Consider the following 55,670-nt stretch of genomic DNA (forward strand, 5'->3'; position numbering starts at 1 on the left):
TGCATCTTGCAGCCAAGGCGGGCATCAAAGTGGCAAGGGCGCGTGTGGAATTGATCAATGGGACGGCAGTCGCCATCATTCGTCGTTTCGACCGTACCGACGATGGCGGCCGTATTCCCTATATATCGGCTGCGACAATGCTGCAGTCTGATGGCCGTGGCTCGACGCATGCGTATACGGAACTGGTGGATGCCCTGCTGCAGGAGGGTGCCAACCCGATTGCCGACATGCACGAGTTGTGGCGCCGTTTGGTCTTCAATTTTCTGATCTGCAATACCGACGACCACTTGCGTAATACCGGGTTTTTGTATGACGCGCGCAACCATGGGTGGCGTCTGTCGCCGGCGTTCGACCTCAATCCGATGCCTGGCGATCGTCGCGAGAGCAAAACATGGTTGACCGAGGATTCCGGATCGATTGACAGCCGGGATATGCTGATGGAGGGCGCGGGTTACTTCAGATTGGATGCGGATGAAGCCGCTGCCATCTGGGCGGAGGTTGCTCAGGCCTTGGACAGCTGGCGCAGGGTGGCCAAGGGGTTGGGCATGCGGGGAACGGATTTAGTGGATTTTGAGCCAGCATTTGAATAGTTCCGGCACTGAAGAGGGGTTGGATGCTTACAATCCGTTCCCTATGCGCTATTCCGACTTCGATCATCGCCTTGCCACACTTGGCGCCCGGCCCGTCCATCGCGGCCGGGTCGTGCGCGTCTGGCTGAACGGGCAAGCGCTCGACACCGGCACGCGGCGGCGGCGCGCAGAGGACTTCCTGCCGCTGGCGCTGCGCGATGCGCTGCCCGCCTTGACGGCGGAACTGGATGGCCTTGCCCGTGTCCGCTCGGAACACGCCGGCAGTGACGGCTCGCGCTTGCTAGTTGAACTTTCAGACGGGCAGATGGTGGAAAGCGTGCTGCTGCCGCGTGACGGCCTTTGCGTTTCCACGCAAGTTGGCTGTGCGGTGGGCTGTCGTTTCTGCATGACGGGCAAGAGCGGGCTGATCCGTCAGGTCACCAGCATGGAGATCCTTGCCCAGGTCGTTCTGGCACGGCGCCAGAGCACCGTGAAGAAAGTCGTCTTCATGGGCATGGGAGAGCCGGCGCACAACCTGGAAAACGTGCTCGAAGCGATTGATCTGCTAGGCACTGAAGGCAATATCGGCCATAAGAACCTGGTGTTTTCCACCGTGGGCGATCTGCGTGTGTTCGAGGCCCTGCCGAAACAGCGGGTCAAGCCCGCGCTGGCGCTGTCGCTGCACACGACCAAGAACGAACTGCGTGAACACCTGCTGCCGCGTGCAGCGAGAATTTCGCCGGCAGCGCTTGTCGAACTAGGCGAAAGGTATGCCCGCGACACCGGATACCCCATCCAATACCAGTGGACACTGCTTAAGGGCGTCAACGACGGCGACGACGAACTCGACGCCGTCCTGCGCTTGCTAAAGGGCAAGTACTGCGTGTTGAACGTCATCCCTTTCAATAGTCTTGAAGGCGACGACTATCAACGCCCCGATCCCGAACGCATCCGCGAGATTGTCCATTACCTCCATCAACGCGGTTTATTGGCCAAGGTACGGAACAGCGCCGGGCAGGATGTAGACGGCGGCTGCGGCCAGCTTCGCGCCCGCGCCGTTGGCGCCGAACAGGTCGTGGCGCTGCGTCGCCAACGCACGCCAAAACCGATAGCGGCATAGAAAACGATGAATACGCCCCAGAATTCCCTGCCCGCCGCGCCGCCCTACGGATTGAGCGCGGGTGACACGCCGAAGAAGGTAAGCGTCCAGACCTTTGCGGACATGCGTGCCCGTGGCGAGAAAATCGCCATGCTGACCGCCTACGACGCGACGTTCGCGGCCGTGGCGGATGCGGCCGGCGTCGACACGCTGCTGGTGGGCGATTCGCTGGGCATGGTGTGCCAGGGAGGCAACGGGACGGTCGGGGTGTCGCTTGACGACATGGTTTATCACACCCAATGCGTGGCGGAGGGCGTCCGGCGCACCGGCGGTCGCGCGCTGATCGTGGCGGATCTTCCCTTTGGCAGCTATCAAGTCTCTAAAGAGCAGGCAATCGTTTCGGCGATGGCGCTGATGAGCGCCGGCGCGCAGATGGTCAAGCTTGAGGGCGGGGGATGGGTGGCGGACACGGCGCGATTCCTGGTGGAACGCGGCGTGCCGGTGTGCGGCCATCTGGGGCTGACGCCTCAGACGGTGTCGTCGCTTGGCGGCTTTCGCGTGCAAGGACGCACGGACGAGGGCGCGGCGCGCCTGCGCGAGGACAGCGCGGCGCTGGAAGCCGCCGGGGCCACGATGCTGGTGCTGGAAATGGTGCCGGCCGCGCTTGCCGCGGCCATCACTGCCGACCTGCCGGCTTGCGCCACCATCGGCATCGGCGCGGGCCGGGGCACGGCCGGGCAGGTGCTGGTCATGCACGACATGCTGGGCGTCAACCTTGGCCGGATGGCCAAATTCGTCCGTAACTTCATGGAAGGCAGCGACGGCGTCAAAGCCGCGATGGAAAGCTATGTGCGCGCGGTGAAGGACGGGTCGTTCCCGGATGACGCCAAGCACGCATGGTGAGGGTTTTCCGCCTTTTCAGGACGGCTCGCGATTGAGTTTGGCATGGCGGTATAGCGCGTCCCGATCCAGGACCGTCAATCCGCCGTAGTGCGTTTGGAGGACCCCGGCCCGGGCCAGTGTCACCAATGCCGTATTGCAGCGTTGCCGTGACACGCCGCACAGGCTTGCGATCTCTTCTTGCGATATCTTCAAGCGGCCGTTGGTGCCGGAATGCGCTTCGGCGTCCAGCTGCGCCGCGACGGCGCGCGCCACCGTGGTGTCGACGTCCAGCAGCACATTGCCGGTATAGGACGCCATTAGCCAGTTGACCCGCTGGGCCAGGTGCGTCATCAGCGCCTTGGTGAACTCGATATTGTTGTTCCACAGGCGCTCGCAGGTGTCGCGCGGCAAGATGACCACCCGGCTTGGCCGTAGCGCCACCACTTCGTATTCGAACCGTTCGCGGCGGATCATGGTGGCTTCGCCAAACCAGCTTCCGGTGCTGAAGCCGGCCAGCGACAGCGAGCGGCCGTCCGATCCCCGGGACGACCATTTCACCAGCCCTTCCACCACGCCATACCAGCCGGGCGACTTCGCGCCTTCGCGGAACAAGTATTCGCCCGTGCGCAGCGACACGATGCGCAGTTCCGCGCGGACAAGGCCGCGTTCAAGCTCCGGCAATCCGTTGTACCAGGGAACGACGTCCAGCATTTTGTCGACAGGGCATGGCGCCGGCCGACGTTTGGCGCCGGGCGATTCGTTGCCGGTACCGGTGGGCGGTCCGCGCATAGTGCTCCCTATTCAGCAGTGATGACCCCGCACAGGTAAACCCTAGGGCGCATTGTCAACTTGATGACTGTCCGCCTGAAGGGTCCAGTCCCAGAATAGTCGAGGCCCTAAGAGCCGAAAACCATAAGAGGAGACAGGTATGTTGTCAATGCCACGCAGGTTGTCCTGCGCCGCGCTTGCTTGCGGCGCGGCTATTACGTTCGGCGCGGGCGTTGCGCATGCGCAGATGTCCGACGACGTCGTGCGAATCGGATTCATCACCGATATGTCGGGCGTCTATTCCGGCCCCGATGGTCCTGGCGGCGCCGAGGCCATCAAGATGGCCATCGAGGAAATGGGCGGCGAGATCAATGGCAAGAAGATCGAGCTGCTGACGGCCGACCACCAGAACAAGGCGGACATCGCGTCGGCCAAGGCGCGCGAGTGGTTCGACCAGAAAGGCCTGGACATGCTGATCGGCGGCACCAATTCCAGCACGGCGCTTGCCATGTCGAAGGTGGCGGCCGACAAAAAGAAGCCGATCATCGTGGTGGGCGCGGGCGCACCGGCGCTGACGAACGAGCAGTGCACGCCCTATACCCTGAACTATGCCTATGACACGGTTGCGCAGGCGCGCGGCACGGGCGCCGCGGTGGTCAAGGCGGGCGGCAAGACCTGGTACTTCCTGACGGCCGACTACGCTTTCGGCAATGCGCTGCAGGCCGATACCACGAAGGTGGTCGAGGCGGGCGGCGGCAAGGTGGTGGGGTCGGTCAAGCATCCGCTGGCCTCCAGCGACTTTTCGTCCTTTTTGCTGCAGGCGCAAAGCAGCAAGGCGGAAATCCTGGCCTTGGCGAACGCCGGCGCCGACGCGACCAACGCCATCAAGGCCGCCAACGAATTCGGCATCACGAAGACGATGCGGCTGGCTGGCCTGATCATGTTCATCAATGACATCCATGCCATGGGGTTGGACGCGGCGCGGGGGCTGTACCTGACCGACAGCTGGTACTGGAACACGTCGGACGAGACGCGCGCCTGGGGCCAGAAGTTCTTCGAGCGGCGCAAGGCCATGCCGTCGTCGCTGCAGGCGGCGGACTATTCTGCTGCGTTGCAGTATCTGCGCGCCGTCAAGGCAACCGGCACCGACGACGCCGACCGCGTGCTGGCGCATATGCGCGAAAACAAGCTGAACGACCTGTACATCAAGAACGGCGTCGTCCGTCCCGACGGACGGGTGGTGCATGACATGTACTTGCTGCAGGTCAAGACCCCCGCGCAATCGAAAGCGCCTTGGGACTACTTCAACGTGGTGCAGACCATCGACGGCAACGAGGCCTTCACGACCAAGGCGGAAAGCCGCTGCGCGCTGTGGAAGTAAGGAGAATCGCATGTCTAAACGCAAAGTGATCGTGACCATCGCCCCGACCGGGGGCATGGCGCTGAAAAGCCAGAACCCGCATCTGCCGACGCAGCCCGCGGAAATCGCCGAAGACGTCTACCGCTGCTACAACGCCGGGGCCAGTGTGGTGGCCCTGCACGCGCGCCGGCCCGACGATCTGGCCACCTGCAACGCCGACATCTATCGCGACATGAACCGGCGCATCCGCGACCGTTGCGACATTGTCCTGAACAACTCCACGGGCGGGGGCGTGCATGGCGACATGGTGAAGGAAACGTCGCCGGGCACCTGGGAAATCCTGTGGGAAGAGCGCCTGAAGGGCATGGACGCCGGCGCCGAGATGTGCACGCTTGACGCAACCACGCTGAATCTGGCGTTTGGCGACCGTGAATACCTGATGAACACGCCGCTGACCCGTGCGCGCGAGATGGCGGCTGCCATGCAGGCACGCGGCATCAAGCCCGAGTGGGAAGTGTTCAGCCCGACGCATATCCTGCAGGACGCGACGACCCTCATTAACGAGGGCCTGGACGAAGCGCCGCATTTCATTAATCTGGTGATGAACGTGCACCGGAATTTCCAGAACGCCATGCCGTTTTCGCCCCGGCATCTGCAGATGATGGTCGACCTGCTGCCGAAGAACAGCATTTTCTGCGTCAGCGGCATCGGACCGGCGCAGCTTGAGGCCAACATCAGCGCGCTGCTGCTGGGCGGGCATGCGCGGGTGGGGCTGGAAGACAATCTGTATTACCGCCATGGGGAGTTGGCCACCAACGTCCAGCTGACCGAACGCATTGTCCGCATCATCCGTGAAATGGACATGGAGCCCGCGACCCCCGCTGAAGCGCGTGAGCTGCTAGGCCTGCCGCTGCAAAGCGGCGTGCGGCCGGCGTTCGCGCTCTGATCCGGCTTCCGACCCTTTATCGATAAAGCGACATGATCGAATCCCTGAAAGGCAAGCGCGTCCTGATTACCGCCGGCGCGCATGGCATCGGCCTGGCCATCGCGCGCAAATTGCTGCAGGCAGGCGCCGACGTGCATATCTGCGATGTGGACGCCGACGCCTGCCGGGCTGCCCGCGACGCGCACCCGGCCTTAAGCGCCAGCGTGACCGACGTCTCCGACGAGGCCCAAGTGCTGGCCATGTTTGAAGACGTGGCCGGGCGGTGGGGCAAGCTGGATGCGCTGATCAACAATGCGGGCGTATCCGGTCCCACGAGCCGGCTTGAGGACACGGCGCTGGAAGCCTGGCGGACCACACTGGAAGTGAACCTGACCGGGACGTTCCTGTGCGCCCGCAGCGCGGTGCCGTTGCTGCGAGCGGCGGGGGGCGGATCCATCGTCAATATCTCGTCGGTGGCAGGCCGCCTGGGGTTTTCATTGCGCACGCCGTACAGCGCTAGCAAATTCGGCTTGGCTGGCTTGACGCAGACCTGGGCGATGGAATTGGGCCCCGACGGCATCCGGGTGAATTCCGTGTTGCCGGGCGTGGTGGCAGGCGACCGCGTCGAGCGCGTGATCGCCGCGCGCGCGGCGGCCGGCGGCGTCAGCAATGACGAGATGCGCATGCAGTTGGTCGAGAAAGTGTCGCTGCGCCGCATGACCCAGCCCGAGGATGTGGCGAACCAGGTGGCGTTCCTGTGTTCGGACGACGGCGCGATGATCAGCGGGCAGAGTATTTCGGTGTGCGGCAACGTGGAGCACCTGGGGTAAGACGCGCAGGGAAGTGCCCGGCCACCGGATAGAATGGTCTGCTTTCACGGCAACGATTCTTCTGGCGACCAGACCGCATGACCCGGGCATTCGAACTTGAAACGTTGAAGATCCGCATGAAAGATGCGGATCTTCAACGTTTGGACCTGCATCAACGCATCCAGCGGGCGCTGCGCGCCTTGATCCTGGACGGCGCCCTGGACCCGGGCGTGAAATTGCCAGCCACGCGCGCCATGGCGGCGTCGTTGGGCGTGGCGCGCGACACGGTCGAGAACGCCTACGTGCAGTTGCACCGCGACGGCTACATTGTCCGGCGCGAAGGGTCGGGCAGTTATGTCTCCGACACCGTCGGCGCCGAATTGCGCGGGGCGGCGGCGCGGCGTATCCGGCTTGCCGACGACAGGCGCGGCCTGGCCGAACCTGGCGCGGGCCTGAGCCGCCGGGGCAAGATGATTTTCGATAGCGGCGGCGTCAGCGATCAGCGCGCGGTCCAGGCTTTTGCCACCGGGCTGCCAGAGACCCGCACGTTTCCGACCGAGGTCTGGGAGCGCTTGCAGCGCCAGGCGCTGAAAGACCATCGCGATCAGGTGTTGCTGCATGGCGACCCCCAAGGCGCCGCGCCCCTACGCAAGGCGATCGCGTCGTATCTGAACCTGGAGCGGGGCGCCAAGGTGTCGCCCGACCAGATCCTGGTGCTGAGCAGCACGCGGCAGGCCCTGTTTCTGTGCGCGCAGTTGCTGGTGGATGCCGGCAAGCCGATCTTATTGGAGAATCCGGGCTACTTCGGCGCCAAGAAAGCGTTCGAGTCCGCCGAAGCCAGGATCGTGCCCATTGATGTCGATGCCCAGGGCATCCGCACGGACCTGTTGCGCGCGGACCGCAGCGGCGCCAACTGCGTGTATGTGACGCCTTCGCACCAGTACCCCACGGGCGCCACCCTGTCGCTGGCGCGGCGGCTGGAGCTGACCCGTTGGGCGGCCGAGAACGGCAAGTGGATCATCGAAGACGATTACGACAGCGAATTCCACTACGACGGTTTGCCGACCGCCTGCGTCCAGGGTCTGGACAAGTACCAGCGCACGCTTTACATCGGCACCTTCAGCAAGACGCTTTATCCCGGACTGCGGATGGGGTACATGGCGCTGCCCAGCGAACTGGTCAGCGCCTTCGCCTATGCGCGCAGCATCCTGGACGGACATACGCCGCAGATTCTGCAACTGACGCTGGCGCGCTTCATGGAAGATGGGCACTACAACGCCCATATCCGCGCCATGCGCAAGCTGTATGCCACGCGTCGCGACGCCATGTTGCACGCGCTGGACACGCACATGGCTGGCATTGTTGCCGCCGTGCGGCCAGAGGGCGGGCTGCAAATTCCCTGCTTGCTTCTGCGCGGCTGGTCCGAGGAAAAGACGATCCGGCAGGCGGCGGGCGCGGGCCTGCTGCTGCCGGGACTTAGCCGGCTCTATGCCGGGGCGGACAAGCAGCAGGGTTGGATACTGGGCTATTCCTCGCTGACCGAGCACGAGATCGACACCGCCATGCGCCGGCTGTCGCTTGCGCTAACAAGACGGTAGCCGCCCACGGGCTTAGGGCTTGGCGGCGCTGCCGATCAGCGCGCGGCTGCCGCCGTGCATCAACAGGTGGGCCGTCAGCCCAGCGACCAGCCCCCAGAACGCGCCGCCCACGCCCAGCAGCGTGACGTTTGCGGCCGTGGCCAGGAAGGTGATCAATGCGGTCTCGCGGGTGCGGGCGTCGGCCATGGCGTTGGCCAGGCTGCCGCCGATGGCGCCCAGCAGCGCCAGCCCTGCCAACGTCGTGATGAAGGCCTTGGGCAACACCATGAACAAGGTCGCCAGCGTAACGCCGAAGGTGCCCACCAGGATGTAGAACACGCCGCAGGCCAGCCCCGCCAGGTAGCGTTTGCGCGGGTCTTCGTGCGCGTCGGGGCCGGTGCAGATCGCGGCGGTGATGGCCGCCACGTTAAAGGCGTGCGCGCCGAACGGGGCCATGATCAGCGAACCCAGGCCAGTGACGGTCAGGATCGGGTTGGCGCTGGTTCGGTAGCCGTCGTTGCGCAGCACCAGCATGCCGGGCATGTACTGGCCCGTCAGCGTGATCACGAACAACGGCAGCGCCACGCCCAGTAGCGCTTGCAGCGAAAACCGGGGCATTTCGAAGACGGGCGCGGCAAGGCTCAGATGCACGGCCGCGAAGTCGATGCGGTCCTGCGCGATCAACATGGCGACGCCGATGAGCAGAATGCCGACGACGGCGAAACGCGACGTATAGCGCTTAAGCAACGCATACGAGACCACCAGCACGATCACCAACGCCGGGTCGACGCTGGCGCCGCCGAAAGCACTGACTCCGAATTGCAGCAGGATGCCAGCCAGCAGCCCGGCCGCGATGCCGCCAGGAATCTTGCGCACCAGCTTTTCAAACGCGCCGGACAGGCCCAGCACGACAAAGCCCAGGGCGGACACGACATAGGCGCCGATGACCTCGCCATAAGGCGTGAACGGCATGACGGTGGCCAGGAAGGCCACGCCGGGCGTCGACCACGCCGTGATGATCGGCGCCTTGTATCGGAAGCTGAGCAGGGCGCCGGTGACGCCAACCCCGATGGAAACGGCCCAGACCCACGATGCCGTCTGGGCGGGCGTCAGCCGGGCCAGCTCGGCGGCCTGGAACACCAGCACGAAGGTCCCGCCGTAATTGACCAGCACCGAGATCAGGGCGGCCACGGTCGGGGAAAAAAAGTCGGCGGGTCGAAGGCGAGCCGGCGGTGTCGTCATGAATCACTCCACATTGCATAGGGCCCCAGGCGCGCTCGGGGGAAGGCGCAAAGTGTAAGAGTGATGTGGACTGTATATTCAGGCCGCTTTAGGGTTTATTGGCAGACCACTCCGGGGCGCGGCGATCGTATCGGGGTTGCCCGGGGGCCTGGTATAGGCCCCGTCGGGGGTGACGCGTCCGTCGGTTATTCGTGAAAAACCGGGTGTTCGGCCCGGGGGCTTTTCCATAAACTACTGGACCGTCCCCGGTATCGACGCCGGATAACGATCCCCATAACGAGAACGCCATGAGACAGTTTCTTCCCACCCTGGGCGCCGCCCTGGTCTTGTCACTGGGCGCGCACGCCGCGTTGGCCCAGCAAGCGCCCGCTGCCGCGCCGGCCGCCGCCACTGCCGTGCCCCGGGACCCTTTCTTCTGGCTGGGGGAAATCAACAAAGCCACCGCCGTCATCAACACCGATGAAGGCCTGCTGGACAAGTCCATCGCGCCGCGTCTGGCGGTCGGGGTCGCCAAGGTGATCAGCGACGGCAATCAGCCGGGCGCCAAGCGTCCCGCCAGCGTTATCACCTTTGAACCGTTGCTGATCAAGGCGGCGGGCGAAGATGTGACGTTGCTGCACGCGGGCCGGTCCAGCCAGGACATGCACGCGACCTACCGCAGCGCCATCCTGCGCGACAAACTGCTGGACCTGGCCGACCAGTTGAACAAGACGTCCACCACGCTGGTCGAACTGGCCGCCAAGCACGCCGGCACGATCGTGCCGAACTACACCAATGGTGTCGCCGCGCAGCCCAACAGCTACGGCCACTATCTGCTGGGCCAGGCCGCCGGCCTGGCGCGCGACGCGCAGCGCATCCGCGAAGCCTATGTCCGCATCGACCGTTCACCCATGGGCACGACGGTGCTGAACGGCACCAGTTGGCCGCTGGACCGCAAGCGCATGGCGCAATATCTGGGCTTCGAGGCCCTGGTCGACAATGCCTACGACGCCTCTCAGATCTCGTCCATGGACCAGCCCGTGGAGGTGGCGTCGATCGTGACCAGCATCGCGCTGCGCACCGGCAACTTCGTCGAAGACGTCATGACGCAGTACGCGCAGTCGCGCCCCTGGATCCTGCTGGAAGAGGGGGGCGGCAATACCTACGTGTCCAGCGCCATGCCGCAAAAGCGCAACCCCGGCCTGTTGAACGACACCCGCAGCGACGCGTCGACCGCCGTGACGCTGGCGATGGGGCCCGTAATCCAGACGCACAACATCACGCCGGGCATGAGCGATCCGAAGGACGTGAAGCAGAACTCGGCGATGGTCGATAGCGGCATCTCGGCGCTGAAGCGTTGGGACCGTGTGCTGAAGGCCATGGTCATCAGCCCCGAGCGCGCGCTTGAAGAACTGAACAGCGACTGGACCGCCTCGCAGGAATTGGCCGACGTGCTGATGCGCAAGTACAAGCTGCCGTTCCGCGACGGTCACCACTTTGCGTCTGAGGTCGTGACCTACGCCAAGGCCAACAATATCAAGCCGCTGGATTTCCCGTATGAGCAGGCCCGGCGCATCTATGCCGACGCCATGAAAGACTCGAAGTACGGCAACGAGCTGCCGATGAGCGAAGCCGAATTCCGTTCGACGCTGGACCCGGTGGCCATCGTGAAGAACCGCGCCACCAGCGGCGGCCCCCAGCCTGCGGAAATGGACCGCATGCTGAAGAGCGCGCGTGAGCAATTGGCGTCGCAGGGAAAGTGGATCAAGGAACGCCGCGATCACATCGACAAGTCGCTGGCCGCGCTGGACAAGCAGTTCGACGCCTTGGCGGCTAGCGCTCCGAAAGATAAGTAAGCGTGTGCGGGCGCGGTCAGCCGACGGCGTCCAGCACGCACCCGCGCAGCCACCGATGGGCGGCATCGCCGTCCATGCGCGGATGCCACAGCATCGACACCGTGAACGCCGGCATCGCGAAGGGTAGCGGGAAGGTATGCATGCCTGCCCGCAGGCTGCCGGTATGCCGCTCGGGCACGGTAGCGATCAGGTCGGACCCGCGCGCCAGCGCCAGCGCCGTCGAAAATCCCCCGGCGATGGCGGTGATTGCGCGTTCGCGGCCGTGCGAGGCCAGTGCGTCGTCCACCGGCCCTTTTTGCAGGTTGCGGCGGGATACAAGGATGTGTCGCGCGGACGCATAACGGGCAAGCGTGACCTTGCCTTGGCTGAGCGGGTGCCCGGCACGCATGACGCCCACGAAGCGGTCCTGGAACAGTGCCCGCGTGCGCAGTTCGGGGCTGGCTGTGTCGCCGACGATGCCCGTTTCCAGATCCACGGCGCCTTCGCGCAGCGGCGCGCTGTCCTTGTCGGTCTTCTGCACGAAGCGCAGCCGCACACCAGGCGCGTCGACGCTGGCGCGGGCCAGCAGGGCCGGGCCGAAATTCTCGGCGAACCCGTCGCTGGCGCGCAGCGTGAAGGTGCGCGCCAATTGCATCAGATCAAGCTGCGCAGCCGGGCGCAGCACCGCTTCCACGTCTTGCACCAGCACGCGGACGCGATCGCGCAATTCCAGCGCGCGAGGCGTGGGCACCAGGCCTCGGCCGGCACGTACCAGCAGCGGGTCGCCGGTGGTTTCACGTAACCGGGCTAGCGCCCGGCTCATGGCGGATGGGCTTAAACGCAAGCGTCGGGCGGCGCGCGCGACGCTGCCTTCGGCCAGCAGCACGTCAAGGGTGGTCAGCAGATTGAGGTCGGGGGTTGCCATGCCGCAAACGTAGCACGGTTGGCGCGTCGTGGTGGATGTTGATAGCGCGTCTGGTGCAGGTATTTAGTGCAAATGCTGCGTCTTCCGCCAGGTGCGCGGCAAGCCTAGGATGTGCGCAGGGCGTCGCGTCGGCGCCTGAAATCCTTGCAGGCCAGCCTATGCGTACCGCAGCTCCGTCCATTCCCCCGTCCCGTCCCTCTGTGCCCCTGCTGGCTTGCCTGTCGGTGTCGATGTTGCTGCCGGCGCTGGGCACCAGCATCGCCAATGTTGCGCTGCCCGCCTTGGCAGAGGCCTTCAATGCGCCGTTCCAGGCGGTGCAGTGGATCGTGCTGGCGTATCTGCTGGCGATCACCACGCTGATCGTCAGCGTGGGTCGGTTAGGCGACTTGGCCGGCCGTCGTCGGCTGATGCTGGCGGGAATCGGGCTGTTCACGGTGGGGTCGGCGCTGTGTGGCGCCGCGCCATGGCTTGGCGGATTGATTGCCGCGCGTGCCGTCCAAGGGTTGGGCGCGGCAATCATGATGGCATTGACGCTGGCGTTCGCCAGCGAGGCCGCGCCAAAAGAAAAGACCGGCAGCGTGATGGGCCTGCTGGGAACGATGTCGGCGATTGGCACGGCGCTGGGGCCCGCGCTGGGCGGCATGCTGGTTGCCGGGGCGGGCTGGCCGTCGATCTTCCTCATCAATCTGCCGTTGGGCGCGCTGGCGTTCGGGCTGGCGTGGTTTCACCTTCCGCCGGATCCGCGGACGCCGGCAACGCCCCGCGCGCGCTTCGATTCACTGGGATCGTTGCTGCTGGCCACAAGCATCGCGGCGTATGCGCTGGCGATGACCCGCGCGGGAAGCGGTTTCGATGCGATAAGCGGCGCGCTGTTGGCGCTTGCCGTGGCGGCGGCCGCGGCATTTGTGCGGTCGCAGGCCCGCTCGGCATCGCCGCTGATCGGGCTGGCGCTGTTTCGCCGCCCCGTGCTGAGCGCGGGCGTGGCGGCGAACGGGCTGGTTTCCACGGTCATGATGACGACGCTGGTCGTTGGGCCGTTCTACCTTGCAGGCGGGTTGGGGTTGGAGGCGGCGCAGGTGGGGCTTGCGATGTCCTGCGGGCCGATCGTGGCCGCGCTGGCGGGCGTGCCGGCGGGCAGGGCCGTGGACCGCTACGGCGCCCAGCGCGTGATGGGCGCCGCCTTGGTCGCCATGGCGGCGGGGGCAGTCGGTCTGTCGCTGGCGCCCGTGGCGTTCGGCGTGATCGGTTACGTGGCGCCGTTGGTGGTGATCACGGCAGGCTACGCCCTCTTCCAGGCCGCGAACAGCAGTGCGGTGATGACGGAAGCCGGCTCCGCGCAGCGCGGCGCGCTCTCGGGCCTGCTGAACTTGTCGCGCAATCTGGGATTCATCACCGGCGCATCGCTGATGGGGGCGGTATTCGCCTGGGCGTCGGGGGCGGGCGACTTGCGGGTTGCACCGCCCGCCGCGCTGGCGACGGGGATGAGCTGGACGTATGGCCTGGCGGCGGCGTTGCTCTTGCTGGCGTGGGTCATCGCCGCGGTGGGGCGAAAGCAAAGCGGGGCTGCGACGGCCTGACCGGCGCGAATCCGCCCGCAGCGCGGCCCGTTACTCCGCCTTCAAGCCCGCCTGGACGATCAACGGTTGCCACTTCAGCCGTTCGCTGCGCGAAAACGCGGTCAGCTCCGCGGGGGTGCCGCCGCCGGGTTCATGGCCCAGTTCCAACAGGCGTTGCCGCACCTCGGGACGCGCCAGGATCTTCACCAGTTCGGCGTTCAGCCGCTGCACGATGGCGGGCGGAGTGCCCTTGGGCACGTACAAGCCATTCCAGCGCCGGGACGGCTACAGCATGGACCGGAACAACTACATCAACGGCGTCGTCGTGATCGCGGCGCCAGTGCTGAACAGCCAGAACCGCATGACGCATTCGCTGGTTGCGGCGGGGCTGGCCGAACAACTCGACGATGCCCGCGCCCACGCATTAGCCAAGGACCTGCAGGCCGAAGCGCATACGCTGTCGCAATTGCTGTCCGCGCGGAGCTGATCCGGCGGGCGCGGCCCTGCGGTCCAACCCGGCTTAGAACCCTTCTTTCGGCACGTGGATGCGGCCTTCCATCAGCACGCGCGCGCTGCGGCTCATGATGGCTTTGGTGACCTTCCATTCGCCATTCACCCGCTGCGCCTGGGCGCCGACGCGCAGCGTGCCGGAGGGGTGGCCGAAGTTGACGCTGTCGCGTTCGGTGCCGCCCGCGGCCAGGTTCACCAGCGTGCCGGGAATGGCCGCCGCCGTGCCGATGGCGACGGACGCCGTGCCCATCATCGCGTGGTGCAGCTTGCCCATGGACAGCGCGCGCACCAGCACGTCGATGTCGCCCGCGCCGATCTGCTTGCCGCTGGACGAAACGTAGGCCTTGGGCCGCGCCACGAACGCGACCTTCGGCGTGTGCTGGCGGCTGGCGGCTTCTTCGACCTTGCTGATCAGGCCCATGCGCAGCGCGCCATGCGCCCGAATGGTCTCGAAGCGGGCCAGCGCGGCGGCGTCGCCATTGATGTCGTCCTGCAATTCGGTTCCGGTGTAGCCCAGGGCTTCGGCGTCCAGGAAGATTGTCGGGATGCCCGAATTGATCATCGTGGCCTTGAAGGTGCCCACGCCGGGCACGTCCAGATCGTCGACCAGGTTGCCGGTGGGGAACATCGAGCCGCCGTCGCCCTCTTCGGCGGGGTCCATGAATTCCAGCCGCAGTTCGGCGGCGGGGAAGGTCACGCCGTCCAGTTCGAAGTCGCCGGTCTCTTGCACCGCGCCGCCGGTCATCGGCACGTGCGCGATGATGGTTTTCTTGATGTTGGCTTGCCAGATGCGCACGACGGCGATGCCATCGGCGGGCACGCGGGCCGGGTCGACCAGGCCGTTGGTGATGGCGAAGGGGCCGACGGCGGCGGACAGATTGCCGCAGTTGCCGCTCCAGTCCACAAAGGGCTGGTCGATGGAGACCTGGCCGAAAAGATAGTCCACGTCATGGTCAGGCTGGGTGCTCTTGCCGACGATGACGGTCTTGCTGGTGCTGGACGTGGCGGCCCCCATGCCGTCGATCTGCTTGCCGTAAGGGTCCGGGCTGCCGATCACGCGCATCAGCAGTGCGTCGCGCGCGGCGCCGGGTGCGCGCGCGGATTCGGGCAGGTCGTCCAGCTTGAAGAACACGCCTTTGCTGGTGCCGCCGCGCATGTAGGTGGCGGCGATCTTGGTTTGGGGTGCATGGGCCATGGGGTCGTCCTGATGTCTTGGTGCAAGGTGTTCGGTAGGCTGGCGGGCGCGTCGGCGCCCGCCAGCCGGTGGTGTTAGCTGGCTTGCTTGGCGCCGGCCACGGATTCGGCTTCCAGGAAGTCTTGGGCAAAGCGCTGCAGCACGCCGCCGGCTTCGTAGATGGACACTTCTTCGGCGGTGTCCAGACGGCAGGTGACGGCCACCTGCACGGTCTCGCCATTGCGGCGGTGGATCACCAGCGTCAGGTCGGCGCGGGGCTTGCGTTCGCCGATGACGTCGTAGCTTTCGGTGCCATCCAGGCTCAGCGTCTTGCGGTTCACGCCGGGTTTGAATTCCAGCGGCAGCACGCCCATGCCGATCAGGTTGGTGCGGTGAATGCGTTCGAAGCCTTCGGCCACGATGGCTTCCACGCCGGCCAGCCGCACGCCTTTGGCGGCCCAGTCGCGCGACGATCCCTGGCCGTAGTCGGCGCCCGCTACGATGATCAGCGGCTGCTTGCGGTCCATATAGGTTTCGATGGCTTCCCACATGCGCATGACCTGGCCCTCCGGTTCCACGCGAGCCAGTGAGCCTTGCTTCACGGTGCCGTCGTCGTTCAGCACCATTTCGTTATAGAGCTTGGGGTTGGCAAAGGTGGCGCGCTGCGCGGTCAGGTGGTCGCCGCGGTGGGTCGCGTAAGAGTTGAAGTCTTCTTCGGGCAGGCCCATCTTGTCCAGATATTCGCCGGCCGCGCTGTCCAGCATGATGGCGTTGGACGGCGACAGGTGATCGGTGGTGATGTTGTCGCCCAGCACGGCCAGCGGCAGCATGCCGCGCAGCGTGCGGGCGCCTGCCAGCGCGCCTTCCCAGTACGGCGGGCGGCGGATGTAGGTACTTTGCGGACGCCAGGCGTAAAGCGGGCTGACGCCAGCCTTGCGGTCATCCTGGATGCCGAACATCGGCGCGTAGACCTTGCGGAACTGTTCAGGCTTGACCGCGGCCTTGACCACCGCGTCGATCTCTTCGTCGGTGGGCCAGATATCTTTCAGGCGGATCTCGCGGCCGTCGGCGCCCGTGCCCAATACATCGCGTTCGATGTCGAAGCGAATGGTGCCGGCGATGGCATAGGCCACCACCAGCGGAGGCGAGGCCAGAAATGCCTGTTTGGCGTAGGGATGGATGCGGCCGTCGAAGTTGCGGTTGCCGGACAGCACGGCGGTTGCGTACAGGTCGCGGTCGATGATTTCCTGCTGGATCACGGGGTCCAGCGCGCCCGACATGCCGTTGCACGTGGTACAGGCGAAGGCGACGACGCCGAAGCCCAGTTTTTCCAGGTCTTGCGTCAGGCCGGCTTCGTCCAGGTACAGCTGCACGGCCTTGGATCCCGGCGCCAGCGAGCTTTTCACCCAGGGCTTGCGCGACAGGCCGGCGCGGTTGGCATTGCGTGCCAGCAGGCCCGCCGCGATCACGTTGCGCGGGTTGCTGGTGTTGGTGCAGCTGGTGATGGCCGCGATGATGACGGCGCCATCGGGCATCCGGCCCGGTTCGTTTTCCACGACGCCAGAGATGCCGCGCGCGGCCAGGTCGGACACCGGCAGGCGACGATGCGGATTCGACGGACCGGCCAACGTGCGCACGACCGTGGACAGGTCGAAGCGCAGCACGCGTTCGTATTCGGCCGTCTTCAAGCTGTCGGACCACAGGCCCGCGGTCTTGGCGTAGGTTTCCACCAGCGCGATCTGCTCGTCCTCGCGGCCGGTCAGGCGCAGGTAGTCGATGGTCTGCTGGTCGATCGAGAACATCGCGGCGGTGGCGCCGTACTCGGGGGCCATGTTCGAAATGGTGGCGCGGTCGCCCAGCGTCAGGCTGGCGGCGCCTTCGCCGTAGAACTCCAGATAGGCGCCCACCACCTTTTCCTTTCGCAGGAATTCGGTCAGCGTCAGCACGACGTCGGTGGCAGTGATGCCGGGTTGCGCGCGGCCGGTGAGTTCCACGCCGATAATGTCGGGCAGGCGCATCCAGGACGCGCGGCCCAGCATCACGTTTTCGGCTTCCAGGCCGCCCACGCCGATGGCGATGACGCCCAGCGCGTCCACGTGCGGCGTGTGGCTGTCGGTGCCGACCAGGGTGTCGGGGAAGGCCACGCCGTCTTGCGTGTAGATCACCGGCGACATCCGCTCCAGGTTGATCTGGTGCATGATGCCGTTGCCCGGGGGCACGACTTCGATATTGCGGAAGGCTTGCTTGGTCCAGTCGATGAAGTGGAAGCGGTCTTCGTTGCGGCGGTCTTCCACTGCACGGTTCTTGGCGAAGGCATCCGGATCGTTGCCATCGAATTCCACGGCCAGCGAGTGGTCGACGATCAACTGCACCGGCACCACCGGATTTACCTTGGCCGGGTCGCCACCCATGTCGGCAATCGCATCGCGCAGGCCCGCCAGGTCGACCAAGGCCGTCTGGCCCAGAATGTCGTGACAGACCACGCGTGCCGGAAACCACGGGAAATCCAGGTCGCGACGGCGTTCGATCAACTGCTTGAGCGCGTCGGTCAGCATGGCCGGATCACATCGGCGCACCAGGTTTTCCGCCAGCACGCGCGACGTGTAGGGCAGGCCGGCGTAGGCGCCGGGCGCGATGGCCTCGACGGCGGCGCGCGCGTCGAAATAGTCCAGGCGGGTGCCGGGCAGGGTTTTACGGTACGAGTGATTCATCATGCCTCCGTGCGCCGCAGGTTGCTCTGGGCGATCTGTTGTTCGATGTTGATTCGGGATACGCGGATATGCCGGCGCATCAGGATTTCGGCCAGCTCGCCGTCGCGGTCCGCGATGGCGTCAAGAATGCGGTGGTGTTCGGCGTAGGCCTGTCGCGGGCGGTTCGGCGTGGTCGAATACTGGATGCGGTACATGCGCGCCAGTTGATAGAGCTCGTCGCAGAGCATGCGGAACAGCATCTGATTGCCGCTGCCTTTGACGATGCGGTAGTGGAAGTCGTAATCGCCTTCCTGCTGGTAGTAGCCCAAGCCGGCCTGAAAGGCGGCGTCGCGTTCATGGGCTTCCAGCACACCGCGTAGTTCGGCGATTTCGGCGGGCGGCATGCGTTCGGCGGCCAGGCGGCAGGCCATGCCTTCCAGCGATTCCCGGATCTCGTAGAGTTCGGACAGCTCTTGCTGCGACAGCGAGACGACACGGGCGCCCGCGTGCGGCACCCGCACCAGCAGCTTTTGGCCTTCCAGCCGATGCAGGGCCTCGCGCAGCGGTCCCCGGCTGACGCCGTGCTGGCGCGCCAGTTCGGGCTCGGAAATCTTGCTGCCCGGGGCGATTTCACCTTTGACGATGGCAGCCTGGATCTTCTTGAAAATGTGATCCGACAACGTTTCGCCATCGCCCGGCGGGTGGCCCGGCAGCGTCAGCACTTTGCTCATGGTGTCAACAATCTATCCGGATTTGTCAAAAATACTCGGGATAAGGCGTATTGGAATGCCAGATTGTCAACAATTTACCGTGGGAGGCCCGGCAGCGCAAGCGGGCCGAGGGGCGCCGCTTGCGCGCAAAGGCCGGTGGCGCTACCGCTGGTGGTGCACGGCTTGCAGGCCGTAGACCTGCACCGGCAGCCCGACGTGCCGCGCCTTCAATTGCAAGGACAGGTACTGGGAATAGTGGCGGGATTGGTGCAGATTGCCGCCGTGGAACCACAGGCCTTCCTGCTGCGTGGGCTTCCACATGTTGCGCTGTTCGCCCTCCCAGGGGCCGGGATCCTTGGTGGTGTCCGACCCCAGGCCCCAGCACTTGCCCACCTTGTCGGCCACGTCCTGGCTGATCAGGTCGGCGGCCCAGCCGTTCATCGAGCCGTAGCCGGTGGCATAGACGACCAGGTCCGCAGGCAGCGTCACGCCGTTCTTGAGCACGACGGCGTCGTGCGTCAGATGGCTGACGTCGGTGCGGGATTGCAGCTTGATGCTGCCGTCGATGACGAGGTCGCAGGCGCCCACGTCGATGTAATAGCCCGATCCGCGCCGCAGGTATTTCATGAAGAGGCCCGAGCCGTCGTCGCCCCAGTCCAACATGAAGCCCGCCTTCTCAAGCTTGGCGTAGAACTCGGCGTCGCGTTCACGCATCTGGTCGTAAAGCGGAATCTGAAACTGCGCCATGATCTTGTAGGGCAACGAGGCGAACGTCAAATCCGCCTTGCGCGTCGTCATGCCGTTGGCCAGCGCCTGCTCGGAATACAGGCCGCCCAGGCCGATGTCCATCAGCGTGTCCGACCGGACGATGTGCGTGGACGAGCGCTGCACCATCGTGACGTTGGCGCCGCCTTCCCACAACGCCGCGCAGATATCGTGAGCGGAATTGTTGGCGCCGATCACCACCACGTTCTTGCCGCGGTACGCGTCGGGGCCGGGGTGCTGCGAGGAATGCTGCTGCTCGCCCTGAAACGCGTCCTGTCCCGGAAAGCGCGGAATGTTCGGTTTGCCCGACATGCCGGTGGCAAGCACCAGTTGCCTGGGCCGCAACACCACGGGCTTGCCGTCACGCAACACGGTGACTTCCCATTCCTGCTTTTGCTCGTCGTAGCGCGCCGACTGGCAGACGCTTGAGGTCCAGTAGTTCAGCTCCATCACCTTCGTGTACATCTCGAGCCAGTCGCCAACCTTGTCCTTGGGCGCGAAGACGGGCCAGTTCTCGGGGAAGGGAATGTAGGGCAGGTGGTCATACCAGACCGGGTCGTGCAGGCACAAGGACTTGTAGCGCTTCCTCCAACTGTCGCCGGCGCGCTCGTTCTTTTCGATGATGATCGTGGGTACGTCCAACTGGCGCAGCCGCGCGCCCAGCGCAATGCCGCCTTGCCCGCCGCCGATGATCAGCACATAGGGCTGCGTCTGGTAGCCCAATTCGGCCGCTTCCTGTTCGCGCTTTTCCAGCCAGGTCTGGCGTTCGCGGCGGTTGCCGTGTTCGGCGCCCTTGGGGCGGCGCGTGCCGCTGGGTTCCTCGTGGCCCTTGAGTTCGGACATGGTGGTCAGCAGCGTCCAGATCTTGCCGTCCTTGACGCGAATATGCCCGTAACCGCGCGCCAGGTTGGTGTCGATGTGCAGCCAGCCTTGCAACAGTCCGCCTTCGTCGGCGACGGCTTCCCGGTCGTCCCGGGTGAAGCGCACCGGTTCGACCTGCGGCAGTTGTTGCGCCAGCATGTCGCGGATCTGTGCGTGCCCCTCCAGCGTGCGCAGGTTCCAGCTGAACAGCACCAGGTCGCGCCAATAGCAGTCGTCCTGGAACAAGCGGGCGACACCGTCAATGTCCTTGTTGCCCAGCGCGGTATTCAGGCGCGCCAGCACCGCGTCCAACGCGGTGTCGGCGTGATCGTTCGGCATGTCTTGTCTCCTTGCCCGTGGCGGGCGTTGTCGTGGCGTTCCGATAACGGCCCCGGCCTGTGCCGGCCGGTAGGCGTCATGGATAGACATGCAATTGCCGTGCCAGCTTTCGGGTAACTGGGCGAGGCCCGTGGCTGCTGGGCGGCCGGGGCGTGGCCTTGCTCATCGGGTGTGGCACGCGCCACACCTGTGGCGGTGCGGTGTGGCGGCCGGGCGCGGCGGGGCGCGCGGCACGTTGGCGCCGGCCGCCTCAGCGCCTTGGCGTCAGCCCGTAGCGGCGCATCTGGCGATGCACGGTAGAGCGGTCGATGCCCATTCGCCTGGCGGCTTCCGAGACATTGCCGGCGCAACTGGCCAGCGCGGACCGCAGCGCGGCTTCTTCGGCGGTGGCGGCATGGCCGGCGGGCGCCAGCGCTTCGGGCAGATCCTGCGGTTCGATCACGCCGTGTTCGCACAGCGCCGCGGCGACCGCGATCACGTTGGCCAGTTCGCGGATATTGCCGGGCCAGGCGTGCGCCTTCAGCGCCCGCAGCGCCCGCGCGGACAGCACGGGCGCGCCGGACTCGTCCTGATGCCGCGCCAGCATGCGCGCGATGAGCCAATCCAGGTCCTGGCGTTCCCGCAGCGGCGGCACCGTGAGCGTGGCCGCGTTGATGCGGTAATACAGGTCTTCGCGGAAGCGGCCCTCGCGCACCAGCGCGCCCAGATCACGGTGCGAGGCCGACACCAAGGTCAGGCGCACGGCGCGCGGCGCGTTGGCGCCGATGGGCGTGACCTCGGATTCCGCCAGCACGCGTAGCAAACGGCTTTGCAACGTCAACGGCATGTCGCCGATCTCGTCCAGGAACAGCGTGCCGCCGTCCGACGCTTCGATCAGGCCTTTGCGCCCTTTGGGCGCAGCGCCCGTGTAGGCGCCCGGCAGATAGCCGAACAGTTCGCTTTCGATCAGGGATTCCGGGATGGCCGCGCAGTTCACCGCGACAAAGCTGCCCGGCCGCCGGCTGTCTTCGTGGATGGCTCGCGCCAGGTATTCCTTGCCCACGCCGGTCTCGCCTTGCAACAGAATGGGTAGCCCCTGGCGCGCCAGTTTGGCGGCGCGCATCTGCAACGCCGCCATCTTGGCGTCGCCGCCGTCCAGCCCGCGCAGGGCCGAGGTCGTGGCGCGCACGGCGACGGACGCGCCGCGCGCATGGCGGTTGGGTTCAATGGCGTGGGCGAATAGCGCATTGCCGTCGCGCGCGACGATCAGGCGGTCTTGCGGCGCATGGCCGCGGGTGAATTGGGGCAGGTCGTCCAGCTGCACCTCGAAGAAGCGCGTGACCGGTTGGCCGATCAAGTCCGAAGGGCGGCGCCAATCCAGGCCGGCGGCGCGGGCCAGCAGCTTGGCCCCCGAATGCGTCATGCCCAGGATGCGGCCGGCGCCGTCCAGCGAGATCGCGGCTTCCGGATCCACGTCCAGGAATTCGGGCGACCGCGCAAAGCGCAACACCCATTCGTTGCGCGTGCGCGCCATCAGGTTGGCCAGTTCGATGCGGCGGGTGGTGCTGTTGACCAGATGCAGCGCCAGGTTCTGGCTGGCCTTCAGGCTGGGGGAACTGAGCAGCGAAATATCCAGCACGGCCGCCAATTCGCCGTCGGCGTTGTAGATGGGCGCGGCGGTGCAGGACAGCGGCGTGTGGGTATTGTCGAAGTGATCGGTCTGGTGGATGGTCAGTGCTTCGCCTGTTTCCAGGCAGGCGCCCACGGCGCAGGTGCCAGCGCGCGGTTCCGACCATTCCGACCCCAGGTACAACCCGGCTTTGCGCAGCTTGTCGGTCTGCGACGGGTCGCCCAGGAACTCCACCGTGACGCCCTGGCGGTCGGCCAGCAACAGCACGTAGTTCTGGCCCGCGACCTGACGGAAAAGATGGTCCAGCCCGCTGCGGGCAATGCTGATCAGGGCTTCGGATTGCTGGCGGTGTTCGCGCAGGCGGCCGTCAGGGACGATGTACGCCTCGCACGCCTGGGCCGGATCCAGCCGGTATTGATCCAGGCAGCGCAGCCAACTGCGCACCACATGCGCGTCGCGCTGCGTGGGGCGGCCTTGGCCGACCTGTTCGATCTCGCGGATATGGGCGGAATGCAGGGATTCCTGACTAGGCATGTCGTCTCCATGGTGCGCCCGATCTACGCCGGATCAGCTAGGCAGCATGCACGGAGACGGCCCCGCTTGTAAATGGTGGTTATCCAGCGGTCTCGCTGTCTATCGAACGGAGCGCTTTGGGAATCCGATAACGCTTGCCGTCAAAGCGCAGCGTGTGGCGCGTCTTGCCTTGGCTGACGGTTTTTTCTTCGCAGCCGCCTTGTTGCACCGCGGCATGGCTGGACGAGTGCGAGTCCGTGGCGACTATGTTGCGGTAGCCCTTGGTTTGCGCCGTGCCTATCGCCAGGCTGACCGCGCGTTCCGTGAATTTTCCCGCGCAGCTCGTGTCCCATTGGCCGGACGAGTGGTTGACGATCAGGCCGTCGAGCACCAGGCGCAATTCGTTGTCTTCCACGGTGAAGAGCCGCAAGCTGGTTTCGTCCATGGGGTTGGCGCGCGAGGCGCCTTCGCGTTCGATGCGGATACCAAACGCACGGCGGTCGGCCGTGACGTCATAGCGCGCCGTATCGAACGACAGGCTGGTGATGCGCAGGGCATCGTCCGACATCAGATCAACCACCGTGCGGCGCTGCCGCACTTGCAGCGTCTGGCGGTCCAGCACCAGCACGTCCAGATCGCCGACGTGGCCGTTTTCGGGGTCTGGCGTGGCTTGCATCAACGGCACCGCCACAAGCAGCAAGTCCGGGTTGGCCGGCCAGGCCTTGCACGCCACCGCAAAGGGCGCGCCGACGTCCGCGTCAGACAGCGTCACGATGGCGTGGCCTTGCTTTAAGCGGATGCGGCCTTCGCGGTCGGGCTTGTCCTGGTTTTGATACACGCTGCGCACGATGTCGGCCGCCTCGGGGCAAGGGCCGCTTGCGGCGTGCGCCACGCCACCCGTCAACAGGGCGGACAAGGTCAGGGCGCCGGTCAAGAAGGATAGGGGGCGGGGCATCGTAGGCGGGCAGGGACGAAGAAGACCGAATTCTAATCACGCCACCTGCCGGCGTTGCGCCCCTTTCGCTACCGGCCGCTACAGATCGCTACAAGTCCACCCGCACCTTGCCTGCCTTTACCAGCGCGGCCACGTCGCGGATTTCCGTTAGCAAAGCCTGTTGCAACTGCGCCGGCGTGCCGCCCGTGGGCTGGAAGCCCTGTTCGGCCAGCTTGGCCCGCACGCCCTCGGTTTGCAGCGCGCGGTTGATGCCCTGGTTCAGCGCGGCAATCGTTGCCTGCGGCGTGCCCGCGGCGCAATACGTGCCGAAACGAATCTGCGCCTCAAAAGCCGGGTAGCCGCTTTCGGCGACGGTGGGAATGTCTGGATACTTGGGAAGGCGTTCGCGGCTGGTCACTGCCAGTACCCGCAGGCGTCCGCCCTTCAGGTAAGGCTCGACCGCCGCCACCGTCGCCACGACGAGCTGGATCTGGCTGCCCAGCAGATCCGTCATCATCGGCCCCGTGCCGCGATACGGGACGTGCAGCATGTCGATGCCGCAGGCGGCTTGCAGCAGCTCGGTAGCCAGATGCTGCGGCGTGGCGTTGCCGGGCGATCCGAAGGTCAGCCCTTTGGGTTCGCGCCTGGCTTGGGCCACGAGTTCGGCCAGTGTCTTGGCCGGCAGGTCGCTGTTGACGGCCACCATGTAGGGCGAACTTGCGATCGCGCATACCGGCGCCAGCTGCTTGAGCACGTCTTCCGGCGGGCGGGCGTAATAGCGCACCGACGGCACCAGCCCCGCGAACAACAGCACGCTGCCATCCTTGGCGGCGTTGGCGGTGTAGTCCGCGCCCAGCATGCCGCTGGCGCCGGGCTTGTTCTCGACGACGACAGGGCGGTCCAACGCGCCCTCCAGCGTGGCCGCGATGACCCGGCCCAGCACATCGGTGCCTCCGCCCGGGGGGAAGGGCACGATCACGCGCAAAGGCGCTTCTCGGGCTGCGGCATGGCGGCTTAGCGACAGAGCGGCGGGCGCCGCGGCGGCCAGGGCCAGGTGCTTCAGTACGGTTCTGCGATTCATGGGGTTGTCTCCATCTCCGCCCCTTCGGGGCGATGGCCGATCGCCTCTGTCAGGCGGGCGATTCGGCGGTTTTCGGCAGTAGAAATGCTTGCAGGGCCGATGCCACCACGGCGGGAGCTTCCACCGGCAGCATATGCCTTTGGCCTTCCACGACCCGGGCTCGGCCGTCGGGCAGCGCGCGCGCCAGGCCCCGGGTCATGCGGGCAGTGGACCCAACATCCTGTTCGCCTGTCATCGCGAGGGTCGGGCAGGCGATATCCGGCGCTGCCTGCGCCAGTATCGGATCGCCCTGCGCGAACAGCCGGTATGCCGCCAGGAAGCTGGCGCGGTCGTTGCGGACCAGGCGCTGGCCGATGGCCGCCACCCGCTGCGGGCGTGTGGCCAGGAATTCGGGCGTGAACCAGCGTTGCAGCGATATCGCGGCAGCGGCCTCCACATCCTGGGTGGCGGCCGCGGTCAGGCGGGCCGTCACGGCGCTGGCCTCTTCCGGCGTGCGCTGGAACACCGTGCTAAGCAACACCAGGCGTTCGACACGCTGCGGTCGGGCGGCGGCATAAGCCCCCGCGATCAAGCCGCCCATGGAATACCCCAGCACGCTGGCGCGCGGCCAGCCGGCCCGGTCCAGCTCGGCGTCAAGCTGCGCGATGAAGTCCTGCACGCGCGCTTCGCCCGTGAGGCCCGGGGCCGCGCCATGGCCCAGCAGGTCGTAGCGCAGCACGTCGAAATCCGGTTCCAGCAGCGGAACCAGATCGTCCCATAGCGTGTGATCCAGCCCGACGCCGTGCAGCAGCACCAGCGGCGCGCCGTGGCCCGAGCGGCGGCGGGGCGCGCTCATTTCGATTGCGCCTCTTGCGCCAATTCCTGCAGATCGGAATAGCGGTTGCCGATCCGGTGGTGGGGGCGGCCAGAGGTGGCGGCGCCCAGCGCGATCACGATCTCGTCCGGCGCGGGGGCATCATTGATATTGGTCTGCACGGTCAGGTAGTGTGACCGCAGCCCTTCGTCCAACTTGTGCATCAGCGGCACCGAGATCACGCATCCCGGACCGCCCCGCGTATTGGTGAAGGCGAGGTAGCTGGTGCCGCCCACAGCGTTGCGATAGGCGTTGCCGAAGCGCAGCGTGTGGATCAGCGCCGACGCATGTTCGACCTCGCCGGCGGTGCCCACCACGGCGGCCTTGCCGTAGGCCTCGATCTGGTCGGCGGAACCCGCCTGGCGCAGGATCTCTTCCACCAGCAACTCGCCCAGCGGCGGCGCGGCTTCCAGGATCTGCGGGCGCAGGTCTTCCTGGAAAGGCAGGCCCGCCCAGGGGTTGCGGATCACGGCGGCCGCCACGATCATGATCAAGGGCCGCTCGGCCGCCTTGCCGCCTTCAATGCAGGTCTTTTCGACGTAACTGACGATTTTTCGCACTTGCAAAGCCATTCCGTTGCTCCCATGCATGCTTGATGAACGATGCCTGCATTGTTGGGCGCAGCCTGGAATTTTGACAATCCAAATTAACGTAAGTTAATTTCGGAAAACCTGAATTCGATTGCTTGCGACGCCATGCCATCCCCCCTGAAGATCCAGCACCTGCGCCAGTTCCTGCTGGCCGCTGACCACGGCAGCTTCCGCTTGGCGGCCGAAGGCACGCACCGTTCGCAGGCCGCGGTGTCGGCCGCCATGCAGGACCTGGAGCAGCAGCTGGGCGCGCCCCTGTTCGAAGCGGGCAAGCGGGCGCAACTGACGCCGTTGGGCCATGCGGTGGCGCCGCTGCTGCGTGAACTGCTGGCCACGCATGACCGCGTGCTGGACGCGGCGCGCCAGCTGGGCATGGGCCATACCGGACCCGTGTCGCTGGCGGTGATGCCGTCGCTGGCGGACGAATGGCTGCCAAAGCTGCTGGAGCGCTACGCCCGCAGCCACCCGGACATCCGCATCCGGGCCCTGGATGAATCGTCGCAGGATGTGCACCGGCTGGTGCTGACCGGTGAAGTGCAGGTGGGCGTGGCGGGCCAGGTGCCGCGCACGGCCGAGGTGGCGTTCACGCCCGTTGCGCGGGATGCGTTCGGGCTGGTGTGCCGAAAAGGGCATCCGCTGGCGCGCCGGCGTGGCCCGGTGCCGTGGTCGGCGCTGGAAGCCGAACGCCTGATCGGAAACGCCACGTTCGACAGCTTGAAGAGCCGGCAACTGGGGCACGTCATCGACGACCCGGCCATGGTGGTGTCCAACCGCGCGTCGTTGCTGGCCAGCGTGGTCGGCGGGTTGGGCGTTACAGTGCTGCCTGTGTTGGCGCGGCCGGCGGTCGGCTCGGGCCTGGCCTTCGTGCCGCTGTCCGAACCGACGGTAGAGCGCATTGTGGGTGTGCTGACGCGCAAGGAAGAAACCTTGCTGCCGTCGGTGGCGGCCATGCATGCGATGGCGCTTGATTCGTTGATGCGGTTCACGCGCCGCAAGGGGGCCGTGCTGGTGTAGCCGGTTGAAGCCCGCGCCTACACCCCGCAAGCCACCATCATGAACTGCCGAAAGGCATCGGCCGGCTTGGCCAGCCCCGTGCGGGGATGCCACAGCAGCCCGGCCTCCATGGGCGGCACGGCGTCGGTGATGGGCACGGCCTCGATCTTGCGGCCTTCCAGCGACCAGGGGCGGTAGACCATGTCCGACAGCATGGTGACGCCGAAGCCATGCGCGACCAGCCCGCGCAGCGCTTCCATGGACCGCGTGCGCAGGGCGATATCGGGCCGCAGACCATGCGTGCGCCAGTAGTTCAGCGTGGACCGTTCGCCTTCGTCCACCTCTAGCAGGATGTAGGGATAGCGCGCGATGTCGGCCAACGACGGCGCCGAGGCGGACAGCAGCGGATGGCCGGACGCCGTCCACAGTTGCCGTCGCGACCGCACCAGCACCTGATGGCCAAATCGCTCGCGCTTGTCCACGTTGGACAGCAGCGCCACGCCCAGTTCGACGTCGCCGCTGGCCACCGCCGCTTCGATTTCAGGGCGGTCCAGGTCCACCAGGTCCAGCACCACCTCCGGGTAGCGCCGGCGAAAGCGCGCCAGCAGGTCAGGCAGGAAATACCCCAGCACCGTGTACGACGCGGCGATGCGCACCGTGCCGCGCAACGCATAGCGCTGAAAGCCGGGCTCGCGGATGGCGTCGTCCAGCGAATCCAGAATGTCCTGCGTCCGCCGATGAAAATTGTGGCCTTCCGGCGTTAGCGTGACGCCGTGCGGATGGCGGTCGAACAGGCGCACCCCCAATTGGGATTCCAGGGCCAGCACGGCGTTGGTGACGGCGGATTGCGAAACATGTTCGTCGGCCGCCGCCATGGAAAAGCGGCCCGTGCGGGCGGCCGCCGCGAAATAGCGCAGCTGCCGCAGGGTGACGTCATTAGCCATCTGTTTTTCGAATACCTGCTAGCTGAAACTATGAATATACGATAACCAACAGCGTTCCTACACTGCGGAAAACACTCAAATCCGCATGCAGGAGACAAGCGCGTGAACGCCCCACTACCCCCTGGCGTGGCCGATACCCATGGCCTGACGCTCGACGACAAATACACCCGCGCCACCGGTCGCATCTATCTCAGCGGCACCCAGGCGCTTGTGCGCCTGCCGTTGTTGCAGAAGCTGCGCGACCAGCAGGCCGGCCTGAACACCGCCGGCTACATCTCGGGCTATCGGGGCTCGCCGTTAGGCGGCCTGGACCAGGCGCTGTGGAAGGCCAAGAAGCACCTGAAGTCGCACGATGTCGTGTTCCAGCCAGGCGTGAACGAAGACTTGGCCGCGACCGCCGTCTGGGGCTCGCAGCAGTTGAACCTGTTCCCGGGCGCCACCCGCGACGGCGTGTTCGGCATGTGGTACGGCAAGGGGCCGGGCGTGGACCGTTCGGTGGATGTGCTCAAGCACGCGAACTCGGCGGGGTCGTCCGCGCACGGCGGCGTGCTGATGTTGGCGGGCGATGACCATGCCGCCAAGTCCTCGTCGGTAGCGCATCAGTCGGAACATGTGCTGATCGCCAGTGGCATCCCGGTGCTGTACCCATCGAATGTCCAGGAATACCTGGATTACGGGCTGCACGGTTGGGCCATGAGCCGCTACACCGGGTTGTGGGTGGCGATGAAGTGCGTGACGGACGTCGTCGAGTCCAGTGCATCGGTGGATGTGGACCCCGCGCGCGTGCGCATCGTGCTGCCGGATGAGGCGCTGCCGGAGGGCGGGCTGAACATCCGCTGGCCGGATTCGCCGCTGGCGCAAGAGGCCCGCTTGTTGGACCACAAGTGGTATGCCGCGCTGGCGTATGTGCGGGCGAACAAGCTCAACCGCGTGGTGCTGGATTCACCCCGCGCGACCTTCGGCATCATGACGGCGGGCAAGGCGTATCTGGATGTGCGCCAGGCCCTGAATGACCTGGGGCTGGACGAGGCAGCCTGTGCCGAAGCCGGTATCCGCGTCATGAAGGTGGGCTGTATCTGGCCGCTGGACGCGCAAGGCGCGCGCGAATTCGCCACGGGCCTGAAAGAGATTCTTGTGGTCGAGGAAAAGCGCCAGATCCTCGAATACGCGCTGAAGGAAGAGCTCTACAACTGGCGCGACGATGTGCGGCCGCGCGTGTACGGCAAGTTCGACGAGCGCGAGCATGGCGGCGGCGAATGGTCCACGCCACGCGGCGGCTGGCTGCTGCCGGCGCGCTACGAGCTATCGCCCGCGCTGATCGCCCGCGCCATTGCCGCGCGGCTGGACAAGGCTGACCTGTCTTCCGGCCTGCGCGCCCGCATCGCGGCGCGGCTGGCCGTGATCGATGCCAAGGAACGCGAGGCCGCGCGCCCCACGCTGGTGGAAGAGCGCAAGCCCTGGTTCTGCTCGGGCTGCCCGCACAACACCTCTACCCGCGTGCCGGAAGGGTCGCGCGCGGTGGCCGGTATCGGATGCCATTACATGGCGATGTGGATGAACCGCGACACCGACACCTTCAGCCAGATGGGCGGTGAAGGCGTGGCGTGGCTGGGGCAAAAAGACTTCACCCGCGAACGCCATATCTTCGCCAATCTAGGTGACGGCACCTATTTTCATTCGGGGCTGCTGGCGATTCGCGCCGCAGTGGCCGCGCGCGCGTCGATCACCTACAAGATCCTGTACAACGACGCCGTCGCCATGACGGGCGGCCAGCCGGTGGACGGCGTGCTGACGGTGCCGCAGATCGCGGCGCAGATGCAGGCGGAAGGGGTTGTGAAAACCGTGGTGGTCACGGACGAGCCCGAAAAATATGCCGGCGCGGCGGCGTTGCCGGGCGGCATCGACGTGCATCATCGCAAGGCGCTTGACGACGTGCAGCGCGCGTTGCGCGAGATCGAAGGCACGACGGTGCTGATCTACGACCAGACTTGCGCCACCGAGAAGCGGCGACGCCGCAAGCGCGGCGATTACCCGGATCCGTTGCGTCGGGCCTTCATCAACGACGCCGTGTGCGAAGGCTGCGGCGACTGCTCGGTCAAGTCCAACTGCCTGTCGGTGGAACCCCTGGACACGCCGCTGGGCACCAAGCGCCGCATCAACCAGTCGTCTTGCAACAAGGACTTTTCGTGCGTGGAAGGGTTCTGCCCCAGCTTCGTCACGGCCGAAGGGGCGGTGCTGCGCAAGCCGGCCCTGGCGGGCACGGCTCAGCCGCCGATGCCCGATGCGCCATTGCCGGATCCCGCGTCCATCGCCACGGGCGCGGCCTATCGCATGGTGATCGCAGGCGTGGGCGGAACCGGTGTGGTGACGATCGGCGCGCTGCTGGGAGCGGCCGCGCATATCGAAGGCAAGGGCGTCACCGTGCTGGACATGGCGGGTCTGGCGCAAAAGGGCGGCGCGGTGCTTAGCCATGTGCAGTTGGCCAACAAGCCCGAAGACCTGCACGCCACCCGCGTCGCGTTGGGCGAGGCCGACCTGGTCATCGGTTGCGATGCACTGGTGTCGGCGTCGCCCGAGGTGCTGTCGCGGCTGCGCCCCGACCATGGACGCGCCGTGGTGAACAGCGCGGCGGCGCCCACCGCGGCATTCCTCTCGCAGCCCGCCTGGCGTTTTCCTGGCGCGCAGGCAGAGGCGGCCGTTGCCGCAAGCACGGGCGGCAACTGTGATTTCATCGAGGCAGGGCCGCTGGCCGAAGCCTTGCTGGGCGATACGATCTACGCCAATCCGCTGCTGCTTGGCTACGCATGGCAAAAGGGCGGCCTGCCCTTAAGCTACGACAGCTTGCGCCGCGCGATCGAGATCAATGGCGTGTCGATGGATAAGAACCTGGCCGCGTTTGAACTGGGCCGGCAAGCCGCGCATCGCGGCGCGGCGGCGTTGCGCCCGTCCCAGGCCACGCAGGCGGCCGGGCAAGTCGTTGCATTGCCCGAATCGCTGGACGGGTTGATCGAGCGGCTGGCCGCGCATGTCGGGGCCTACCAGGACGCGGCCTACGCGGCGCGTTTTCGCGAGGCCGTCGAGGCCGTGCGGGCGCGTGAATCCGCGATGCCCGAGGGGCGGCGCCATGAGGTCACGCGCGCGGTGGCGCGCAGCCTGGCCAAATTGATGACCTATAAGGATGAGTACGAGGTGGCGCGCCTATACACGGACCCCGCGTTCAAGGCCAAGCTGCAAGCGCAGTTTGAAGGCGAGCCCGGGCGCGACTACCGCCTGCGCTACTACCTGGCGCCGCCGGCCTTTGCGCGGCGCGATGCGCAGGGCCGCCTGCAAAAGCGCGCCTTTGGTGCGTGGGTGGGCGTGGCGTTCCGCGTGCTGGCCCCGATGAAACGGGTGCGCGGGACCTGGCTGGATGTGTTCGGCAAAACTGCTGAACGCCGCATGGAACGCCAACTGGCTGCCGACTTCCTGGCGTTGGCCGCCGAGTTCTCGCGCACGCTGGACGCCGGCAACCGCGACGCCGCGCTGGCGCTGGCCAATCTGCCGGACACCATCCGCGGGTATGGTCACGTCAAGGAGAAAAGCGTGGGCCAGGCGCGGTCGCGCCAAGCGGAACTGCTGGAGCGCTATCGCCACCCGCAACGCGAATCGCGGGTCGCGTAGGAAAAAAGCGGCAGACTGGCGGGGGATCGCCTGGTGTACGATTCCCCGTCAATGCGGATCACGCCGCGTATTTGTTGCCCGGCCATGGAAAACCTCCTACGCAAAGTTGATCTGACCTCACTTCGCCTGTTTGTCGCCGTCTGCCAGGAAAACAGCATCGCGCGGGCGGCCGAACGCGAGTTCATTGCGCCGTCGGCCGTCAGCCGGCGTATCGCGGATCTGGAATCGCTGGTCGGGCTGCCGTTGATCAAACGCCATACGCGCGGCGTGACCGCCACCCCGGCCGGCCAGACGGTGCTACGCCACGCGCAGCAGATCATCGGCGCCGTCGAATCCATGGGGGCGGAGCTGTCGCGCTTCTATGCGGGGGTGAAAGGGAATGTGCGGGTAGTCGCCAATCTGTCGGCCATCGTGCAGTTTCTGCCTGAAGACGTGGCGGCGTTTCAGCGCTTGTTCCCCGACGTGGATATCGACCTGGAAGAACAGCACAGCCCCGATGTGCTGCGCCTGGTGCGCGAGCGCGCCGCGGACTTTGGCATCTGCAACCGCATCGCCGGCGCCGAGGGGCTGGCGCAATTGCCGTACCGGCGCGACCGGCTGGCGGTGATGCTGCCGGCCCATCATCCCAAGGCCGCTGCCAGGCAACTGAGTCTGCAGGACATCGCAGACGAGACCTTTGTGGGTTTGCGGGAAAGCAGTGCGCTGACGCAACTGCTGGCGGCGCAAGCCCAGGCCTTGGGCGCCACGTTATCGGTGAAGATCCGCGTGGCCAGTCTGGATGCGCTGTGCCGCATGACGCATGCCGGGCTGGGCATCGCGGTGATGCCGCAGCAAGTTGCCGAACTCTACCTGCAATCGCTGGACGTCGTGGTGCGTCCCCTGTCCGACGAGTGGGCGCGGCGGCAGCTATGCATCGTATTTCCCGGCGAAAGCCAGTTGTCGGCCACCGCCGCCACGCTGGTCAAGTTCCTGGCCCAGCAAGGCTGATCCGGCATCTCCGTTTGCGATGGCAGGCCTGCCAAGACGACACTTCGGCAATCGCCGTGCGCTCCTTATAGTCAGGACGCGCCCTTGACGTGATTCGTGGGCGCGGCCCAAGCCGGGGCAGACAGACCCCGCTGCCACGAGACGGAGACAACATGACCCCCACCAGATTCCTGGCGTCCTGTACGCTTGCATTCAGCGCCTTGCTGCCCACGGTGTCCGCGCAGGCCGCGGGCTACCCCGACCATCCCATCCGCCTGATCGTGCCGACTTCGCCGGGCTCCACCGCCGACGTCGTGGCCCGCGTGGTGGCGGAAAATCTTGGCAAGGCGCTGGCGCAGCCCCTGATCGTCGAGAACTTGGCCGGCGCGGCGGGCATCCCCGGCACGCGCCAATTGGTGGCCGCCAAACCCGATGGCTACACGCTGGCCATCGTGTCGTCCAACCACGCTATCAACCCCAGCCTGTACAAGAGCATGCCCTACGATTCGGTGAAGGACATCACGCCGATTTCCGTCATCGGCACGACGCCCCTCGTCGTGGTCGTGGCCGAGAACTCGCCGTACCGCACGATCGGCGATCTGTTGGCCGCTGCCCGCGCGCAGCCCGGCAAGATCAACTATGGGTCGTCCGGCAATGGCAGCGTGCTGCATCTGGCGGGCGAATTGCTGAAATCAAAGGCGGGCGTGAGCATGATGCATATCCCGTACCGCGGCGGCAATGCGTTGATCACGGATGTCATGTCCGGCCAGATCCAGGTGGCGTTCCTGGCGGTGCCGTCCGTGCTGGCGCAGGTGCAGGCCGGCAAGCTGCACGCGCTGGCCGTAAGCACGCCCAAGCGCGTGGCGGCGCTGCCCGACGTGCCGACGCTGGACGAATCGGGGGTGAAGGACTATTCCTACGACGCCTGGATTTCACTGATCGGCCCCGCCAAACTGCCCGACGATATTGTGCGGACGCTGCAAGCCGCCACGCAGCGGACCATGGCGTCTTCCGCGGTGCTGAATACGCTGTCGCCGCAGGGCTTCGTGGCGCAGGGAAGCAGCGCAGAGCAGGCGGCCCAGACGTTGAATGCGGAAATCACCAAGAGCCAGGCGCTGGTGAAGGCTGCGGCCGTGACGCCTGAATGACGGTTGGAATAACGATGACTGCTGCTGTGGCATTACCGGCCTGCGTGCTTGACGCGGCGCCCCGAATTCTTCTTCTGTCGCAGGATCCTGCCTGCATCCTGGCGCAGTTGGACGGCACCCGCGAGCCGTCGTCTGCAGCGCCCTTGCGCGACGACGTCTCCACTGACGAGATCACGCCGTTGCCGATCCTGACGCATTTCGACGAGAAGCTGGGGCGGTATCCGTATACGGGCCTGAGAGCGGGGGCGGCGCAGCCCATCGGCGTCGATGCGATCAAGCGGGCCGGCATCAATGTGGTCGTGGCGGGAAAGCGCTACGGCAAGGGATCCTCGCGGGAACACAGCCCCATGGCCGAAAAATGGGCTGGCGTGCGGCTGGTCATCGCCGAGAGCTTCGAGCGCATCTATCGGCAAAATGCCGACAACATCGGTTTGTACACCAGTACAGACCTGGGCCTGGTGGAGCGTTTGCGGCAAGGCGAGTCCATCACGGTGGACGAAATCGTTGCGGACCGCGACAGCTTGGCGGCCACCATTGTGCGGGCGGGCGGGTTGCTGGCGTTCGGGCAAAGGCACTTGCAAGGCGTGACGCAGGCGCCTGCCGTCGGCCGGGGTGACGTCCAGGCAGCGCAGCGGAACGTACCGCGCACGCTGTTCGAAAAGATCATCCAGCGCCACATGCTGGAAACGCCTGTCACGCCTGGCGATGCGCCGCAAGGCGCGGGCGTTTTCGTCCGCGCCGACTGGCGCTTTATCCACGAGTACTACACGGGCATGGCCGCGCACATGCTGCACACGCGCTTTGGCGGGCCGCTGCGGCTGGTGGATCCGGCGCGCATCGTGGTGTTCGAAGACCACACATCGTATGTCGACGAAAGCCCCAACCACGTCAGGGCAGGCATCGTCCCCAATATTCGCGTCATGTGCCAGGCGCAGCGCGATTTCGTCGATGCCTACCAGCTTCGACATCACCGCACCTTGACCGAGTCCGAAGCGGTGCAGGAGACGAGCGCCAATGTGGCGGGGATTTCGCACGCGATGATGGCAGAGCACTACGCGCTGCCCGGGCAGGTAGTGGTGGGCACCGATTCCCACACCCCGCATAGTGGCGCGCTGGGGTGTGTGGCGTTTGGCGTTGGCACCACCGACATGGCCAACGCTTTTGTCACGGGCGCCGTCCGTCTGACGCTGCCGGCGTCGCTGCGCATCGACCTGGCGGGCGCGTTGCCACAGGGCGTCACGGCAAAGGACATTGTGTTGCATCTGCTGGCGTTGCCAGAGATCCGTGCAGGCGAGGGCGTGGGCAAGGTATTTGAATTCACGGGCGACGTTATTGCGGCGATGTCTGTCGATGAACGCGCCACCTTGACCAATATGACGGCCGAATTGGGCGGCTTGACCGGTATCGTCGCGCCCGACGCCGAGACCGTCCGCTTCCTGCGCGAACGGCGCGGTGTGGACGTGGCTGTCGAAGCCTGGATGCACAGCGACCCCGATGCCGTCTATGCGGCGACGTTGCGGGTGGACTGTTCGGCCTTGTCGCCCCTTGTGGCCGCGCCGGGCGATCCGGGCAATGGCATCCCGCTTTCCAGCCTGCGGGTGCGGCCGCGCATCAATATCGCATACGGCGGCTCGTGCACCGCCGGCAAGCGCGAGGATTTCGACGCCTATCACCAAGTGCTGGCCTGGGCCGTGGACCGCGGCCTGCGCTTGCCCGATGGCGTGACGCTGTATCTGCAGTACGGCACCACGGCCGTGCGCGACTACTGCGTGGCGCAAGGCTATGACCGCACTTTCGCCGCGATTGGCGCGCGCATCTTGCAACCCTCCTGCGGGGCTTGCGCCAATTGCGGTCCGGGGTCGTCCACCGATCCGGGCCAGGTCACCATCAGCGCCATCAACCGGAACTTCCCGGGCCGCTCCGGCCCGGGAAGCGTGTGGCTGGGTAGCCCGCCCACCGTTATGGCGAGCGCGCTGGCGGGCAAGCTGACGTCGTTCGCGGAATTGCAGGCCGGGCACGTAGCCTGAAGGCTTACGGCGCCCTGGGCCTTTTATCTAGGGGTTCCTCCCAATTCGGACGCCGTGAAGCCCAGCTTAATGAAACCTTAATTGGCAGTCGTCCGGCACTGCGTCAGAGTGCGCACAGAGCAAACGGCCACCAGACGCCGTCTCAAGCGGCGATGCCATCCGTGCCGCAGTCAGCCCCGCACAGCAGACACCTATCAAAAGAAACCCGGGACAGACCGGGTGGCTTGCTATCGGCCGTCGCTGCCAGGCGGCGGCTTTCCCTGTTGGTCCGAGGAGACAACAATGAGCAAGAGCTGGAAGACGTTTGCGGGTGCATTGGGTACGGCGGCAGTCATGGCGGCAGGCAGTGCGCACGCCGCCGACGCGTCGCCGGACATCAAGTTGATGCAGCTTTCTGTCGGCAAGATCGAGCTGGACAAGGGCTTCATGACCGCGATGGTGGACGTGGGCACCAAGATCAAGATTCCGGTGCCGGCTTACGTGATCCAGCACCCGCGCGGGCTGGTGCTGTTCGATACCGGCATGAACCAGGCCACCGCCGATGGCAACTGCGCCAACTATTGGGGGCAGGGCCTGTGCGGGGCGTTCAATTCCATCCAGGAGCGCGACGAGGTCGTGGACCGGCAGCTGAAAGCCGCCGGCTTTGACGTCAGTGATGTGAAGTACGTCGTCTATTCGCACTTCCATCTGGACCACGCCGGCAATATCAAGATGTTCCCCAAGGCCAAGCACGTGGTGCAGAAGGCCGAATTGCGCGCCGCCTGGTGGCCCGAAAAATTCCAGCGCGCCGCCTACGTGATGAAGGACTTCGACACCACGCGCGACTACGACTTCATCCAGGTGGAAGGCGACTTCGACCTGTTCGGCGATGGCTCCATCGTGCTGCTGGATACCAAGGGGCACACCCAAGGCCATCAATCGTTGCAGGTGAAGCTGAAGAACACCGGCACGGTGCTGCTGGCGGCAGACGCCATCTACACGGGCGAGAACGAGGCGGGCGTGATTCCTGGCATTACCTGGAACACGGCGGCATCCATGCAGGCCATCGACCGCCTGAAGCAGATCCGCGACGCGCGCCAGGGCCAGCTCTGGTACAGCCATGACGCGGAGCAGCATGCGCAGAACGCCAAGACCAAAGTGTTCGACTGACGGAGCGCGCCATGCAGCCGGCGGTTGCCTTGCACGAGGTCTGCAAGTCGTTCGGGCCGCGTCAGGTCCTGCATTCGCTGAGCCTGTCCGTCAGGCCCGGTGAAATCGTAGGCCTGCTGGGTCCGAACGGCAGCGGCAAGACCACGACCCTGCGCCTGATGGCGGGATTCCATGCGCCCGACAGCGGCCGCGTCACGATCTGCGGGCGCGCGCCCGCTCCGGGGCGCGGCAACGCCGACATCGGCTATCTGCCGGAGCGCGCACCGCTCTACGATTCTCTGACGGTGACGCAGTACCTGGAGTTCGGGGCGGGGGTGAAGGTGGAGGGCGGGGCGCCTGCGCGCCGGCGGGCCATCGACCGCGCGATCGACGGCTTCGATCTGCAGGCCGTGGCACGCACGGTGATCGGCCGGCTGTCCAAAGGCCAACGCCAGCGCGTGGGCTTGGCCCAGGCTGTGCTGAACGACCCGCCCGTCTTGCTGCTGGACGAGGCCACCAATGGTCTGGATCCGGTGCAGATCGTCGAGGCCCGCGCGATGATCCGCCGTTGCGCCGAAGGCCGCGCCGTCGTCTTCAGCAGCCACTTGATGCAGGAAGTAGAGGCCCTGTGCACCCGTATCGCCATCCTGCGCCAAGGCAGGCTGGTGGAGGATGCGGCGCTGGGCCAGGCGCAGTCGGCCCTTCAATTGCAGCTGGCGTTGCCGGCGGCAGGCCATCCGGCGCTGCATGCCGCCCTATCGGCCTGCCCGGGCGTGCGCGGCGTGGATGCCGCGCCGTTGGGCGAGGGGCTAAGCAAATGGCGTATCAGCTGGCAAGCGGGCGAAGGCATGGGCCTGCTTCAAAGCCCGCGCGAAGCGACGTGTGACGCCGTCTTGCACATTGTGCTGGCGCACGCCGAAGTGCGCGCTGTGCTGTCGCTGCACGACGCGGTCGAAACCCGGCTGCTGGCCGCGCTGGCGCCCAACGATCCCTTGTTGCGGAGGCGGGCATGAAAGGCTTCGGGGCTTTATACCGGAAGGAACTGCGTACCGATTTCGGGTCCCCGGTGGCGCTGGTGGTGGTGGCGGTCTTTTGGGCGTTGTCGGGCTACCTGTTCAGTTTCAATCTGTTCTTCGTCAGTACCGGCCAGATGGTGACGGCATTTCACAACATGACGATCTTGCTGATCCTGGTAATGCCGCTGGTCAGCATGCGGGCGTTTGCCGAAGAGGCCCGGCAAGGCACGCTAGAGCTGTTGCTGACCTTGCCGCTATCGGATGCGGCGCTGGTGGCGGCCAAGTACGCGGCCGGATTGACGGTGTTGGCGCTGATGCTGGCCGGCACGGCCGCCGCCGTGTTGCCGCTGGCCTGGTACGGGCAGCCCGACTACGGCCCCATCCTGGGCGGCTACATCGGCGTGTTTCTGTACGGCGCGCTGTTCCTGGCGATCGGCATTGCGGTATCCAGCGCGTGCAGCAACCAGATCGTTGCCGCCAGCGCGACGTGGGGCATCCTGGTGCTGCTGTGGTTCATCGACTACCCCGCCGCGCTTGATGCGTTTCCCGCGCTGTCGCCGTTCTTCCAAGCCTTGTCCCTGTCGGCGCAGCATGTGGACTTCATCCGGGGCGTCCTGCCGGGGCCTGCCACGGTGACGCTGGCTAGCGTCGCCGTGCTGGCGCTGATGATCGCCGCGGTCAACTTGAAGCGCTGGAGGCTGCGGTGATGGCGCGCCCGTCATGGCGGCGCGCGGGCAAGCGCCTGTCGCTATGGCTGCCCGTGGTGGCGGTGGCCGCGTTGCTGCTGGCGTTGAACCTGTGGGCCGCCCGCAATCTGGGCCGTCTGGATTTGACGGCGCAGCGGCTCTATAGCCTGGCGCCCGAAAGCCTTGAGGTGGCCCGCCAGATCAAGCAGCCCGTAACCGTCACATGGTTCTACGACCTGCGCAACAAAAGCATGGTCGACGCCCTGGAACTGTTGCGCCAGTACGAGCACGCCAATCCGCTGATCCGCGTGCGCGGCGTGGACCCGGCGCTGCGCCCGGCCGAGGCGCGCGAGGCCGGCATCCAGTTCGCGGGCAGCGCCGTGCTGGCCGCCGATCACCGCAAGCTGACGATCAATGGCGGCACCGAAACCGACTTCACCAACGCGTTGATCCGCATCAGCCAGCGCGGGGCGCAAACGGTCTGCTTCACGCAGGGGCATCGCGAAGCCGTGCTGGACAGCCTGACGTCGCTGGACGACCTGGAAGACCATGGCGACGACGAAAACCTGGTGGCGCGCGTGGAAGTCCATGAACAACATGGCATGGCGATGGCGCGCAATGCCTTGCAGACCCTGGGATACGCGACGCGCGGCGTGCAGGCCGGCAGCCTTGCGCAGGCGCTGCCGGCTTGCGCCGTGGTGGTGGCGGCGGGCCCGCGCACGCCGTTCGGCGGCGGCGACGCCCAGGCGTTGCGCCAGTGGACCACGTCGGGCGGTAAGACCTTGCTGCTGCTGGAGCCCGATACGCGGCATGGCCTGGACGCGTTGCTGGGCGACTTCGGCATCGCGCGTCCGCCCGGGGCATTGGCGGACCCGGGCAGCCATTACCGCAATGACCCGGGCAGCCCCGCCGTCAGCGACTACACGCGCCACAAGATGACGCGCGGCTTGCCCCTTAGCTTCTTTCCCGGCGCGGCGGGCCTGGAGCCCGCGGGCGACAGCTTGCCCCAGGGCGTCGTCGTGACGCCCCTGGCGCAAACGTCCGTCCAGGCGCATCTGCCCGGCCAGCCGGCGGGGCGCTACACCTTGATGGCGTTGGCCACCCGCAACGCGCAGGCGGCCAGCGTGGACGGCGCGGCGCACCCGGCGCTATTGGTGGTGGGCGACAGCGACTTCGCCACCAATCGCCATTTCGCCACGCTGGGAAACGGCGCATTGTTCACCAGCGCCGTGACGCTGCTGGCGGGCCAGGACGCCTTGCTGACGATCCGGCCGCGCCACTACGAAGGCCGTCGCGTCGAACTTACCAACCGGCAGATGCGGACGGTGTTCTGGACCAGCACTGTCGCCTTGCCGCTGCTGGCATTGATGACGGGGCTGCTGCTGTGGTGGAGACGGCGGTGAGGCCGGCGGGGATATCGGGGCGCGCCATGTGGCTGCTGTTGCTGGCGACGGGCGTGGGCTTGTCGGCGTGGCAATGGCACGAGGCCGCCGAAGGCCCGGCCAGCCATGGTGGCCACACGCATCTGCACGACGACGCCGGCAAACCGGCGCGCCTGTATGCCTGGGATGCGGCCGAAGCCGCGCACCTGACGCTAGCCACACCCGCGGCGTCGGTGACGTTATCGCGCGGTGGGAAAGGCTGGGCGCCCACGTCCGACGGGCTTGCCGGCGGGTTTGACGCGACGCAGTTTCTGGCGCTGTTTTCGCAAGCCCGCAGCGACCGCGTGCTGACGCCCCATGCCGATCAATCGTATGGACTGAATCCGCCCCAATTGCAGATCGACATCCGCGATGCCGCCGGTCTGCGCCTCGCCCAAATGGCGGTAGGGGCGATGGCGCCGGACGGCTTAGGCCGTTATGTGCAATTGCCTGGCGAAGCGCAGATCCGCATCATCCCCGACTACCAGACACGTGCGCCGATGGCGGCGATGCTGCAGGTAAACCCGGATGTGGAAATCCCGTAGCTGGCCGCCTCTCTATCGCTTGTGAAGCCCGGCTTGCACAAAGATAAATAGGCGCTGAAAAGGGGCCTACCTATACTTCGTTTCCATTATCGGACGGGTTCGAACCGGCGCCTTCACCAGCCTGGCGAACCACCCACATAAGCGCCTTGCGGTCCGCTTCGCTTGTATCGAAGTCGGGCATGCAAGGTCCATAACGAGACAAGGGCGCGTGAAGCGCGTCCGGGGCGACAAGCCCGCACTACCGTGCAGATTTCACGTTGTCGCGGCAACGCGTCGTCCGCGCGGCAGGTGTTTAGCGTATTGGGAGAAGACGCTTGACCTTGGATCTACTGCCTCTCGCCTTGGTGGATGGCGTGGCCTACGCCAGTCTGCTGTTCCTGGTGTCGATGGGGTTAACCCTGGTGTTCGGCGTGATGGGCATTTTGAATGTCGCCCATGGCGCCTTCTACGCGTTCGGCGGCTACGCCGCGGCCAGCCTGGTCATGTTTCTGGCGCCCAAGACCGACTCCCCCGTGCTGTTGTTCGCGGCGTTGTTCGTGGCCGCCATCGCCGTCGGCCTGGCGCTGGGCAGCATCATGGAATTCGTGCTGATCCGCCGGGCGCAAAACTACGACCCCATCCTGAAACTGCTGATCACCTTTGGCGGCTTCCTGATGCTGGAAGACATCCAGCGCTTGCTGTGGGGCGCGCAGCCCTACAGCGCCAGCGAGGTCGTCAACCGGCTGGGCAACATCGAAATCGGCGACATCACCTACACCACCTACCAACTGGTCGTGGTGCCGGTGACGGCGGTGCTGGCCTACGTGTGCCTGGAGTTCTTCCTGCGCCACACCAAGCTGGGCAAGCAGACCGTGGCCACCACCCACAACCGGGAAGTCGCGACGTCGCTGGGCATCAACGCCAAGAAGATCGGCTACGTCACCTTTGTGATCGCGACCATCCTGGGCGCCCTGGGCGGTGCGCTGGCGGCGCCCACCACATCGCTGGTGCCGGGCGCCGGCACGGACATGACGGTACTGTCTTTCGCGGTGGTCGCCACCGCGGGCCTGGGACAGATCACCGGCGCGCTGATCGCGGCGCTGCTGATCGGCATCATTCGCGCCATCGCGGTCTACGCCGCGCCTGAACTGGAAGTGGCGGTGCCCTACATCATCATGGTGCTGGTGCTGATCATCCGGCCGCATGGCCTGTTCACGGTCGCCCAAGCGCGGAGGATCTGATGAAAGTCGCCGTACTCAGCCTCGTGGCCGCGCTGGCCACGCTATTCCTGGGCTATGCCTATTCCTGGACCATCACGCCGATCGTCATCGGCCTGACCTACGCCATCGCCGCGTTGGGCGTGTCGGTGATGGCCCGCGCCGGCCAGATATCGTTCGGCCACGCGATGTACTCGTGCATCTCGGCCTATACCGTGGCCTTCCTGGCGCGCGCCATGCCCGGCACCGACGCCTTGGTGCTGATCCTGGCGGGCGTGGTCGCCAGCTTCGTGTCCGCCATCGTGATCGGCCTGTTCGTGGTGCGCTACCGCGGCATCTTCTTCGGCATGTTGAACCTGGCGCTGAGCATGGTGCTGTTCGCGCTGCTGGGCAAGCTCTACACCCTGACCGGCGGGTCGGACGGCCTGCGTATCGTGCGCCCGACCATGGCCGGCATCCTGATGGAGCGCGAATCTTTCGAGCGCGCGCTGCTGGTGTTGACGCTGGTGCTGTCGATGGCCTTGGCCTGGTGGGTGCAGCGCTACTTCCGGTCGGGCAGCGGCCAGGCCCTGTCGGCCATCAAGACGAACGAGACGCGCATCGAATACCTGGGGTTTTCCGCGTACTTCATCATGTGGAAGGGCTATCTACTGTCGGCCGTCGTGGTGGGCTTCTCGGGCGCCATCCTGGCCTTGATGCAGGGCCTGGTCACACCGGAAATCGGGTCGTGGCTGCGCTCGGGCGAATTCGTGTTCATCACGATCCTGGGCGGGGCCGGTCACGCGGCGGGCGCATTCCTGGGCGCGGTGGGCTTCGAGACCGTGAAGCTGGTTTCGGCGGCGTACTTCCCGGGCCTGTGGCAGTTCCTGCTGGGCCTGACGCTGATCCTGGTGATCTTCATGTTCCCCACCGGATTCGTCGGCCAGATCATGAAGCGCGCCGCCAACCGCAAGCGCGACCTGGCGCGTGCCGGCGCCACCGGGCAGGCGCGGGTATCGCCCAATGCGCAGGCAGCGGCAAGGAACTGACGATGAAACCCCTGATTCAAACCACCGGCCTGTACCTGGCCTTCGGCGGCGTCGTCGCGGCCGACAACATTGATTTCGAACTGCACGAGGGCGAACGCCTGGCCGTGATCGGACAGAACGGCGCCGGCAAGACCACCTTCATCAACATCTGCACGGGCTATCTGGCGCCGTCCAAGGGCAAGGTGTACTTCGACGGCCGCGACGTCACGGCCATGGCGCCGCGCAAGATCGTGCGCCTGGGGCTGGGGCGGTCGTTCCAGCTGCCGCAGCTGTTCACCGAGCATACGGTGCGCCAGTGCGTGCAGATCGCGGCGGCGCGGCGCAACAAGGAACTTAGCTGGTTCCGGTCGCTGGAAAGCACCATCGACGACAAGGAAGTGGACGCCACGCTGGATTTGGTGGGGCTGCTGCCCGAGGCCGACGAAGCGTCCATCGAACTGCCGGAAGGCAAGCGCAAGCTGCTTGACGTGGCGATGGCGCTGGCGCTGCAACCCAAGCTGCTGATCATGGACGAACCGACCAGCGGCGTCGCGTCTGAAGACAAGTTCGCCTTGATGGAAACCGTGATGCACGCGCTGGACGAACGCCGCGTGACAAGCTGGTTCGTCGAGCACGACGTGGACATTGTGTCGCGCTACGCCACGCGGGTGGCCGCCTGGATCGCCGGCAAAGTGGCCGCCGACGGCACGCCCGCCGAGGTCTTGAATAACCCGCAGATCAAAAGCGAAGTGCTGGGGGCCTGAACCATGTTGAATCTATCGGCCATCAACGTCGACCTGGCGGGCAACCGCATCCTGCGCGACGTCAGCGCCAGCTTCGAACCATCCAAGACCATCGGCATCGTGGGCCGCAACGGCGCGGGCAAGACCACGCTGCTGCGCACCATCATGGGCCTGACCAAGATCAAGTCCGGCAAGATCGCGTTCGACGGCACGGACCTGACGGCGTTGCCCGGGCACAAGCGGGCCGCCCTGAAGGTGGGATACGCGCCCGAAGACCGCGTGATCTTCCCGACCATGACCGTGGAAGAAAACCTGAACCTGCCCTGCGAAGTGCAAGGCCAGTCCAAGGCCGAGATCGCCGCGCGCATTGCCACGGTGCTGAAGGTGGTGCCGCAGCTGGAACCCATGCTGGGCCGGTCCGGGTCGGCGCTGTCGGGCGGCCAGGGAAAGATGGTGGCGCTGGCGCGCGCAATCATGATCGGCACCCGCCTCTTGATGCTGGACGAACCTTTCCAGGGCCTGGCCCCGAAGCTGGCGCGCGACTATACGGAAGCGCTGGCGCGGCTGAAGGAACTGCAACCCGACCTATGCGTGGTGATCACCGAGTCCAACGTGAAGTTGCTTGGCGACATCCCTGACCAGATCTGGACGATCGAGCGCGGCTCGATCACCTTGAATTGAATACCCGGAGACTTTCCATGACGCAGATGATTATCGACGGCCGCAAGGCCGATGCCGCAGACGGACGCACCATCGACGTGGTGTCGCCGGTGGACGGCAAGGTGTTCACCACCATCCCGCGCGGCCAGCAAGCCGACGTGGACGCCGCCGTGACGGCGGCGCGCGCCGCGCTGGATGGCGGCTGGGGCAGCATGACCGCGCTGGAGCGCGGCCGGCTGCTGCTGCGCCTGGGCGAGTCCGTGCTGGCGCACCACGAAGAACTGTCTCAGCTGGAATCGCGCGACACGGGCAAGCCCATGTCCACGGCGCGCGCCGACATCACCGTGCTGGCGCGCTATTTCGAGTTCTACGGCGGCGCGGCCGACAAGGTGCATGGCCAGACCATCCCATTCCAGAAGGACTATTCCGTCCAGTTGATCCGCGAACCGCTGGGCGTCACCGCGCACATCATTCCGTGGAACTACCCGGCGCAGATGTTTGGCCGCAGCGTGGCCCCGGCATTGGCCATGGGCAACGCCGCGGTGGTCAAGCCGGCCGAAGACGCCTGCCTGTCCATCATCCGCGTGGCCGAGCTGGCCTTGGAAGTGGGCTTCCCGGCCGGTGCGCTGAACATCGTGACGGGCTTGGGCGAAGAGGCGGGCGCCAGCCTGTCGCGCCATGCCGGCATCAACTTCATCACGTTCACGGGATCGAACGAGGTCGGCGTGCTGATCCAGCAAGCCGCCGCCGTCAACGCGGTGAAGTGCGTGCTGGAACTGGGTGGAAAGTCTGCCCATATCGTGTTCGACGACGCCCGCTACAAACTGGCCATCCCCGCCATCGTCAAAGGCATCGTCCACAACGCGGGCCAGACCTGCACCGCCGGCAGCCGCCTGCTGGTGCAAAAAGGCATCTACGCCGACTTCATGAAGGCGCTGGCGGAAGAGTTTTCAAAGGTCCGCGCCGGCACGCCGGACATGGATCTGACGTGCGGCCCCGTGGTCAACAAGGCGCAGTTCGACCGCGTCAACCGCTACATCGCCAAGGGCCTGGCCGACGGCCTGAAAGTGGCGGCCGAAGGCGCCATCGCCGACGGTGTGCCGGCGGGCGGTTACTTCGTCAAACCCACCTTGTTCAGCGCCCCATCGCACGACAGCACGTTGCTGACCGAAGAGATCTTTGGCCCCGTGCTGGTCGCGCTGCCGTTCGACACCGAAGCCGACGCCATCCGACTGGCCAACGCCACCGACTACGGCCTGCTGGGCGCGGTCTGGACGGAAAACGGCGGGCGTCAGCAGCGCGTGGCGCGCGGCATCAAATGCGGGCAGGTCTATATCAACGGATTTGGCGCCGGCGGCGGCGTGGAACTGCCGTTTGGCGGCGTCAAGAAAAGCGGCCACGGGCGCGAAAAGGGTTTTATCGCCCTGGAAGAAATGAGCACGACCAAAACATTGATCCAATTCTACGGCGAATGATCGCCAAGCTATCCGGGGACAAGTCATGAGTCAGTTGCAAGGAAAAGTCGCCATCGTCACCGGCGGGGGAAGCGGGTTCGGTGAAGGCATCGTCAAGCTGTACGCCAAAGAAGGCGCGAAGGTGGTCATCGCCGATATCAACAAAGAAGCCGCCGACCGCGTGGCCGCCGAGGTGGGCGCCGCCGCCCTTGCCGTGAAGGCCGATGTGTCCAGCCGCGCCGATATCGACAACGTGGTCCGCACGTGCCAGGAAACGTTCGGCTCGGTGGATATCGTCGTCAATAACGCGGCCATCACCCACAAGAACCAGCCGATGCTGGACGTGGACGAGGCCATGTTCGACCGCATGTTCGACATTAACGTGAAGTCGATCTACCACATGGCGCAAGCCGTGGTGCCCGTGATGCGCAAGCAGAAGCGCGGCGTGATCCTGAACGTGGGGTCCACGGCGGGCATCCGTCCGCGCCCCGGGCTCAGCTGGTACAACGCGTCCAAAGGCGCCGTCAACGTGTTGTCGAAATCCATGGCGGTGGAACTCGGCCCCGACGGCATCCGCGTCAACGCCATCTGCCCCGTGATGGGCATCACGGGCATGTTCGAGTTGTTCATGGGCCTGCCCGACACGCCCGAGAACCGCGCCAAGTTTGTCTCTACCATTCCGTTGGGCCGATTCTGCCAGCCGTCGGACGTGGCGGCCGCGGCCTTGTTCCTGGCCAGCGACGCGGCGGAGTTCATCACCGGCGTGGAATTCCCCGTGGACGGCGGCCGTACCGTCTGATCGTTTTGAATGGGCCCGGCCACGTCCGGGCCGTCTTCTCTCTACCGTGGGTGTCAGACGCATGAAAATCAAAGCGGCGTTGTTGCGCAACGTAGGGGTTCAAGGCCCCTACGCCCAGACCCGGCCATTGACCATCGCCGAGATCGAATTGGACCCGCCCGGTACGGGCGAAGTGCTGGTGAAGATCAAGGCGGCTGGGCTGTGCCATTCCGACTTGTCGGTGATCAACGGCGACCGCCCGCGCGGCGTTCCCATCGTGCTGGGCCACGAATCGTCCGGCGAAGTCGTTGAAACCGGCCCCGGCGTCACGGACCTGAAACCGGGCGATCACGTCGCCATGGTGTTCGTGCCCAGTTGCGGTTGCTGCAACCCGTGCATGGAAGGCCGCCCCGCATTGTGCGAGCCGGGCGCCGCCGCCAACACCCAAGGCACCTTGCTGGGTGGCGACCGCCGCCTGCACATCGGCAGCGAATACATCAACCACCACACCGGCGTGTCGTGCTTCGCGGAATATGCGGTCGTGTCGCGCCGGTCTTGCGTCAAGGTCAATGTCGAACTCAGCCACCGTGAGGCCGCGCTCTTCGGCTGCGCCGTGCTGACCGGCGCCGGCGCGGTGTTGAACCGCGCGCGCATCAAGGCAGGCGACACCGCGGCCATCGTGGGGCTGGGCGGCGTGGGACTCAGCGCATTGCTGGCCGCCGTGGCCGCCGGCGCGCGCCGCGTGGTCGCCGTTGACCTCAGCGACGAAAAACTGGCGCTGGCCAAGGAACTGGGCGCCACCCACACCGTCAACCCCAAACAGGTCAAGACGGACGACGACCTGTTCGATCTGGCCGGTGGCCGCGTGGACTACGGCTTCGACATGGCAGGCGCCGTACCCGCCTTCGAAACCGCCTACAAACTGACCCGGCGCGGCGGCGCGACCGTCACGTCCGGCTTGCCCAACCCGAAATTCAGCTTCCCCTTGTCGCTATCGCAAATGGTGGGCGAAGAGCGCGACATCCGCGGCAGCTATCTGGGGTCGGGCGTGCCTGCCATCGATATCAGCCGCTACATCGACCTGTACAAGGCCGGCCAGTTGCCGGTGGACCGGATGATGGGCAAATCGTTTTCGCTGGACCAGATCAACGAGGGGTTCGATCACCTCGCTACCGGCGGCAGCCTGCGCGACGCCATCGTTTTCTAAGGGCATAGACCCGACTACAACACTGGAGACAAGACCATGAAAACCTCAAGACTGGCTGCCCTTTTGGGCGCCACCCTGCTGTCGGGCTTCACGGCGCTGGCCAGCGCTGCGGACAAGCCGAAGGAATTGAACATCGGTATTTCGACCTTCCTGTCGGGGTCTGCATCGGTGTTTGGCGTGCCGGCCCGCGACGCGGCCGAGATCCTGATCCAGGACATCAACGCCGCCGGCGGCATCGACGGCGTCAAGCTCGTTCCCAGCTACATCGACGAAGGCGGCGGCGGCGAAAAGCTGTTGTCCGAATACCGCCGCCTGGCCGAAGGCGGCACGCGCGTCATGCTGTCGGCCATCTCCAGCGGCCATTGCAACATCGTGGCGCCGGTGGCCGAAGACCTGAAAGTGCTGAACGTGTTGTGGGACTGCGGCACGGAAAAGGCCCTGGAAGGCAAGAAGTACAAGTACGTCGTCCGCACCCAGGCCAACGCCACCACCGAAATGGTCGCGCAGGTGCTGTACCTGATGAAGGTCAAGCCCGACTTCAAGACCATCGCCATCGTCAACCAGGACTACGCCTGGGGCCGAGATTCGCGCGACATCTTCCTGGCCGCGCTGAAGAAGTTCAAGCCGGACGTGAAGGTCGTGGCCGAGATGTTCCCCAAGTTTGGCGCCGCCGACTTCTCCACCGAAATCAGCCGTTTGCAAGCGCTGCGTCCGGACGTCATTGTCTCGACGTCGTGGGGCGGCGACCTGGACAACTTCGTGCGCCAGGCATCCCAGCGCAACCTGTTCAAGAACTCGACGTTTGTGCTGTCGCTGGCCGAAAGCTCGCTGGAGCGCCTGGGCAACGCGTTGCCTGAAGGCGTCTACGTCGGCGCTCGCGGCGACCACTACTTCCTGCATCCGGAAACCAAGGACGATCCGAAGCACCAGGCCTTCGTGAAGAAATTCCACGACAAGACCGGCGCCTACCCCATCTACTCGGTCTACCACATGGTGCAAGCCATTCAGGGCCTGAAAGCCGGCTACGAAAAAGCCATCAAGGACAACGGCGGCGCGTGGCCCAGCCCGGAGCAGGTGGCCGCCGCCATGCACGACGTGACCTTCAAGGGCTACGGCCGCGAAGTCAAAATGCATCGCGCCGACGGCCAGGGCCTGGAAGCGCAGTTGTTCGGCGTGACGAAAAAGAGCGACAAGTACCCGTTCAAGGTGCTGGCCGACATCACCATCGTCCCGGCTGAACTGGTCACCCCGGGCGTGTCCGACACGTCGATGGAGTGGATCGAAAAGAGCCTGACCCCGGACGTGCTGAAAAGCGACCAGATCAAGGTCTTCGCGAACTGATCAATCGGTGTTGTGTGTGTGCAGGGACGTCCCCGGCGAGCAATCGCCGGGGTTTTTTTTGTGCAGGGGGCATCCTGCGCAGCGAGGCCGACTGCTACGGGAGGCCTGACGGGTTCTCGTGCGTCAGGAACGTCGTCGGAACGTGGGCGGTCAGCCATACGCCGTTGTCCGCCTGGTAGAACGCAAAGCCTTGCTGATGCATGGCCCCGGCGGCAACGTGCAGGATGACAGGTGCGCCATAACGCTGGCCGACCGACATAGCCGTCTGCCGGTTATCCGACAGGTGGACATGCTGCCGCTGCCCGGGCTTCAAGCCTTCCTGCATGATGGACGGGATAAACCGCGTCGCCGTCCCATGGAAGAGTGTCGCGGGCGGGGTGATGGCCGTATGGCTGATCGCAACGGTTTCCGTCGTGTGCCCCTGCGCGGCGCGGATTCGTTTGCCGTCTTCAGAGATGCTGAAGCGTTGCTTGTCGTTGTCCCGGACAACGGTGCGAAGCAAGGTGTCGTCCAACGCCTTGCCCGCCCGCCGCGCGCCGTCGATCAAGGTAGCAATATCCGCCCATCCCTCGCTATCCAGCGTCAGGCCAATAGCTTGGGGATTGTGGCGCAGCACATAGCTGAGAAATTTACTGGTTTCTGTGGTGTGGGTTTTCATATTTTTTTGTTTGGGTCGCCGGACGGAATTTAGCCCCGGCGTTTTGAGCGGGCGATCCGTGGGAAAAAGGTCGTGCATTGCACAGAAAGCTCGAGGACCGTGCCGCTGCTTTTCATTGTTGTCATGCCGGTCATACCCGGTATTCAAGCGTATCTGCGGTGGCGATGTAAAGCGATCACACCCTACGACGGTCTGATACGACATCCGGACGTTGTGGCAGCGCAACGGCGTATCGTTCCGCTGGGGCGAGGGAGCGACACCGCCGGCACCACCCCAACGCAAAATTCGCCCCGTCGTCGACCTTGCCGAGCGACACGCTGGCATGCGATTTAAGGTGTCAGGCCGACACCTTATTCCGGATAAACTGCGTCGTGGTCCCATGGAAGAGGATGGCCGGCCGGGGAGCAGGATTGAAAGGAACACTGATATTAGGCATATTGGAATTCAATAAGGCGGTTTTAGACGACGGCCTGATGATTCTTCCAGGTGCTCCTGCCGGCCGATCGGAAGGCGCGACAAAAGGACTTCATATGAACAGTACGATGGAAAACAACAATACTCTGTCCGGCAAGGAGTTGGCAGCGCAATGATCGGCTGGTGGATCGTTATATCGACGCACAGCCCCGAGGAATGCGATCGCGCCGACGCGAAAGCCTGTCGTGCGGCCATCCTGGCGCAGTGGGAGGCAGGCGCGGAGGGTCTTCGCTGGATCGAAAAACTGGTCAAGCAAGGCAAGGCCGCCAAGGTCTCAGGAAGCGGCTACCCGAACCGCTACATCTCCCGCGCTGGTGATGTGCTGCCGCTGATCGAAGGCGGCGGCATCCAGTCATCCCAGGTGGGCGTCTGGATTTTCGGCATCGACGAGGGCGAGGAATATGCCCAGCCGCCTGGCTGGATGGGCAAGATTGAAGTACATGCCGACCGCGTGGCGGCCTGTCCCGCCAAACACTTCCTGACCATCGACGCCTGGGATCAGTCCTGAAAAAATTAAGGTGTCAGTCTGAGCTAGCCCGGGTTTTCCGGACACCCGAAGAAGTAGGCAGTACTTGAAGGAGGTGTCCTATGGATAACTCCAACCCTTCAAACAACCTCAAACCGCACATCCACGTTGTCGCTGATCGCCCGCGAATACGGGCACATCTGATGCGCGCCTTCCACCAGCACGCGCTTCTCCTCCTGGCTCAACCCCGGCAGCGACACCGCCAGCAGGACCGCCAGCGCAAAATTCGCCCCGCCGTCGACCTTGCCGAGCGACACGCTGGCATCAATCGTTACTTCCTTGGGCACAACGATGCCATTCGCGGCGCCCGCGCGTTTCATCGCGCCCATGAAGCAGGCGGAATACCCCACGGCGAACAGTTGTTCGGGATTCGTGCCCAGCTTGCCGGACCCGGGCGGGCTCAGTTGCACGTCCAGCGCGCCGTCGCTGCTGCGGCCCGTGCCGTCGCGGCCGCTGGTGGTGTGGGTGTTGGCGGTGTAGAGGACTTCTTCAAGTTGCTTGGCCATGATGGCTCCCGATCATGATGCGGCGTGGCCGCGGGGTGGAATGGAGCCTGCATTGCACCAAGCGTCTGTATCCCGCTTGTGTCGGCGGGCTGGCGGTGTCGCATTGCTGTGTATCGCCAGGGCAACCGGATACGCTGGGATACAGGGCGCTGCACCGATAGCAGCACACATCGCATGGTCAGTACTCCGCCCATTGGAACCCCCGCATCATTTAAAGTATGTTCCGCCCTGCGCGGCATTTCGTCGTGTCGCCAGCTAAATACAAGGACATCATGAGCCGTCTTGCCATTCTGGGCGCTTTGCACGAAGAGATCGCCGACCTGCTTGCCGCGATGGATCCGGGTGCGGCCATCCATCGCATCGCCATGCGCGATTTCCATGTGGGCACGCTATGGGGTACGCCGTGCGTGATTGCGCTTAGCCGCATCGGCAAGGTGGCGGCGGCCGCGACGGCGTCGATCGTGATTCGGGAATTCCAGGTGTCACGCGTGCTGTTCACGGGGCTGGCCGGCGGCTTGCATGCGGATGTGGATGTGGGCGATGTGGTGGTTGCCAGCAGCCTGATGCAGCACGATATGGACGCGCGGCCCTTGTTCGATCAGCACGAGATTCCCTTGTTGGGGCGGGTGCGCTTTGAGGCGGATGCGGGCTTGAGCGCGTTGCTGCACGAACATGCCGGGCAGTTCATCCGGGCTAGGGGCGCGTCGGTGGCGATTGGCCGGGCCACGCTAGCCGTGCCCACCGTCCACCAGGGCCTGATTGCCACGGGCGATGTTTTCGTAAGCCACAACGACGACGCGTTGGCGCTGCGCAAGCGTTTGCCCGATGCGCTGTGCGTAGAGATGGAGGGCGCGGCGATGGCGCAGGTCTGCTACGAATTCGGGATTCCGTTCGCGGTGATGCGGGTGATTTCGGACCGCGCCGACCATGCCGCAAAGACCGACTTCACCGCGTTCCTGCAGAACGTGGCGCGGGTGTACACCGCCGGGATTTTGGAGCCGTTGCTGAAGTCGGGTGCCTTGGCCGCAAACTAGGATCCGCCGCGCACCGGGGGCCTTACCGCGACAGGCGGAGTTCCGCGGATAAGCCTCCACCATCGCGGTTGCTCAAGACGAGCTTGGCGCCCAATACCTCGGCCAGTTGATGCGCGATGGCCAAGCCCAGCCCCGTGCCACCCGTGTCGCGGTTGCGCGAGCCTTCCAGGCGATAGAAGGGTTGCAGCACATTCGCCAGTTCATGCGCGGGAATGCCTGGCCCGCGATCCAGTACAAAGATCGATAGCGACTCGCCGCGTGCCAGGACCTGCACCTCGGCGGCATCCGCGAACTTCAGCGCGTTGTCGATCAGGTTGCCCAGGATCCGGCGCAGCGCATGCGGACGGGTCTGCAAGGGGCCGGCACGGTCGCCCGACAGGCTGACCTGCTTGCCGGTGTCCTGGTAGTCGTACACCAGGCTTTCCAGAAAGGCGGTCAGCTCCACGCGGACCGGTGGCTCGACCTTGCCGTGGGCGCTGCGGGCGTAGTCGATGCCTTCGCGTACCAGCCGTTCGACTTCGTTCAGGTCGTTCGTGAGCTTGTCGCGGTCGACGGAATCTTCCATGAATTCCGTGCGCAGCTTCATGCGGGTTATCGGCGTTTGCAGGTCATGCGAGATGGCGCCCAGCATCTGCATGCGCTCGGCGACGTGCGTGGCGATGCGTTCCTGCATGGCGTTGAATGCGGCGACGGCGTGGGAGACTTCGGTGGGGCCGCGTTCGTCCAGCGCGGGACTCTTGCTGTTCGGGTCCAGCGCTTCGGCGGCCTGGGCCAGGCGTGTCAATGGGCGAACCGCCAGCCGCACGGCCAGCCAGGCGCAGCCGATCAGCAGGACCAGTTGCACCGCCAGCACCACCAACAGCCACGGGGCCGGGCCTATCAGGGAAAGGTGGATGTCCAGGATCACGGGTTGCCCGTCGGACAGCACGACGCGCGCCTGGATGTGCCGGGGATCGTTGGCCATGGCGCGCACGGTGACGGGCCGGGCGGCGCCCAGTGCGGCTTCGATGGTGCGCGCCGCCGTGCGCGCGGCGTCCAGTTCCAGCGGCTGGTCGGCATCGCCGTTGCCCAGCAGATATTCCCGGTTGCCGCTGGACAGGCGCGGGAGCCAGGCGGGGCGTTCGGCGGCAGGCAGTCGGTCCAGGATGTCCATGGCGATGGCGACGTCGCGCTCCAGGTCGCCCAGCATCATGGTTTTGGTGGCGTTGTAGCGTTCATAGAATAACGAGGCGAACGACAGGCCATACGCCAACAGCAGGCCAACCAGGAAGATCAGGAACAGGCGCGCGACCAGCGTGCCGGGCCAGGCGAAGCGGCGCGGGGCGGTGGCGTTCACTGATCGGATTCCGAGACGTCGACGGCGGCCGAGAACACGTAGCCTTCGCTGCGCACCGTCTTGATGTAGCGGGGTTCGCGCGCGTCTTCGCGCAGGCGCTGGCGCAGGCGGCTGACCAGCAGGTCGATGGACCGGCCGAAGAAGTCGGCGTCGCGGCCTTGCGTCAGGTTCAGCAACTGGTCGCGGTTCAGCACGCGTTGCGGGTGATCCAGGAAGACGCGCAATAGCCGGTATTCCGCGCCGCTCAGGGACACGACCGTACCATCGGCGTCCAGCAGATGGCGCGCGGTGGTATCCACGCGCCAGTCGCCGAACGCGATCTCGCGGCCCGGTTCCGTCACCTGGAAGTTGGGCGGCAGCATGCGTGTGCGCCGCAAGATCGCCTTGATGCGAGCCAGCAGTTCGCGCGCCACGAAGGGTTTGACCAGATAGTCGTCGGCGCCCATTTCCAGGCCCAGGACGCGGTCCATGTCGTCGCTGCGCGCCGTCAGCAGCAGGATGGGGATGCGGCGGTGCTTGCCGCTGCGCAATTCACGGCAAAGCACCAGCCCGTCGTCGCCGGGCATCATGATGTCCAGCACGATCAGGTCGACGGACAGGCTTTCCAGCAGCGACCGCATCTGTCGGCCGTCGGCCGCCAGCGTGACGGCCAGTCCGTTCTTCTTCAGGAAGTTGCCGGCCAATTCGCGGATTTCCCGATCGTCGTCGACGATCATGACGTGATCAACGTGATCCATCTGAGGATGCCTTTTCAGGGTGGGAGGACGTGGCGTTCATGATACCGGGGGCAGGGGATCCCGGCGTGGCCGGGTGTTGGTGATCAGCTGGCATTGGAAAGGCTTGGCGGCTTCGGCGGTAAAGCCGCCGAACAGCAGCAACAGCACGGCAAGGAATCGTTTCATCGGAAGGGCTCCGCAGACGGGATGAACGGGTTATAGCGCCGCCGGATCCGGGATGTGTGTCGTACTGTATACGGGCGGGGGGCGGATACATAAGCGGGAAAAAAGCGCGCCAAACCGGCACAAGCCGGATACGTGCCGCGGGTGCAATGGGGCCTCTTTCCAAAGGACACCCCCATGGACCTGATCAACACCCCCATCGCCTTGCTGGCCGGCATGCTGACCATCGCGTCGCCGTGCGTGCTGCCCTTGTTGCCTGTGCTGCTTGCCACGTCGCTTGAACATCCCGGGCGGATGCGCCCCTTATTCGTCGTGTCCGGCTTCGTGCTGGCGTTCGCCGGGCTGGGCATCGCGCTCAGCCTGCTATCCAATCTGAATGCCACGGTGCATGAAGCCGTGCGCTCAACCTCGATCGCGTTGCTGGCCTTGTTTGGCCTGGTCCGCATCTGGCCGCAACCCTATGACCGGCTGATCGCCCGGTTTGGCGGCCCGCTGCAACAACTGGCGTTCAGTGCGGGCGGGGCCGGCGGCGGAAATGCGGGCGGCTTCGTGCTGGGCTTGTCGCTGGGCGCTGTGTGGACGCCCTGCGCGGGCCCGGTGCTGGCGTCCATCCTGGTGCTGGCCGCCAAAGCACAAGACCTGACCCAGTCCAGCACGCTGCTGCTGGTGTTCGCCGTGGGCGCCGGCATCCCCATGCTGGTGATCGCATACGGGGGGCAGGCCATCGCGGCCCGGGTGCGTGGGCTGTCGCGCTACACACACCGTTTGCAGCAGGGCTTCGGCGTGCTGCTGATCCTGACCGCGGCCGCTATTTATTTCCAGTACGACATCCTGGCCTATGCCTGGATCAGCAGTCTTTTCAACTGACCTTCGCAACTGACGTTGCGCAACTGACTGCAAGGAGTTCGACCATGTTTGTTTTCATCAAGAAGATCGCGCTAAGCGCGTTGATTGCTACGTCGCTGGTCGCGTCCGTGCTCCCCGGGGCCGCGCAGGCCGCGGGTACGCCGGTCCCGGCGCCGGAGTTCACGGGCATCGAGAACTGGCTGAATAGCCCACCGCTCACTGTCGCGGCGCAGCGCGGCAAAGTCGTGCTGGTGGATTTCTGGACCTACACCTGCATCAACTGCATTCGCACGCTGCCGTACGTCACCAGCTGGCA

General features: G+C 65.6%; 52 protein-coding genes (2 of these 52 running past the window's edge). 33 read left to right on the forward strand and 19 right to left on the reverse strand.

Translation table 11 applies throughout. The annotated features are described in order from the left end of the window. The 3 genes in view from ACI0FO_RS14775 to panB are tightly spaced (at most 43 nt apart) and all read left to right on the forward strand, a layout consistent with a single transcriptional unit that may run on beyond the window. On the forward strand, positions 1–590 hold the end of the coding sequence (locus tag ACI0FO_RS14775) for a type II toxin-antitoxin system HipA family toxin (protein WP_416027716.1). It extends 637 nt beyond the left edge of the window; 590 of the gene's 1,227 nt are visible here — the last part of the coding sequence; its start codon lies beyond the left edge, outside the window; the stop codon is at positions 588–590. Positions 591–633: 43 nt separating this feature from the next. Then, on the forward strand, positions 634–1,689 hold the full coding sequence (locus tag ACI0FO_RS14780; RefSeq protein ID WP_416027718.1) for an RNA methyltransferase: 1,056 nt from the start codon (positions 634–636) through the stop codon (positions 1,687–1,689). A gap of 6 nt (positions 1,690–1,695) precedes the next feature. Further along, positions 1,696–2,571: a 3-methyl-2-oxobutanoate hydroxymethyltransferase gene (gene panB / locus ACI0FO_RS14785; RefSeq protein WP_416027720.1), complete on the forward strand. Its 876-nt coding sequence runs from the start codon at positions 1,696–1,698 to the stop codon at positions 2,569–2,571. 15 nt (positions 2,572–2,586) lie between these two features. Here the strand turns inward: panB and ACI0FO_RS14790 are convergent, their stop codons facing one another. Then, on the reverse strand, positions 2,587–3,261 hold the full coding sequence (locus ACI0FO_RS14790) for a Crp/Fnr family transcriptional regulator (RefSeq protein ID WP_105557078.1): 675 nt from the start codon (positions 3,259–3,261) through the stop codon (positions 2,587–2,589). A gap of 226 nt (positions 3,262–3,487) precedes the next feature. Between ACI0FO_RS14790 and ACI0FO_RS14795 the strand changes: the two genes are divergently transcribed. The 4 genes from ACI0FO_RS14795 to ACI0FO_RS14810 all read left to right on the forward strand — a co-directional run bounded on the left by ACI0FO_RS14795 (position 3,488) and on the right by ACI0FO_RS14810 (position 8,010). Then, positions 3,488–4,699 carry an ABC transporter substrate-binding protein gene (locus ACI0FO_RS14795; RefSeq protein ID WP_416028101.1) on the forward strand — a complete coding sequence of 404 codons (1,212 nt, stop codon included), beginning with the start codon at positions 3,488–3,490 and terminating at the stop codon, positions 4,697–4,699. 10 nt (positions 4,700–4,709) lie between these two features. Then, the gene (locus ACI0FO_RS14800) at positions 4,710–5,624 is read left to right on the forward strand and encodes a 3-keto-5-aminohexanoate cleavage protein (RefSeq protein ID WP_416027722.1); all 915 of its coding nucleotides are present in this window, start codon (positions 4,710–4,712) and stop codon (positions 5,622–5,624) included. 32 nt (positions 5,625–5,656) lie between these two features. Next, positions 5,657–6,433: an SDR family oxidoreductase gene (locus ACI0FO_RS14805; protein WP_416027724.1), complete on the forward strand. Its 777-nt coding sequence runs from the start codon at positions 5,657–5,659 to the stop codon at positions 6,431–6,433. A gap of 77 nt (positions 6,434–6,510) precedes the next feature. Then, positions 6,511–8,010: a PLP-dependent aminotransferase family protein gene (locus ACI0FO_RS14810; protein WP_416027726.1), complete on the forward strand. Its 1,500-nt coding sequence runs from the start codon at positions 6,511–6,513 to the stop codon at positions 8,008–8,010. A gap of 12 nt (positions 8,011–8,022) precedes the next feature. Here the strand turns inward: ACI0FO_RS14810 and ACI0FO_RS14815 are convergent, their stop codons facing one another. Next, positions 8,023–9,231 carry a benzoate/H(+) symporter BenE family transporter gene (locus ACI0FO_RS14815; protein ID WP_416027728.1) on the reverse strand — a complete coding sequence of 403 codons (1,209 nt, stop codon included), beginning with the start codon at positions 9,229–9,231 and terminating at the stop codon, positions 8,023–8,025. Positions 9,232–9,518: 287 nt separating this feature from the next. Between ACI0FO_RS14815 and ACI0FO_RS14820 the strand changes: the two genes are divergently transcribed. After that, positions 9,519–11,066: an argininosuccinate lyase gene (locus ACI0FO_RS14820; RefSeq protein ID WP_416027730.1), complete on the forward strand. Its 1,548-nt coding sequence runs from the start codon at positions 9,519–9,521 to the stop codon at positions 11,064–11,066. Between the two features lie 16 nt (positions 11,067–11,082). Here the strand turns inward: ACI0FO_RS14820 and ACI0FO_RS14825 are convergent, their stop codons facing one another. Further along, the gene (locus ACI0FO_RS14825; RefSeq protein ID WP_416027732.1) at positions 11,083–11,970 is read right to left on the reverse strand and encodes a LysR family transcriptional regulator; all 888 of its coding nucleotides are present in this window, start codon (positions 11,968–11,970) and stop codon (positions 11,083–11,085) included. A 158-nt stretch (positions 11,971–12,128) separates the two neighbouring features. Here ACI0FO_RS14825 and ACI0FO_RS14830 point away from each other — a divergent pair, with 158 nt between their 5' ends. Further along, on the forward strand, positions 12,129–13,547 hold the full coding sequence (locus ACI0FO_RS14830; RefSeq protein WP_416027734.1) for an MFS transporter: 1,419 nt from the start codon (positions 12,129–12,131) through the stop codon (positions 13,545–13,547). Positions 13,548–13,577: 30 nt separating this feature from the next. Here the strand turns inward: ACI0FO_RS14830 and ACI0FO_RS14835 are convergent, their stop codons facing one another. Then, positions 13,578–13,784: a hypothetical protein gene (locus ACI0FO_RS14835; RefSeq protein ID WP_416027736.1), complete on the reverse strand. Its 207-nt coding sequence runs from the start codon at positions 13,782–13,784 to the stop codon at positions 13,578–13,580. Here ACI0FO_RS14835 and ACI0FO_RS14840 point away from each other — a divergent pair. Next, on the forward strand, positions 13,777–14,013 hold the full coding sequence (locus tag ACI0FO_RS14840; protein WP_416027738.1) for an IclR family transcriptional regulator domain-containing protein: 237 nt from the start codon (positions 13,777–13,779) through the stop codon (positions 14,011–14,013). The two genes, ACI0FO_RS14835 and ACI0FO_RS14840, sit on opposite strands and share 8 nt — an antisense overlap. Positions 14,014–14,046: 33 nt before the next feature. On the opposite strand, the gene prpF is transcribed toward ACI0FO_RS14840, so the two are convergent. From prpF to ACI0FO_RS14885, 9 genes are all read right to left on the reverse strand, one after another. Further along, positions 14,047–15,231 (reverse strand): 2-methylaconitate cis-trans isomerase PrpF, encoded by a 1,185-nt coding sequence (prpF, locus tag ACI0FO_RS14845; protein ID WP_416027739.1) that lies wholly within the window; start codon positions 15,229–15,231, stop codon positions 14,047–14,049. 74 nt (positions 15,232–15,305) lie between these two features. After that, entirely contained in the window at positions 15,306–17,921 is a 2,616-nt protein-coding gene (gene acnD / locus ACI0FO_RS14850; protein WP_416028103.1) for a Fe/S-dependent 2-methylisocitrate dehydratase AcnD, read from the reverse strand. Beyond that, on the reverse strand, positions 17,921–18,631 hold the full coding sequence (locus ACI0FO_RS14855; RefSeq protein WP_416027741.1) for a GntR family transcriptional regulator: 711 nt from the start codon (positions 18,629–18,631) through the stop codon (positions 17,921–17,923). Before ACI0FO_RS14855 ends, acnD begins: the two co-directional genes overlap by 1 nt. Before the next feature lie 141 nt (positions 18,632–18,772). Further along, positions 18,773–20,575, reverse strand: a complete 1,803-nt coding sequence (locus tag ACI0FO_RS14860; protein WP_416027743.1) for an NAD(P)/FAD-dependent oxidoreductase — start codon at positions 20,573–20,575, stop codon at positions 18,773–18,775. A 250-nt stretch (positions 20,576–20,825) separates the two neighbouring features. Further along, complete coding sequence (locus tag ACI0FO_RS14865) at positions 20,826–22,718, reverse strand: sigma-54-dependent Fis family transcriptional regulator (protein WP_416027745.1); 1,893 nt, start codon at positions 22,716–22,718, stop codon at positions 20,826–20,828. Positions 22,719–22,797: 79 nt separating this feature from the next. Further along, positions 22,798–23,652, reverse strand: a complete 855-nt coding sequence (locus tag ACI0FO_RS14870; RefSeq protein WP_416027747.1) for a hypothetical protein — start codon at positions 23,650–23,652, stop codon at positions 22,798–22,800. 88 nt (positions 23,653–23,740) lie between these two features. Next, on the reverse strand, positions 23,741–24,712 hold the full coding sequence (locus ACI0FO_RS14875) for a Bug family tripartite tricarboxylate transporter substrate binding protein (protein WP_416027749.1): 972 nt from the start codon (positions 24,710–24,712) through the stop codon (positions 23,741–23,743). Positions 24,713–24,761: 49 nt separating this feature from the next. Next, complete coding sequence (locus tag ACI0FO_RS14880; protein WP_416027750.1) at positions 24,762–25,547, reverse strand: alpha/beta fold hydrolase; 786 nt, start codon at positions 25,545–25,547, stop codon at positions 24,762–24,764. Further along, entirely contained in the window at positions 25,544–26,137 is a 594-nt protein-coding gene (locus ACI0FO_RS14885) for an amino acid synthesis family protein (RefSeq protein WP_416027752.1), read from the reverse strand. Before ACI0FO_RS14885 ends, ACI0FO_RS14880 begins: the two co-directional genes overlap by 4 nt. A gap of 123 nt (positions 26,138–26,260) precedes the next feature. On the opposite strand from ACI0FO_RS14885, the gene ACI0FO_RS14890 reads away from it, so the two are divergent. Continuing rightward, entirely contained in the window at positions 26,261–27,169 is a 909-nt protein-coding gene (locus tag ACI0FO_RS14890) for a LysR family transcriptional regulator (protein WP_416027754.1), read from the forward strand. Positions 27,170–27,186: 17 nt separating this feature from the next. Here the strand turns inward: ACI0FO_RS14890 and ACI0FO_RS14895 are convergent, their stop codons facing one another. After that, positions 27,187–28,092 (reverse strand): LysR substrate-binding domain-containing protein, encoded by a 906-nt coding sequence (locus ACI0FO_RS14895; protein ID WP_416027755.1) that lies wholly within the window; start codon positions 28,090–28,092, stop codon positions 27,187–27,189. A gap of 102 nt (positions 28,093–28,194) precedes the next feature. Between ACI0FO_RS14895 and ACI0FO_RS14900 the strand changes: the two genes are divergently transcribed. The 17 genes from ACI0FO_RS14900 (at position 28,195) to ACI0FO_RS14980 (ending at position 49,075) form a co-directional block, all read left to right on the forward strand. Continuing rightward, positions 28,195–31,752, forward strand: a complete 3,558-nt coding sequence (locus ACI0FO_RS14900; RefSeq protein ID WP_416027757.1) for an indolepyruvate ferredoxin oxidoreductase family protein — start codon at positions 28,195–28,197, stop codon at positions 31,750–31,752. Positions 31,753–31,836: 84 nt separating this feature from the next. Next, positions 31,837–32,739 (forward strand): LysR family transcriptional regulator, encoded by a 903-nt coding sequence (locus ACI0FO_RS14905; protein ID WP_416027759.1) that lies wholly within the window; start codon positions 31,837–31,839, stop codon positions 32,737–32,739. Between the two features lie 152 nt (positions 32,740–32,891). Beyond that, positions 32,892–33,866, forward strand: a complete 975-nt coding sequence (locus ACI0FO_RS14910; RefSeq protein WP_416027760.1) for a Bug family tripartite tricarboxylate transporter substrate binding protein — start codon at positions 32,892–32,894, stop codon at positions 33,864–33,866. A gap of 14 nt (positions 33,867–33,880) precedes the next feature. Next, positions 33,881–35,893, forward strand: a complete 2,013-nt coding sequence (locus ACI0FO_RS14915; protein WP_416027762.1) for an aconitase family protein — start codon at positions 33,881–33,883, stop codon at positions 35,891–35,893. A gap of 282 nt (positions 35,894–36,175) precedes the next feature. Next, positions 36,176–37,042 carry an N-acyl homoserine lactonase family protein gene (locus ACI0FO_RS14920; RefSeq protein WP_416027764.1) on the forward strand — a complete coding sequence of 289 codons (867 nt, stop codon included), beginning with the start codon at positions 36,176–36,178 and terminating at the stop codon, positions 37,040–37,042. Positions 37,043–37,053: 11 nt separating this feature from the next. Continuing rightward, positions 37,054–38,034, forward strand: a complete 981-nt coding sequence (locus tag ACI0FO_RS14925) for an ABC transporter ATP-binding protein (RefSeq protein WP_416027766.1) — start codon at positions 37,054–37,056, stop codon at positions 38,032–38,034. Then, positions 38,031–38,744: an ABC transporter permease gene (locus ACI0FO_RS14930; RefSeq protein WP_416027768.1), complete on the forward strand. Its 714-nt coding sequence runs from the start codon at positions 38,031–38,033 to the stop codon at positions 38,742–38,744. Before ACI0FO_RS14925 ends, ACI0FO_RS14930 begins: the two co-directional genes overlap by 4 nt. After that, complete coding sequence (locus tag ACI0FO_RS14935; protein WP_416027769.1) at positions 38,744–40,126, forward strand: GldG family protein; 1,383 nt, start codon at positions 38,744–38,746, stop codon at positions 40,124–40,126. Before ACI0FO_RS14930 ends, ACI0FO_RS14935 begins: the two co-directional genes overlap by 1 nt. Before the next feature lie 26 nt (positions 40,127–40,152). Beyond that, entirely contained in the window at positions 40,153–40,689 is a 537-nt protein-coding gene (locus tag ACI0FO_RS14940) for an electron transporter SenC (protein ID WP_416027771.1), read from the forward strand. A gap of 314 nt (positions 40,690–41,003) precedes the next feature. Further along, the gene (locus ACI0FO_RS14945) at positions 41,004–41,909 is read left to right on the forward strand and encodes a branched-chain amino acid ABC transporter permease (RefSeq protein ID WP_105557049.1); all 906 of its coding nucleotides are present in this window, start codon (positions 41,004–41,006) and stop codon (positions 41,907–41,909) included. Then, entirely contained in the window at positions 41,909–42,913 is a 1,005-nt protein-coding gene (locus ACI0FO_RS14950; protein ID WP_416027773.1) for a branched-chain amino acid ABC transporter permease, read from the forward strand. Before ACI0FO_RS14945 ends, ACI0FO_RS14950 begins: the two co-directional genes overlap by 1 nt. A 2-nt stretch (positions 42,914–42,915) precedes the next feature. Continuing rightward, complete coding sequence (locus tag ACI0FO_RS14955; RefSeq protein WP_105557047.1) at positions 42,916–43,656, forward strand: ABC transporter ATP-binding protein; 741 nt, start codon at positions 42,916–42,918, stop codon at positions 43,654–43,656. Between the two features lie 3 nt (positions 43,657–43,659). Next, a complete protein-coding gene (locus ACI0FO_RS14960; protein WP_416027775.1) occupies positions 43,660–44,316 on the forward strand; it encodes an ABC transporter ATP-binding protein in 657 nt (218 codons plus the stop codon). A 17-nt stretch (positions 44,317–44,333) separates the two neighbouring features. Continuing rightward, positions 44,334–45,770, forward strand: coding sequence for an aldehyde dehydrogenase family protein (locus tag ACI0FO_RS14965; RefSeq protein ID WP_416027777.1), 1,437 nt, complete (start codon positions 44,334–44,336; stop codon positions 45,768–45,770). Between the two features lie 25 nt (positions 45,771–45,795). Beyond that, complete coding sequence (locus ACI0FO_RS14970) at positions 45,796–46,548, forward strand: glucose 1-dehydrogenase (RefSeq protein WP_105557044.1); 753 nt, start codon at positions 45,796–45,798, stop codon at positions 46,546–46,548. Between the two features lie 61 nt (positions 46,549–46,609). Next, positions 46,610–47,734 (forward strand): zinc-dependent alcohol dehydrogenase family protein, encoded by a 1,125-nt coding sequence (locus ACI0FO_RS14975; RefSeq protein WP_416027779.1) that lies wholly within the window; start codon positions 46,610–46,612, stop codon positions 47,732–47,734. Between the two features lie 36 nt (positions 47,735–47,770). Further along, entirely contained in the window at positions 47,771–49,075 is a 1,305-nt protein-coding gene (locus ACI0FO_RS14980) for an ABC transporter substrate-binding protein (protein ID WP_105557042.1), read from the forward strand. A gap of 94 nt (positions 49,076–49,169) precedes the next feature. On the opposite strand, the gene ACI0FO_RS14985 is transcribed toward ACI0FO_RS14980, so the two are convergent. Continuing rightward, positions 49,170–49,733 (reverse strand): RNA 2'-phosphotransferase, encoded by a 564-nt coding sequence (locus ACI0FO_RS14985; RefSeq protein WP_416027781.1) that lies wholly within the window; start codon positions 49,731–49,733, stop codon positions 49,170–49,172. A gap of 410 nt (positions 49,734–50,143) precedes the next feature. Here ACI0FO_RS14985 and ACI0FO_RS14990 point away from each other — a divergent pair, with 410 nt between their 5' ends. Then, positions 50,144–50,323 (forward strand): hypothetical protein, encoded by a 180-nt coding sequence (locus ACI0FO_RS14990; protein WP_416027783.1) that lies wholly within the window; start codon positions 50,144–50,146, stop codon positions 50,321–50,323. Further along, positions 50,320–50,715 carry a hypothetical protein gene (locus tag ACI0FO_RS14995; protein ID WP_416027785.1) on the forward strand — a complete coding sequence of 132 codons (396 nt, stop codon included), beginning with the start codon at positions 50,320–50,322 and terminating at the stop codon, positions 50,713–50,715. The genes ACI0FO_RS14990 and ACI0FO_RS14995 overlap by 4 nt, the downstream gene beginning before the upstream one ends. A gap of 98 nt (positions 50,716–50,813) precedes the next feature. Here the strand turns inward: ACI0FO_RS14995 and ACI0FO_RS15000 are convergent, their stop codons facing one another. After that, positions 50,814–51,239 carry an organic hydroperoxide resistance protein gene (locus tag ACI0FO_RS15000; RefSeq protein WP_416027787.1) on the reverse strand — a complete coding sequence of 142 codons (426 nt, stop codon included), beginning with the start codon at positions 51,237–51,239 and terminating at the stop codon, positions 50,814–50,816. Positions 51,240–51,511: 272 nt separating this feature from the next. On the opposite strand from ACI0FO_RS15000, the gene ACI0FO_RS15005 reads away from it, so the two are divergent. After that, positions 51,512–52,273: a 5'-methylthioadenosine/adenosylhomocysteine nucleosidase gene (locus ACI0FO_RS15005; protein WP_416027789.1), complete on the forward strand. Its 762-nt coding sequence runs from the start codon at positions 51,512–51,514 to the stop codon at positions 52,271–52,273. Between the two features lie 22 nt (positions 52,274–52,295). Here ACI0FO_RS15005 and ACI0FO_RS15010 read toward each other — a convergent pair whose 3' ends face one another. The 3 genes from ACI0FO_RS15010 to ACI0FO_RS15020 are packed head-to-tail and all read right to left on the reverse strand — an operon-like array spanning position 52,296 to position 54,511. Continuing rightward, positions 52,296–53,609 carry a sensor histidine kinase gene (locus tag ACI0FO_RS15010; protein WP_416027791.1) on the reverse strand — a complete coding sequence of 438 codons (1,314 nt, stop codon included), beginning with the start codon at positions 53,607–53,609 and terminating at the stop codon, positions 52,296–52,298. Continuing rightward, positions 53,606–54,346, reverse strand: coding sequence for a response regulator (locus ACI0FO_RS15015; RefSeq protein ID WP_416027793.1), 741 nt, complete (start codon positions 54,344–54,346; stop codon positions 53,606–53,608). The genes ACI0FO_RS15010 and ACI0FO_RS15015 overlap by 4 nt, the downstream gene beginning before the upstream one ends. A gap of 36 nt (positions 54,347–54,382) precedes the next feature. Continuing rightward, positions 54,383–54,511, reverse strand: a complete 129-nt coding sequence (locus ACI0FO_RS15020; RefSeq protein ID WP_255410185.1) for a hypothetical protein — start codon at positions 54,509–54,511, stop codon at positions 54,383–54,385. Between the two features lie 174 nt (positions 54,512–54,685). On the opposite strand from ACI0FO_RS15020, the gene ACI0FO_RS15025 reads away from it, so the two are divergent. Then, entirely contained in the window at positions 54,686–55,375 is a 690-nt protein-coding gene (locus ACI0FO_RS15025; protein ID WP_416027795.1) for a cytochrome c biogenesis CcdA family protein, read from the forward strand. A gap of 44 nt (positions 55,376–55,419) precedes the next feature. Beyond that, positions 55,420–55,670, forward strand: partial view of a thioredoxin family protein gene (locus ACI0FO_RS15030; RefSeq protein WP_416027797.1) — the 5' end (the start) only. Its footprint extends 286 nt past the window's final position; the window shows 251 of its 537 coding nt (coding positions 1–251); it begins with the start codon at positions 55,420–55,422; its stop codon lies beyond the right edge, outside the window.

Source organism: Achromobacter marplatensis, assembly GCF_049060505.1.
Lineage (GTDB): Bacteria > Pseudomonadota > Gammaproteobacteria > Burkholderiales > Burkholderiaceae_B > Achromobacter > Achromobacter marplatensis_A.

What these genes read in the sequence shown, in the direction of transcription:
- ACI0FO_RS15025 (WP_416027795.1), top strand. Translation starts at nt 54,686, where the DNA reads ATGGACCTGATCAACACCCCCATCGCCTTGCTGGCCGGCATGCTGACC.
- ACI0FO_RS14790 (WP_105557078.1), bottom strand. Translation starts at nt 3,261, where the DNA reads ATGCTGGACGTCGTTCCCTGGTACAACGGATTGCCGGAGCTTGAACGC.
- ACI0FO_RS14920 (WP_416027764.1), top strand. Translation starts at nt 36,176, where the DNA reads ATGAGCAAGAGCTGGAAGACGTTTGCGGGTGCATTGGGTACGGCGGCA.
- ACI0FO_RS14865 (WP_416027745.1), bottom strand. Translation starts at nt 22,718, where the DNA reads ATGCCTAGTCAGGAATCCCTGCATTCCGCCCATATCCGCGAGATCGAA.
- ACI0FO_RS14985 (WP_416027781.1), bottom strand. Translation starts at nt 49,733, where the DNA reads ATGAAAACCCACACCACAGAAACCAGTAAATTTCTCAGCTATGTGCTG.
- ACI0FO_RS14965 (WP_416027777.1), top strand. Translation starts at nt 44,334, where the DNA reads ATGACGCAGATGATTATCGACGGCCGCAAGGCCGATGCCGCAGACGGA.
- ACI0FO_RS14980 (WP_105557042.1), top strand. Translation starts at nt 47,771, where the DNA reads ATGAAAACCTCAAGACTGGCTGCCCTTTTGGGCGCCACCCTGCTGTCG.
- ACI0FO_RS14885 (WP_416027752.1), bottom strand. Translation starts at nt 26,137, where the DNA reads ATGGCTTTGCAAGTGCGAAAAATCGTCAGTTACGTCGAAAAGACCTGC.
- ACI0FO_RS14875 (WP_416027749.1), bottom strand. Translation starts at nt 24,712, where the DNA reads ATGAATCGCAGAACCGTACTGAAGCACCTGGCCCTGGCCGCCGCGGCG.
- ACI0FO_RS14780 (WP_416027718.1), top strand. Translation starts at nt 634, where the DNA reads ATGCGCTATTCCGACTTCGATCATCGCCTTGCCACACTTGGCGCCCGG.
- ACI0FO_RS14880 (WP_416027750.1), bottom strand. Translation starts at nt 25,547, where the DNA reads ATGAGCGCGCCCCGCCGCCGCTCGGGCCACGGCGCGCCGCTGGTGCTG.
- ACI0FO_RS15000 (WP_416027787.1), bottom strand. Translation starts at nt 51,239, where the DNA reads ATGGCCAAGCAACTTGAAGAAGTCCTCTACACCGCCAACACCCACACC.
- ACI0FO_RS14815 (WP_416027728.1), bottom strand. Translation starts at nt 9,231, where the DNA reads ATGACGACACCGCCGGCTCGCCTTCGACCCGCCGACTTTTTTTCCCCG.
- ACI0FO_RS14975 (WP_416027779.1), top strand. Translation starts at nt 46,610, where the DNA reads ATGAAAATCAAAGCGGCGTTGTTGCGCAACGTAGGGGTTCAAGGCCCC.
- ACI0FO_RS14925 (WP_416027766.1), top strand. Translation starts at nt 37,054, where the DNA reads ATGCAGCCGGCGGTTGCCTTGCACGAGGTCTGCAAGTCGTTCGGGCCG.
- ACI0FO_RS15020 (WP_255410185.1), bottom strand. Translation starts at nt 54,511, where the DNA reads ATGAAACGATTCCTTGCCGTGCTGTTGCTGCTGTTCGGCGGCTTTACC.
- ACI0FO_RS14895 (WP_416027755.1), bottom strand. Translation starts at nt 28,092, where the DNA reads ATGGCTAATGACGTCACCCTGCGGCAGCTGCGCTATTTCGCGGCGGCC.
- ACI0FO_RS14905 (WP_416027759.1), top strand. Translation starts at nt 31,837, where the DNA reads ATGGAAAACCTCCTACGCAAAGTTGATCTGACCTCACTTCGCCTGTTT.
- ACI0FO_RS14860 (WP_416027743.1), bottom strand. Translation starts at nt 20,575, where the DNA reads ATGCCGAACGATCACGCCGACACCGCGTTGGACGCGGTGCTGGCGCGC.
- ACI0FO_RS14995 (WP_416027785.1), top strand. Translation starts at nt 50,320, where the DNA reads ATGATCGGCTGGTGGATCGTTATATCGACGCACAGCCCCGAGGAATGC.
- ACI0FO_RS14955 (WP_105557047.1), top strand. Translation starts at nt 42,916, where the DNA reads ATGAAACCCCTGATTCAAACCACCGGCCTGTACCTGGCCTTCGGCGGC.
- ACI0FO_RS14935 (WP_416027769.1), top strand. Translation starts at nt 38,744, where the DNA reads ATGGCGCGCCCGTCATGGCGGCGCGCGGGCAAGCGCCTGTCGCTATGG.
- ACI0FO_RS14855 (WP_416027741.1), bottom strand. Translation starts at nt 18,631, where the DNA reads ATGAGCAAAGTGCTGACGCTGCCGGGCCACCCGCCGGGCGATGGCGAA.
- ACI0FO_RS14970 (WP_105557044.1), top strand. Translation starts at nt 45,796, where the DNA reads ATGAGTCAGTTGCAAGGAAAAGTCGCCATCGTCACCGGCGGGGGAAGC.
- ACI0FO_RS15005 (WP_416027789.1), top strand. Translation starts at nt 51,512, where the DNA reads ATGAGCCGTCTTGCCATTCTGGGCGCTTTGCACGAAGAGATCGCCGAC.
- ACI0FO_RS14870 (WP_416027747.1), bottom strand. Translation starts at nt 23,652, where the DNA reads ATGCCCCGCCCCCTATCCTTCTTGACCGGCGCCCTGACCTTGTCCGCC.
- ACI0FO_RS14800 (WP_416027722.1), top strand. Translation starts at nt 4,710, where the DNA reads ATGTCTAAACGCAAAGTGATCGTGACCATCGCCCCGACCGGGGGCATG.
- prpF (WP_416027739.1), bottom strand. Translation starts at nt 15,231, where the DNA reads ATGGCCCATGCACCCCAAACCAAGATCGCCGCCACCTACATGCGCGGC.
- ACI0FO_RS14915 (WP_416027762.1), top strand. Translation starts at nt 33,881, where the DNA reads ATGACTGCTGCTGTGGCATTACCGGCCTGCGTGCTTGACGCGGCGCCC.
- acnD (WP_416028103.1), bottom strand. Translation starts at nt 17,921, where the DNA reads ATGAATCACTCGTACCGTAAAACCCTGCCCGGCACCCGCCTGGACTAT.
- ACI0FO_RS14930 (WP_416027768.1), top strand. Translation starts at nt 38,031, where the DNA reads ATGAAAGGCTTCGGGGCTTTATACCGGAAGGAACTGCGTACCGATTTC.
- ACI0FO_RS14950 (WP_416027773.1), top strand. Translation starts at nt 41,909, where the DNA reads ATGAAAGTCGCCGTACTCAGCCTCGTGGCCGCGCTGGCCACGCTATTC.
- panB (WP_416027720.1), top strand. Translation starts at nt 1,696, where the DNA reads ATGAATACGCCCCAGAATTCCCTGCCCGCCGCGCCGCCCTACGGATTG.
- ACI0FO_RS15015 (WP_416027793.1), bottom strand. Translation starts at nt 54,346, where the DNA reads ATGGATCACGTTGATCACGTCATGATCGTCGACGACGATCGGGAAATC.
- ACI0FO_RS14910 (WP_416027760.1), top strand. Translation starts at nt 32,892, where the DNA reads ATGACCCCCACCAGATTCCTGGCGTCCTGTACGCTTGCATTCAGCGCC.
- ACI0FO_RS14890 (WP_416027754.1), top strand. Translation starts at nt 26,261, where the DNA reads ATGCCATCCCCCCTGAAGATCCAGCACCTGCGCCAGTTCCTGCTGGCC.
- ACI0FO_RS14960 (WP_416027775.1), top strand. Translation starts at nt 43,660, where the DNA reads ATGTTGAATCTATCGGCCATCAACGTCGACCTGGCGGGCAACCGCATC.
- ACI0FO_RS14805 (WP_416027724.1), top strand. Translation starts at nt 5,657, where the DNA reads ATGATCGAATCCCTGAAAGGCAAGCGCGTCCTGATTACCGCCGGCGCG.
- ACI0FO_RS14810 (WP_416027726.1), top strand. Translation starts at nt 6,511, where the DNA reads ATGACCCGGGCATTCGAACTTGAAACGTTGAAGATCCGCATGAAAGAT.
- ACI0FO_RS14820 (WP_416027730.1), top strand. Translation starts at nt 9,519, where the DNA reads ATGAGACAGTTTCTTCCCACCCTGGGCGCCGCCCTGGTCTTGTCACTG.
- ACI0FO_RS14795 (WP_416028101.1), top strand. Translation starts at nt 3,488, where the DNA reads ATGCCACGCAGGTTGTCCTGCGCCGCGCTTGCTTGCGGCGCGGCTATT.
- ACI0FO_RS14830 (WP_416027734.1), top strand. Translation starts at nt 12,129, where the DNA reads ATGCGTACCGCAGCTCCGTCCATTCCCCCGTCCCGTCCCTCTGTGCCC.
- ACI0FO_RS14825 (WP_416027732.1), bottom strand. Translation starts at nt 11,970, where the DNA reads ATGGCAACCCCCGACCTCAATCTGCTGACCACCCTTGACGTGCTGCTG.
- ACI0FO_RS14940 (WP_416027771.1), top strand. Translation starts at nt 40,153, where the DNA reads ATGTGGCTGCTGTTGCTGGCGACGGGCGTGGGCTTGTCGGCGTGGCAA.